The 57,671-nt window shown below is 72.6% G+C and carries 49 protein-coding genes, 1 pseudogene and 1 riboswitch (2 of these 51 running past the window's edge); of the genes and pseudogenes, 38 read left to right on the plus strand and 12 right to left on the minus strand.

Annotated features, from left to right (window positions below):
- The 9 genes and pseudogenes from nusA to AB0I71_RS20630 all read left to right on the plus strand — a co-directional run.
- Positions 1-922, plus strand: partial view of a transcription termination factor NusA gene (nusA, locus tag AB0I71_RS20590; protein ID WP_357586890.1) — the 3' portion only. 122 nt of this gene lie to the left of the window's left edge; 922 of the gene's 1,044 nt are visible here — the last part of the coding sequence; its start codon lies off the left edge, out of view; the stop codon is at positions 920-922.
- Between the two features lie 16 nt (positions 923-938).
- A pseudogene (locus AB0I71_RS20595) lies at positions 939-1,269 on the plus strand (YlxR family protein).
- A gap of 93 nt (positions 1,270-1,362) precedes the next feature.
- On the plus strand, positions 1,363-4,353 hold the full coding sequence (infB, locus tag AB0I71_RS20600) for a translation initiation factor IF-2 (RefSeq protein ID WP_357586892.1): 2,991 nt from the start codon (positions 1,363-1,365) through the stop codon (positions 4,351-4,353).
- A gap of 91 nt (positions 4,354-4,444) precedes the next feature.
- Entirely contained in the window at positions 4,445-4,738 is a 294-nt protein-coding gene (locus AB0I71_RS20605; protein WP_357586894.1) for a DUF503 domain-containing protein, read from the plus strand.
- Positions 4,739-4,870: 132 nt separating this feature from the next.
- Positions 4,871-5,368, plus strand: coding sequence for a 30S ribosome-binding factor RbfA (gene rbfA, locus AB0I71_RS20610; protein ID WP_357586896.1), 498 nt, complete (start codon positions 4,871-4,873; stop codon positions 5,366-5,368).
- A gap of 158 nt (positions 5,369-5,526) precedes the next feature.
- On the plus strand, positions 5,527-6,522 hold the full coding sequence (locus AB0I71_RS20615) for a bifunctional oligoribonuclease/PAP phosphatase NrnA (RefSeq protein WP_357587050.1): 996 nt from the start codon (positions 5,527-5,529) through the stop codon (positions 6,520-6,522).
- 63 nt (positions 6,523-6,585) lie between these two features.
- Positions 6,586-6,993 carry a hypothetical protein gene (locus tag AB0I71_RS20620; protein WP_357587052.1) on the plus strand — a complete coding sequence of 136 codons (408 nt, stop codon included), beginning with the start codon at positions 6,586-6,588 and terminating at the stop codon, positions 6,991-6,993.
- The gene (locus AB0I71_RS20625; protein ID WP_199172386.1) at positions 6,993-7,202 is read left to right on the plus strand and encodes a DUF6186 family protein; all 210 of its coding nucleotides are present in this window, start codon (positions 6,993-6,995) and stop codon (positions 7,200-7,202) included. Before AB0I71_RS20620 ends, AB0I71_RS20625 begins: the two co-directional genes overlap by 1 nt.
- Before the next feature lie 526 nt (positions 7,203-7,728).
- Entirely contained in the window at positions 7,729-9,072 is a 1,344-nt protein-coding gene (locus AB0I71_RS20630) for an MATE family efflux transporter (RefSeq protein ID WP_357586898.1), read from the plus strand.
- On the opposite strand, the gene AB0I71_RS20635 is transcribed toward AB0I71_RS20630, so the two are convergent.
- Positions 9,073-9,393: a hypothetical protein gene (locus AB0I71_RS20635; RefSeq protein ID WP_357586900.1), complete on the minus strand. Its 321-nt coding sequence runs from the start codon at positions 9,391-9,393 to the stop codon at positions 9,073-9,075.
- A gap of 144 nt (positions 9,394-9,537) precedes the next feature.
- Between AB0I71_RS20635 and truB the strand changes: the two genes are divergently transcribed.
- The 7 genes from truB to AB0I71_RS20670 all read left to right on the plus strand — a co-directional run bounded on the left by truB (position 9,538) and on the right by AB0I71_RS20670 (position 17,430).
- Entirely contained in the window at positions 9,538-10,422 is an 885-nt protein-coding gene (gene truB, locus AB0I71_RS20640; protein ID WP_357586902.1) for a tRNA pseudouridine(55) synthase TruB, read from the plus strand.
- 59 nt (positions 10,423-10,481) lie between these two features.
- A complete protein-coding gene (locus tag AB0I71_RS20645; protein ID WP_357586904.1) occupies positions 10,482-11,411 on the plus strand; it encodes a bifunctional riboflavin kinase/FAD synthetase in 930 nt (309 codons plus the stop codon).
- Positions 11,412-11,623: 212 nt separating this feature from the next.
- A complete protein-coding gene (gene rpsO, locus AB0I71_RS20650) occupies positions 11,624-11,893 on the plus strand; it encodes a 30S ribosomal protein S15 (RefSeq protein WP_099847095.1) in 270 nt (89 codons plus the stop codon).
- A gap of 221 nt (positions 11,894-12,114) precedes the next feature.
- Positions 12,115-14,484 (plus strand): polyribonucleotide nucleotidyltransferase, encoded by a 2,370-nt coding sequence (locus AB0I71_RS20655; protein ID WP_357586906.1) that lies wholly within the window; start codon positions 12,115-12,117, stop codon positions 14,482-14,484.
- A gap of 203 nt (positions 14,485-14,687) precedes the next feature.
- Positions 14,688-15,986 carry a pitrilysin family protein gene (locus tag AB0I71_RS20660; protein WP_357587055.1) on the plus strand — a complete coding sequence of 433 codons (1,299 nt, stop codon included), beginning with the start codon at positions 14,688-14,690 and terminating at the stop codon, positions 15,984-15,986.
- A 130-nt stretch (positions 15,987-16,116) separates the two neighbouring features.
- Complete coding sequence (gene dapB / locus AB0I71_RS20665) at positions 16,117-16,890, plus strand: 4-hydroxy-tetrahydrodipicolinate reductase (protein ID WP_357586908.1); 774 nt, start codon at positions 16,117-16,119, stop codon at positions 16,888-16,890.
- 66 nt (positions 16,891-16,956) lie between these two features.
- Positions 16,957-17,430 (plus strand): GNAT family N-acetyltransferase, encoded by a 474-nt coding sequence (locus tag AB0I71_RS20670; RefSeq protein WP_357586910.1) that lies wholly within the window; start codon positions 16,957-16,959, stop codon positions 17,428-17,430.
- A gap of 11 nt (positions 17,431-17,441) precedes the next feature.
- On the opposite strand, the gene AB0I71_RS20675 is transcribed toward AB0I71_RS20670, so the two are convergent.
- Positions 17,442-18,023, minus strand: coding sequence for a GNAT family N-acetyltransferase (locus AB0I71_RS20675; protein ID WP_357586912.1), 582 nt, complete (start codon positions 18,021-18,023; stop codon positions 17,442-17,444).
- Positions 18,024-18,058: 35 nt separating this feature from the next.
- Here AB0I71_RS20675 and AB0I71_RS20680 point away from each other — a divergent pair, with 35 nt between their 5' ends.
- On the plus strand, positions 18,059-19,348 hold the full coding sequence (locus AB0I71_RS20680) for a glycosyltransferase family 87 protein (RefSeq protein ID WP_357586914.1): 1,290 nt from the start codon (positions 18,059-18,061) through the stop codon (positions 19,346-19,348).
- Here the strand turns inward: AB0I71_RS20680 and AB0I71_RS20685 are convergent.
- Entirely contained in the window at positions 19,244-19,798 is a 555-nt protein-coding gene (locus AB0I71_RS20685; protein WP_357586916.1) for a GNAT family N-acetyltransferase, read from the minus strand. The genes AB0I71_RS20680 and AB0I71_RS20685 overlap by 105 nt on opposite strands.
- A 78-nt stretch (positions 19,799-19,876) precedes the next feature.
- On the opposite strand from AB0I71_RS20685, the gene AB0I71_RS20690 reads away from it, so the two are divergent.
- The 6 genes from AB0I71_RS20690 to AB0I71_RS20715 all read left to right on the plus strand — a co-directional run bounded on the left by AB0I71_RS20690 (position 19,877) and on the right by AB0I71_RS20715 (position 26,651).
- The gene (locus AB0I71_RS20690; RefSeq protein WP_357586918.1) at positions 19,877-21,106 is read left to right on the plus strand and encodes a crosslink repair DNA glycosylase YcaQ family protein; all 1,230 of its coding nucleotides are present in this window, start codon (positions 19,877-19,879) and stop codon (positions 21,104-21,106) included.
- A 5-nt stretch (positions 21,107-21,111) separates the two neighbouring features.
- Positions 21,112-21,702, plus strand: coding sequence for a DUF2752 domain-containing protein (locus AB0I71_RS20695; protein ID WP_357586920.1), 591 nt, complete (start codon positions 21,112-21,114; stop codon positions 21,700-21,702).
- A gap of 105 nt (positions 21,703-21,807) precedes the next feature.
- A complete protein-coding gene (gene thyX, locus AB0I71_RS20700; protein WP_357587057.1) occupies positions 21,808-22,551 on the plus strand; it encodes an FAD-dependent thymidylate synthase in 744 nt (247 codons plus the stop codon).
- A 78-nt stretch (positions 22,552-22,629) separates the two neighbouring features.
- Positions 22,630-23,556 (plus strand): 4-hydroxy-tetrahydrodipicolinate synthase, encoded by a 927-nt coding sequence (gene dapA, locus AB0I71_RS20705; protein ID WP_357586922.1) that lies wholly within the window; start codon positions 22,630-22,632, stop codon positions 23,554-23,556.
- A gap of 52 nt (positions 23,557-23,608) precedes the next feature.
- Positions 23,609-25,300: a ribonuclease J gene (locus AB0I71_RS20710; protein ID WP_357586925.1), complete on the plus strand. Its 1,692-nt coding sequence runs from the start codon at positions 23,609-23,611 to the stop codon at positions 25,298-25,300.
- Positions 25,301-25,466: 166 nt separating this feature from the next.
- Positions 25,467-26,651, plus strand: a complete 1,185-nt coding sequence (locus tag AB0I71_RS20715) for a S1 family peptidase (protein ID WP_357586927.1) — start codon at positions 25,467-25,469, stop codon at positions 26,649-26,651.
- A gap of 51 nt (positions 26,652-26,702) precedes the next feature.
- Here AB0I71_RS20715 and AB0I71_RS20720 read toward each other — a convergent pair whose 3' ends face one another.
- Positions 26,703-28,241, minus strand: a complete 1,539-nt coding sequence (locus AB0I71_RS20720; protein ID WP_357587059.1) for a YbjN domain-containing protein — start codon at positions 28,239-28,241, stop codon at positions 26,703-26,705.
- A gap of 116 nt (positions 28,242-28,357) precedes the next feature.
- Positions 28,358-28,837, minus strand: a complete 480-nt coding sequence (locus AB0I71_RS20725) for a YbjN domain-containing protein (protein ID WP_357586929.1) — start codon at positions 28,835-28,837, stop codon at positions 28,358-28,360.
- Positions 28,838-28,949: 112 nt separating this feature from the next.
- On the opposite strand from AB0I71_RS20725, the gene AB0I71_RS20730 reads away from it, so the two are divergent.
- A complete protein-coding gene (locus AB0I71_RS20730; RefSeq protein WP_357586931.1) occupies positions 28,950-31,397 on the plus strand; it encodes a DNA translocase FtsK 4TM domain-containing protein in 2,448 nt (815 codons plus the stop codon).
- Entirely contained in the window at positions 31,390-31,767 is a 378-nt protein-coding gene (locus tag AB0I71_RS20735) for a VOC family protein (protein WP_357586933.1), read from the plus strand. Before AB0I71_RS20730 ends, AB0I71_RS20735 begins: the two co-directional genes overlap by 8 nt.
- Before the next feature lie 368 nt (positions 31,768-32,135).
- Here the strand turns inward: AB0I71_RS20735 and AB0I71_RS20740 are convergent, their stop codons facing one another.
- Positions 32,136-32,363: a hypothetical protein gene (locus AB0I71_RS20740; protein WP_093410153.1), complete on the minus strand. Its 228-nt coding sequence runs from the start codon at positions 32,361-32,363 to the stop codon at positions 32,136-32,138.
- 83 nt (positions 32,364-32,446) lie between these two features.
- Positions 32,447-32,761, minus strand: coding sequence for an SMR family transporter (locus AB0I71_RS20745; protein WP_099847078.1), 315 nt, complete (start codon positions 32,759-32,761; stop codon positions 32,447-32,449).
- A 58-nt stretch (positions 32,762-32,819) separates the two neighbouring features.
- Positions 32,820-32,886, minus strand: a riboswitch (guanidine-III (ykkC-III) riboswitch).
- Between the two features lie 90 nt (positions 32,887-32,976).
- On the opposite strand from AB0I71_RS20745, the gene AB0I71_RS20750 reads away from it, so the two are divergent.
- The 7 genes from AB0I71_RS20750 (at position 32,977) to AB0I71_RS20780 (ending at position 39,264) form a co-directional block, all read left to right on the plus strand.
- A complete protein-coding gene (locus AB0I71_RS20750) occupies positions 32,977-33,900 on the plus strand; it encodes an ornithine cyclodeaminase family protein (RefSeq protein WP_357586936.1) in 924 nt (307 codons plus the stop codon).
- A gap of 56 nt (positions 33,901-33,956) precedes the next feature.
- The gene (gene rimO, locus AB0I71_RS20755; RefSeq protein ID WP_357586938.1) at positions 33,957-35,444 is read left to right on the plus strand and encodes a 30S ribosomal protein S12 methylthiotransferase RimO; all 1,488 of its coding nucleotides are present in this window, start codon (positions 33,957-33,959) and stop codon (positions 35,442-35,444) included.
- Between the two features lie 71 nt (positions 35,445-35,515).
- Positions 35,516-36,109 carry a CDP-diacylglycerol--glycerol-3-phosphate 3-phosphatidyltransferase gene (pgsA, locus tag AB0I71_RS20760; protein ID WP_357586940.1) on the plus strand — a complete coding sequence of 198 codons (594 nt, stop codon included), beginning with the start codon at positions 35,516-35,518 and terminating at the stop codon, positions 36,107-36,109.
- A gap of 86 nt (positions 36,110-36,195) precedes the next feature.
- Positions 36,196-36,705 carry a CinA family protein gene (locus AB0I71_RS20765; protein ID WP_357586942.1) on the plus strand — a complete coding sequence of 170 codons (510 nt, stop codon included), beginning with the start codon at positions 36,196-36,198 and terminating at the stop codon, positions 36,703-36,705.
- Between the two features lie 251 nt (positions 36,706-36,956).
- Positions 36,957-37,415 carry a helix-turn-helix transcriptional regulator gene (locus tag AB0I71_RS20770; protein ID WP_357586944.1) on the plus strand — a complete coding sequence of 153 codons (459 nt, stop codon included), beginning with the start codon at positions 36,957-36,959 and terminating at the stop codon, positions 37,413-37,415.
- A gap of 183 nt (positions 37,416-37,598) precedes the next feature.
- Entirely contained in the window at positions 37,599-38,459 is an 861-nt protein-coding gene (locus tag AB0I71_RS20775; protein ID WP_357586946.1) for a PspA/IM30 family protein, read from the plus strand.
- Positions 38,460-38,481: 22 nt separating this feature from the next.
- Positions 38,482-39,264 (plus strand): hypothetical protein, encoded by a 783-nt coding sequence (locus AB0I71_RS20780; RefSeq protein WP_357586948.1) that lies wholly within the window; start codon positions 38,482-38,484, stop codon positions 39,262-39,264.
- A 163-nt stretch (positions 39,265-39,427) separates the two neighbouring features.
- On the opposite strand, the gene AB0I71_RS20785 is transcribed toward AB0I71_RS20780, so the two are convergent.
- Complete coding sequence (locus AB0I71_RS20785) at positions 39,428-43,162, minus strand: hypothetical protein (RefSeq protein ID WP_357586950.1); 3,735 nt, start codon at positions 43,160-43,162, stop codon at positions 39,428-39,430.
- 374 nt (positions 43,163-43,536) lie between these two features.
- Entirely contained in the window at positions 43,537-44,340 is an 804-nt protein-coding gene (locus AB0I71_RS20790) for a zinc finger domain-containing protein (RefSeq protein WP_357586952.1), read from the minus strand.
- Positions 44,341-44,450: 110 nt separating this feature from the next.
- Between AB0I71_RS20790 and AB0I71_RS20795 the strand changes: the two genes are divergently transcribed.
- The gene (locus AB0I71_RS20795) at positions 44,451-45,653 is read left to right on the plus strand and encodes a hypothetical protein (RefSeq protein ID WP_357586954.1); all 1,203 of its coding nucleotides are present in this window, start codon (positions 44,451-44,453) and stop codon (positions 45,651-45,653) included.
- 89 nt (positions 45,654-45,742) lie between these two features.
- Here AB0I71_RS20795 and AB0I71_RS20800 read toward each other — a convergent pair whose 3' ends face one another.
- Together AB0I71_RS20800 and AB0I71_RS20805 are read right to left on the minus strand one after the other, a co-directional pair.
- The gene (locus tag AB0I71_RS20800; RefSeq protein ID WP_357586956.1) at positions 45,743-45,985 is read right to left on the minus strand and encodes a CPCC family cysteine-rich protein; all 243 of its coding nucleotides are present in this window, start codon (positions 45,983-45,985) and stop codon (positions 45,743-45,745) included.
- A gap of 26 nt (positions 45,986-46,011) precedes the next feature.
- Positions 46,012-46,911, minus strand: a complete 900-nt coding sequence (locus AB0I71_RS20805) for an SAM-dependent chlorinase/fluorinase (protein WP_357586958.1) — start codon at positions 46,909-46,911, stop codon at positions 46,012-46,014.
- A 201-nt stretch (positions 46,912-47,112) separates the two neighbouring features.
- Between AB0I71_RS20805 and AB0I71_RS20810 the strand changes: the two genes are divergently transcribed.
- Entirely contained in the window at positions 47,113-47,724 is a 612-nt protein-coding gene (locus tag AB0I71_RS20810) for a hypothetical protein (protein ID WP_357586960.1), read from the plus strand.
- Between the two features lie 90 nt (positions 47,725-47,814).
- On the opposite strand, the gene AB0I71_RS20815 is transcribed toward AB0I71_RS20810, so the two are convergent.
- Positions 47,815-52,371, minus strand: a complete 4,557-nt coding sequence (locus tag AB0I71_RS20815) for an ATP-dependent helicase (RefSeq protein ID WP_357586962.1) — start codon at positions 52,369-52,371, stop codon at positions 47,815-47,817.
- Between the two features lie 181 nt (positions 52,372-52,552).
- On the opposite strand from AB0I71_RS20815, the gene AB0I71_RS20820 reads away from it, so the two are divergent.
- From AB0I71_RS20820 to AB0I71_RS20835, 4 genes are all read left to right on the plus strand, one after another.
- Entirely contained in the window at positions 52,553-52,933 is a 381-nt protein-coding gene (locus tag AB0I71_RS20820; protein ID WP_357586964.1) for a hypothetical protein, read from the plus strand.
- A 148-nt stretch (positions 52,934-53,081) separates the two neighbouring features.
- Positions 53,082-55,919 (plus strand): Na+/H+ antiporter subunit A, encoded by a 2,838-nt coding sequence (locus AB0I71_RS20825; RefSeq protein ID WP_357586966.1) that lies wholly within the window; start codon positions 53,082-53,084, stop codon positions 55,917-55,919.
- Positions 55,916-56,377, plus strand: coding sequence for a Na(+)/H(+) antiporter subunit C (locus AB0I71_RS20830; RefSeq protein WP_357586968.1), 462 nt, complete (start codon positions 55,916-55,918; stop codon positions 56,375-56,377). Before AB0I71_RS20825 ends, AB0I71_RS20830 begins: the two co-directional genes overlap by 4 nt.
- Positions 56,378-56,414: 37 nt before the next feature.
- Positions 56,415-57,671: the 5' portion of a Na+/H+ antiporter subunit D gene (locus AB0I71_RS20835; protein WP_357587061.1), read on the plus strand. The gene runs 246 nt beyond the window's last position; 1,257 of the gene's 1,503 nt are visible here — the first part of the coding sequence; the start codon lies at positions 56,415-56,417; its stop codon lies off the right edge, out of view.

Raw genomic sequence — 57,671 nt, forward strand, 5'->3', positions numbered from 1 at the left:
GCCACACGCCCGGGTGGAGATCGACCGGAAGACCGGCGCGGCACTTGTCTACGCCCAGGAGCTGGGCACCGAGGGCACCGTGGAGCGGGAGTGGGACGACACCCCGCACGACTTCGGCCGGATCGCGGCCATGACCGCCAAGCAGGTGATCCTCCAGCGGCTGCGGGAGGCTACCGACGAGGTGCACTTCGGTGAGTACGTCGGCCGCGACGGCGACCTGGTAACCGGGGTGGTTCAGGCCCACGAGGCACGGGCCGAGAAGGGCATCGTCACCGTCGACCTGGGCAAGCTGGAGGGTGTGCTGCCGCAGTCGGAGCAGGTGCCCGGCGAGCGGTACACCCACGGCGAGCGGATCCGCTGCGTGGTGGTGCACGTGGCCAAGGGAATGCGGGGCCCGCAGATCACGCTGTCCCGGACACATCCGAACCTGGTGAAGAAGCTTTTCGCCCTGGAGGTGCCGGAGATAGCCGACGGCACTGTCGAGATCGGCGCGATCGCCCGTGAGGCGGGTCACCGTACGAAGATCGCGGTGCGTTCCACGGCGGCCGGGGTCAACGCCAAGGGCGCCTGCATCGGTCCGATGGGCCAGCGGGTCCGCGCGGTGATGAGCGAACTGCACGGTGAGAAGATCGACATCATCGACTGGTCGGACGACCCGGCGACCTTCGTCGGTAACGCGCTCTCCCCGGCCAAGGCGCTGCGCGTCGAGGTGGTCGACCTGGCAAACCGGGCCGCGCGGGTGACGGTTCCGGATTTCCAGCTCTCGCTCGCGATCGGGCGGGAAGGGCAGAATGCCCGGCTTGCTGCCCGACTGACCGGTTGGCGGATCGACATTCGCTCCGACGCCGAACAAACCGGTCCCGCCGGCCGGCCCGGTGCTGATCACGTCCGGGAACCGGGCGGAGCGGTGTCGGGTAGCTAGGGGTAGACTTCCACCAGTGGCACGACGCGCGCTGCCGGAGCGCACCTGTGTGGGTTGCCGACGGCGTGCACCGGCCAGTGAACTGCTGCGGATCGTCGCGGTTGGCGACGAGGCTGGTTTCAGCCTCCGACCCGATCCGGCCCGCAGGCTGCCGGGTCGGGGAGCGAACATGCACCCGGATCCGGCCTGCTTCGCGCAGGCAGTGCGGCGTCGTGCCTTCGGGCGCGCGCTGCGCGTCGCCGGGGTCCCGGATGACGGGACCCTCGCGGAGTACCTGACGCGTCAACCACCACGTCCGGTCACCCGACCGGACGAGGGCCGCTAGCAAGGTAGGACGACCGACATGAGCACACGATGAAGTCCCAGAAATGATCAGGCTTCAAGTGCACGAGTGAGGTCGCTGCGGGTGCTGCCCGCACGACCTCGGAGTGAGGAGTGCAGTGGCAGGTAAGGCCCGCGTACACGAGCTTGCAAAAGAGCTCGGGGTCGAAAGCAAGACCGTACTCGCCAAGCTCAAGGAGATGGGCGAGTTCGTCAAGTCCGCGTCGAGCACCGTCGAGGCGCCTGTCGCCCGACGGCTGCGTAGCGCCTTCGTCGCCTCGGGTGGCCCCGGTGCCCCGTCGGCCGCGCCGTCGGCCGCACCGGCTCCGACGGCGGCACCGACCCCGTCGCCGACCTCCGGCGAGCCTCGGGTCACCGCCAAGCCGACGCCGCCACGGCGTCCGGCGGTGCCCGGGCCGAAGCCGAAGGGCCCGGTGCCCGGTCCGCCGCCAGCGGCGGCCCCGGTCGCCAAGCCGGCGAGTGCTCACGACATCGAGGTGGCCGCCGCCGAGGCGCGTGCCGCCGCGCTGAAGGCTGAGCAGGAGGCCGCGGTCAAGGCCGCACAGGCCGCCCGTCAGCAGCAGCGGGAGAACGTCCGCCGGGAGCCACCGGCCGACGGTGGTGCCCGTCCGGGTCCGGGTCCCCGACCCGGTCCTGGCACCATGCCGCCCCGCCCGGGTTCTCCGGCCGCGGGTCGTCCCGGTGCGACAAATCCGGGTCCGGGTGGCCGGCAGGGTCGCCCGCCGGCGCGCGGCGCCGGTAACAACCCCTTCGGTATCCAGGGCAGCCAGCAGCAGCGGCCACCGGCCGCCGGTGCCGGTGGTTCCCGTCCCAGCCCGGCTTCGATGCCGCCGCGTCCCAGCCCGGCGTCGATGCCGCCGCGGCCGAGCCCGGCGTCGATGCCGAGCCAGCGTCCGGGTCGTCCGGGCGGTCCGGGTGCCGGTCGTCCCGGTGGGGGCGCCGGTCGTCCGGGTGGTGGTGGCGGCGGTGGCGGTGGCTACCGTGGCGGTCCCGGTGGTGGCGGCGGTGGCGGTGGCTACCGTGGCGGTCCCGGTGGTGGCGGCGGTGGCGGTGGCTACCGTGGCGGTCCCGGCGGAGGTGCCGGTGGCGGTGGATTCCGTCCGGGTGCGCCGGCCGGTGGCGGCGGTCGCCCGGGTGGCGGCGGCCGTGGCCGGGGCGGTGGCGCCGCGGGTGCCTTCGGCCGTCCGGGTGGCAAGCCCACTCGTGGCCGCAAGTCCAAGAAGCAGCGCAGACAGGAGTTCGACAACCTGTCGGCCCCGACCATGAGCTCGGGTGCTCCCCGGGGTCAGGGGCAGACGGTACGTCTCTCCCGTGGCGCCTCGCTGTCGGACTTCGCCGACAAGATCAACGCCAACCCGGGTTCGCTGGTCCAGGAGATGTTCAACCTGGGCGAGATGGTCACCGCGACCCAGTCGTGCTCCGACGACACGCTGCTGCTGCTGGGTGAGCACCTCGGCTTCACCGTGCAGATCGTCAGCCCGGAGGACGAGGATCGCGAGCTGCTCGCGCAGTTCAACATCGACCTCGACGCCGAGGTCGCGGAGGACCGCCTGGTCAGCCGGGCGCCGGTGGTGACCGTCATGGGTCACGTCGACCACGGTAAGACCAAGCTGCTCGACGCGATCCGCAAGGCGAACGTCGTCGCCGGTGAGGCCGGAGGCATCACCCAGCACATCGGTGCCTACCAGGTCCACGTGCCGCACGAGGGCGAGGACCGCGCGGTGACCTTCATCGACACCCCGGGTCACGAGGCGTTCACCGCCATGCGTGCCCGTGGTGCCCAGGTGACGGACATCGTGATCCTGGTGGTGGCGGCCGATGACGGTGTCATGCCGCAGACCATCGAGGCGTTGAACCACGCCAAGGCGGCCGAGGTGCCGATCGTGGTCGCGGTCAACAAGGTCGACAAGCCGGAGGCGAACCCGGACAAGGTCCGCCAGCAGCTGACCGAGTACGGCCTGGTCGCCGAGGAGTACGGCGGCGACACCATGTTCGTCAACGTGGCCGCGAAGCCCGGCATCGGCATCGAGGATCTGCTCGAAGCGGTGCTGCTCACCGCCGACGCGTCGCTGGAGCTGACCGCTCCGATCGACGGGCCGGCGCAGGGTGTGGCCATCGAGGCGCACCTGGACAAGGGTCGTGGTGCGGTGGCGACGGTGCTGGTGCAGAAGGGCACCCTGCGGGCGGGCGACTCGATCGTCGCCGGTGGGGCGCACGGCCGGGTCCGGGCGATGCTCGACGAGAACGGCAACCAGGTCACCGAGGCGGGTCCGGCGCGTCCGGTCATGGTCCTCGGTCTGACCGCGGTGCCGGGGGCCGGCGACACCTTCCTCGCTGCGGCGGACGACCGCACGGTGCGGCAGATCGCCGAGCAACGGCAGGCACGCCGGCGGGCGGCGGCATTCGCCAACTCCCGTGGCCGGGCCACCCTTGAGACGCTCATGGAGCAGCTCAAGGAGGGCGAGAAGACGTCGCTCAACCTCATCCTCAAGGGTGACGTCTCCGGTTCGGTGGAGGCCCTGGAGGACGCGCTGTTCAACCTCGACATCCCCGAGGAGGTCCAGCTCAAGGTCCTCGACCGGGGCGTCGGCGCGATCACCGAGAGCAACGTCATGCTCGCGAGCGCGTCGTCCGAGCCGGTCACGATCATCGGCTTCAACGTGCGGGCCTCCAACAAGGTTCGCGAGATGGCCGACCGCGAGGGCGTGGAGATCCGGTACTACACCGTCATCTACCAGGCCATCGAGGAGATCGAGGCGGCGCTCAAGGGCCTGCTCAAGCCGGAGTACGAGGAGGTCGAGCTCGGCACCGCGGAGATCCGCGACGTGTTCCGCTCGTCCAAGATCGGCAACATCTCCGGTTGCATCGTCCGGTCGGGTGTCATCCGACGGAACGCGAAGGCGCGCCTGCTGCGCGACGGCACGGTCGTGGCGGACAACCTCACGATCAGCTCGCTCAAGCGGTTCAAGGACGACGCGACGGAGGTCCGCGAGGGCTTCGAGTGCGGTCTGACCCTGGGTGGTTACAACAACGTCCAGGTCGGCGACGTGATCGAGACCTTCGAGATGCGGGAGAAGGTTCGCGCCTGATCCTGCGGTGACGCACTGATCAAGGGGTTTACGCCGGTCGGCGTAAACCCCTTGATCATGTGGGGTGGGGTGCGGGTAGTGTCCCCAGACGATGTACACCGCAACCGCAGTATTCGACCTGCTGCTGCCGGGGGACTCCCGGTCGCTGAAGGCCAAGAGGTCGTACGTACGGCCGATCGTCGCGGCACTTCGCCGGTTCGACGTGTCGGCCGCCGAGGTGGGGGCGCTCGACCTGCACGGGCGAGCGGAGATAGGAGTGGCGGTGGTGGCCGCCGAGGCGGCACACGCCCGCGAGGTGCTCGACACGTGCGAGCGACTGGTCGCGAGCCGTCCGGAGGTCGAACTGCTGTCGGTACGCCGCCGGTTGCACGGCGGCGACGACTGAGCCGTTGGCCGCCGCCCCGCACGCCGGGGAGGACGGCGCGGGTAGGGTTCGAGTGTTGGGGTCGGTCCGGACTCCGGTGACGCCGGCGTCACCGGTCCCGGCCCGTAGCGGGACGCCGTGGAGGTGGCGGAGATGACGGATGCGGCCAAGGTACGCCGGCACGCGGAGCGGGTGCGCGAACTGGTCGCGTCGGTGGTGCGGAGTCAGATCAAGGACCCTCGACTCGGCATGATCACGATCACCGACGCCCGGATCACGGCCGACCTGCGTGACGCCACGGTCTTCTACACCGTGCTCGGTGACGCGGCGGCCCAGGCGGGCACCGCCGCCGCGCTGGACAGCGCCAAGGGCATGCTGCGCAGCACGGTCGGCAAGGCTCTCGGGCTGCGTCACTCGCCGACGTTGACCTTCGTTCTGGACGACGTTCAGGATCAGGTCAAGCACATTGACGACCTGCTCGCCGCGGCCCGCAACGCCGATGCCGAGGTGCAGCGCCTGGCCGCCCGGGCCGAGTACGCCGGTGAGGCACAGCCGTACCGCCTGGACGAGGACGAGACCGACGAGGACGAGACCGCCGAGTCGGACACCGACGAGAACGTCGACGACGCCCGGGGCGGGGAACGGCGGTGACCGCTCCCTCCGGTGGTGCCCTCACCGAGTCGGACCCGGCCGTGCTGCGGCAGTCCGGCCTCGGCCGGTCCGCTCCGGCGGGCTCCGCCGGCACAGCGGCCCCGACCGGCGGCGCGTCGGTCTCCGCCGGTCCGACCGAGGCCGACTGGGCCGCAGCGGTGGCAGCGGTACGCCAGCTTCCCGCTGACGGCCGGGTGCTGCTGATCTGTCACGTGAACCCGGACGGCGACGCACTGGGCAGCATGCTCGGCTTCGCGCTCGGGCTGCGGCGGCTCGGCGTCGGCCGGTTGCAGGCCACCTTCCCCGGTCCGCCGGAGGTGCCCGAGCCGCTGCGCGGTCTGCCGGGTCTGGAGCTGCTGGTGCCGGAGGCGGAGGCGGAACCGGAGCCGGACCTGATCATCTGCTTCGACGCGGCGAGTGAGTCGCGGCTCGGCGAGCTGGCCGACCGGTTGACGGGGACGGGCACCGCGCTGGTGCTCGACCACCACGCCTCGAACAGCGGCTTCGGTGACGTGAACCTGGTCGACCCGGCCGCGGCGGCGACCTCGGTGCTCGCCGAGCAGCTGCTGGACCGGCTCGGCGTGCCGCTGGACGCCGGCATCGCCGAGTGCCTGTACGTGGCGCTGAGCACCGACACCGGCTCGTTCCGGTTCGACGCGACCACACCGGCCGTGCATGAGATGGCGGCCCGGCTGCTGGCCACCGGGATCCGACCTGGTGACATCTCGCGGCGGGTGTTCGACAGTCGCCCGTTCGGCGCGGTGCGGCTCTTCGGTGAGGTGCTCGGACGGGCCCGGCTGGAGCCCGAGGAGGCCGGCGGGCAGGGCCTGGTCTGGACGTACGCGACCCTGGACGACCTGGCCCGCCACGAGCAGCGGCCGTACGTGCTGGAGGCACTCATCGACCCGGTGCGCTGCACCGCCGAGGCCGACGTGAGTTGTGTGATCAAGCAGACCGCCCCGGGCGTGTGGGCGGTCTCCCTGCGCAGCAAGGGCGCGACCGACGTGAGTCGGGTGGCGGTGGCGCTGGGTGGCGGCGGTCACCGACTGGCCGCCGGGTTCACCGGCCGTGGCACTGTGGACGAGGTCGTCGAGCGGATCCGGACGCAGTTGCGGGCGTACACCCCGGAGAGCGGCACCGGCCAGCAGGGGTGATTTCAGGGTCACCTCCGGGGCGTCGGCGCTTTCGCACCTGGACAGGACGGGGAGAATCGGATGATGGAGCAGCCCCACGATCTCACCGTCGACGCCCCTCGCACCTGGGAGCGGCCGGTCGTCTGCGTACCGGTGCTGGTCGCCCTCTCACTGGTCGGCGGCCGCTTCCCGTCCTTCTCGACCGAGGCCAACGTCTATGTGTTCGGTGCCGGCGGGATGCTGATCTGGCTCGGCCTGACCAAGCGGGTGCAGGCTCGTCCGGCACCGGAGCGATTGAGACCCGGCGCGGTGTGGTGGGCGCTGCCGGTGGTGGTCTTCGGGATCTTCGAGGGCGCCACCTTCTTCGCGGCGGCCGGTGACGATTTCCCCACCTTCTCCCGGCTGGCCGATCCGCTGCTGGAGGATCGCCTGGTCCGTTCGGCGGCCTGGCTGGTGTGGCTGTCGGCGTTCTGGGGACTGGTGCGGCGATGATGCGGGCCTTGGCGATCGGCGGGTTCCTGGTCGGGTTGGCGCTGTTCGGGCTCGTGGAGTGGCTGGCCCGCCGGGAGGGCTCGAAGATTCCGACGCTCGGCGAACTCTGCGGTTACGTCATGCGGTACGAGGTGGGTCCGGTGCCGGTGGGCCGGATCGGGCTGTTCGGCTTCTGGTGGTGGATCGGCTGGCACTTCCTGGCGCGTTGACCGGAGCCGACCTGTCCAGATCGCGGGAACAGCGCGCACCATGTGGACCTGAACGATAACTTGGGAAACGGTCGGCGCCGCTTCGGCGCAGGTCAGGGGGCGGAGCCATACCCGGTGCCGCCTCGTTCCAGGGTCGACCGACCCGGGCCACCAGGCCGCCCATCCGCCGCTCCGGCGACCCCGGAAGCGGCTCCGGGCGACAGTCGTAGCACCGCCCGTGACGCGCCGCCACGCTCGGTGACGCGTGCCCTGGAAGGAATCCACCATGGCCGCCAAGCCCAAGCCCGAAACCACCGACGAGGCCCGTGAGCAGGCCCGTCGCGCCCTGCAGACCTCCATGGACACCCGTCAGTGACGGTGTCCGACCGGCGGTGACGCCGAGCCGTCCACGCGTACGGCGTCACCGCCGGTCCAGTCGTCCTCCCGTGCCGCCGGGTTGGACCGGCACCGTGCCCGGGTGACGTTCGCCGGGTAAGTGGTGCACCACCTTGCTCCCCTTACGTCTCACGTGCCACCATCGGCGGCGATGAGCCAGTCCACCGTCGCCACCGGCCGGGTCGCGTCGCCGCGCCGGATCGCCGCGCTCGCCCTGCCCGCCCTGGTGGTGCTCGCCGCCGAACCCCTCTACGTGCTCGTCGACACCGCGGTCGTCGGCCATCTGGGCCGGGTGCCGCTGGCTGCGGTGGCCGTCGGCGGGACCGTGATGACCCTCACCGCCTGGCTGGGGACCGTGGTCGCGTACGGCACGACCGGCCGCGCCGCCCGCCGATTCGGTGCCGGAGACCGGGCCGCCGCGGTGGCCGAGGGCGTTCAGGCGTCCTGGTCGGCCCTCGGCGTGGGGCTGGCGGTCGTGGTCGGCATGCAGCTCGGCGGAGGTGCCCTGGCAGGTGCCCTGGCCGGCGGCGGTGAGGTGGCCGTCGCTGCCGCCGAGTGGCTGCGGATCGCCGCGTTCGGTGCCCCCGGGCTGCTGCTCGCCGCCGCCGGGAACGGCTGGCTGCGGGGTGTGCAGGACACCCGCCGGCCGTTGCTCTTCGTGGTCGGCCCCAACCTGCTCTCCGCGGTGCTCTGCCCGGTGCTGGTCTACCCGGTCGGCATGGGGCTGAACGGCTCGGCGGTGGCGAACGTGATCGCGCAGACCCTCTCCGGTGCCCTCTTCGCCGCCGCCCTGGTGGCCGAGCGGGTGGCGCTGCGCCCGCGCCCCCGGGTCATCGGCCAGCAACTGGTGCTCAGCCGGGACCTGCTGATCCGGGGGGTGGCCTTTCAGGCCAGCTTCCTGTCCGCCACCGCCGTGGCCGCCCGGTTCGGTGCCGCCACGGTCGGTGCCCACCAGATCGCCGTACAGCTCTGGTTCTTCGCGGCGCTGGTGCTCGACGCGCTGGCCATCGCCGCGCAGGCGCTGGTCGGGGCGGCGCTCGGCGGCGGTGACGACGCGACGGCCCGGGCACTGGCCCGCCGGATCGGCCGGCTCGGCGCGATCTGCGGTACGGCCTTCGCCGTGCTCGCGGCGGCCGGCGCCGGCGTGGTGCCCACCTGGTTCAGCTCCGATCAGGCGGTACACGAGCAGGCGCTGGTGGCCTGGCCCTGGTTCGCCGCGATGCTGCCGCTGGCCGGAGTGGTGTTCGCCCTCGACGGCGTGCTGATCGGCGCGGGCGACATCCGCTATCTGCGCAACCTCACCGTGGCCGGCGCGCTCGGCGGCTTCCTGCCGGCGATCTGGCTGGCGTACGCCCTTGATCTGGGCCTCGGTGGCATCTGGGCCGGGCTGATGCTGTTCACCGTGATCCGTCTGGTCGGGCTGCTGCTGCGGCTGCGCGGCGGTGCCTGGGCGGTGACCGGCGCGGTCCGTGGCGAGGGACGCGTCGCGGCCTGATCAGACCTGGCTGTAGAGCCCGTAGATGAGGAGCACCAGGGCCAGGCTCGCCACGAAGGAGACGAGCATGGCGATGACCTTCACGGTGTTCGGGTAGCGGTCGCGCAGGCGCTGTCGTCCCTGCCAGGACCACCAGCGACGTCGGACGGCCCCGGCGCCGGGCAGGGCGGCCACGCCCTCGGCGATCCGGACGCCGAGCGTGCGCCGCGGTGGCGGTGGATCCAGCATCCAGTCCGGCAGGACGGTGGGCTGGTCGGGCGTACGCAGGCGGACCGGATCGCCGGGCCGGCGCGTTCGATCTGGACCTCGGTCGGTGGCCATCTCATGCTCCCCGTGGTCTGCTGGCGCGGCGCTCACCGTCGCCGATGCGTCCATCGTGTCAAAGGCATCCCAGCCCGGACATCCCGTTTTCGGCGGCCTGTCCGGTGCTCGGGCCCCTCGGTGGGTCTGGCAGGCTTGCACGTCGTGAGCACAGACGGCCTGATCGTGGTGGACAAGCCCGGCGGAATGACCTCGCACGACGTGGTGGCCCGGATCCGCCGGCTGGCCCGGACCCGGCGCGTCGGTCACGGTGGCACGCTCGACCCGATGGCCACCGGGGTGCTGGTGATCGGGGTGGGCCGGGCCACCAGGTTGCTGACGTACGTGATCGGCGCGGACAAGAGCTACACGGCGACCATCCGGCTCGGTCAGGCCACCGTCACCGACGACGCGGAGGGTGACGTGATCGCCACCGCACCCGCCGGGACGCTCACCGACGAGGCGGTTCGGGATGCTCTGGCGGGGCTGACCGGGGAGATCGACCAGGTGCCGAGCGCGGTGAGCGCTATCAAGATCAATGGGCAGCGGGCGTACAAGCGGGTCCGTGAGGGGGAGAGCGTCGACCTGCCGGCTCGGCGGGTCACCGTGTCCCGGCTCGACGTGCTGGCGATCCGGCGTGATCGGCCGGACGTGGTCGACGTCGACGTGGACGTGGCCTGCTCGACCGGGACGTACATCCGGGCGATCGCCCGGGACGCGGGCCTGGCACTGGGGGTCGGCGGCCACCTGACCGCCCTGCGTCGTACCGCCGTGGGCGGGTTCACCCTGGCGGAGGCCGTCACCCTCGACGAGCTGGAGCGCCGTGCGCCGGATGTGGTGGGTCTGCCGCTCGCGGTCGCGGCCGAGCGGTTCTTCTCCCGCCGGGACGCCACCGCCGAGGAGGCGAAGGTGCTCTCCCACGGTGGTCCGCTCGACCCGGTCGGCCACGCCGGGCCGTACGCGGTCTTCGATCCGGCCGGCGGGCTGATCGCTATCGTCAGCGAGCGGGCCGGCCGGGCCCGTGCGGAAATCGTGCTCGCCCCGGCCTGACGCCGGGTGCCGGACGGCCGACCGTCGACGGTCGGGGCGAACGACAGCGGAGGAGCAGCATGCAGCGGTGGCGGGGGTACGACGCGGCGCCCGGTGGCTGGGGACGGTCGGTCGTCACCATCGGCGTCTTCGACGGCGTGCACAAGGGGCACCAGGCGACGATCGGGCACGCCGTGGCCCGCGCCGGTGAACTCGGCGTGCAGTCGGTGGTGGTCACCTTCGATCCGCATCCGGCCGAGGTCGTGCGACCCGGCTCCCACCCGGCGGTGCTGACCGAGCCCGCCCGCAAGGCGGAACTGATCGAGGCCCTCGGTGCGGACGTGCTCTGTGTGATCCCGTTCACACCCGAGGTCTCCCGGTTGCCGGCCGAGGCGTTCGTGCACGACGTACTGGTCGAGCACCTGCACGCCGCGCTCGTGGTGGTGGGCGACAACTTCCGGTTCGGCCACCGGGCCGCCGGTGACGTGGCGCTGCTGGAGCGGCTCGGCCGTACGTTCGGCTTCGCCGTCGAAGGGGCTCCGCTGGTGGCCGAGTCCGGCACGGTTTTCTCCTCGACGTACATCCGGTCCTGCGTGGACGCGGGTGACGTGACCGCGGCGGCCGACGCGCTGGGCCGCCCGCACCGGCTGGAGGGTGTGGTCGTCCGTGGTGACCAGCGCGGGCGTGAACTCGGCTTCCCGACCGCGAACCTGCTCTGCCACCGGTACGCCGCGGTCCCGGCCGACGGCGTCTACGCCGCCCGGATGGTCCGTCGGGGCCGGCGGGAGCCGCTGGCCGCCGCGGTGTCGATCGGCACGAACCCGACCTTCTCCGGCCGGGAGCGCCGGGTCGAGGCGTACGCCCTGGACTTCGACGGCGACCTCTACGGCGAGCGGCTGGCGCTGGACTTCGTGGCGCACCTGCGCGGGCAGGCCCGCTTCGACGCGATCGAGCCGCTGATCGCCCAGATCGCCCAGGACGTCGAGCGGACCCGCCGCGTGCTGGGCTGACCGTCACCCACCCGCCCGACCGGTCACCGACCCGCCCGTGGCCCTTGACCGGCCGCTTCGGGCGGGTGCTGGTAGGCTGACCGAGACGTCGGCTGACCGACGTGGGGCCTCGCCTGCCTGCTCGACGCCGCGGGTGCGAGGACCATCCGTCGCCGGTGCCGTAGCCCGGTCCGACGGACAGCATCGAGACAACCCATCAGAACAGGGAGAACATGGCGCTCGACCAGCAGTCCAAGGCCAAGATCCGCGAGGAGTACGCGACCGCAGAGGGTGACACCGGGTCGCCCGAGGTGCAGGTCGCGGTCCTCACCAAGCGGATCGCCGATCTCACCGAGCACCTGAAGGTGCACAAGCACGACCACCACAGCCGCCGAGGGCTGCTGCTGCTGGTCGGCCGTCGCCGCCGGTTGCTCAACTACGTCCAGAAGAAGGACATCAACCGCTACCGGTCGCTCATCGAGCGGCTCGGCCTGCGCCGGTGACGTGACGGGGGAGTGGCCCACCAGGTCACTCCCCCGTCGGCGTCCCATCCGAGAAACGGGCCACGACCACCCAGACAAGGGAGCGTCGGCGTACCGGTCTCCGGTAGTGGCCTCCGGGCACCCTGGCATCCCGCCGGCGGTCCCGGGCGCTTCGATCGAAGACCGGCCGTCCGTACGGCTCCCGCGTCGTGGCCCCCGATGCGAAGGAGCATTGAAACAGCATGACCGAGACCAAACTCGGCACCGAAACCCGCACCGCCGTGATCGACAACGGGTCGTTCGGCACCCGTGAGATCACCTTCTCCACCGGCCGGCTGGCCCGACAGGCCGCCGGGTCCGTCACGGCCCAGCTCGGCGAGACCGTCGTCCTCTCCGCCACCACCGCCGGCAAGCAGCCGAAGGAGCAGTTCGACTTCTTCCCGCTGACCGTCGACGTGGAGGAGCGGATGTACGCCGCGGGCCGGATCCCCGGCTCGTTCTTCCGTCGCGAGGGCCGGCCCAGCGAGGACGCCATCCTCACCTGCCGCCTGATCGACCGGCCGCTGCGCCCGTCGTTCGTCAAGGGCCTGCGCAACGAGGTCCAGGTCGTCGAGACGATCCTCGCGCTCGACCCGCAGCACCCGTACGACGTCGTCGCGATCAACGCCGCGTCGATGTCGACAAAGCTGTCCGGCCTGCCGTTCTCCGGCCCGATCGGGGCCACCCGGATGGCCCACGTGGACGGCCAGTGGGTCGCCTTCCCGACCCACGAGGAGTTGGCCCGGGCGACCTTCGACATGGTGGTTGCCGGCCGGGCGCTGCCCGACGGCGACGTCGCGATCATGATGGTCGAGGCGGAGGCCACCGAGCACACCGTGAAGCTGGTCGCCGGCGGGGCACCCGCCCCGACCGAGGAGGTCGTGGCCAGCGGCCTGGAGGCCGCCAAGCCCGCCATTCGCGAGCTGTGCCGGGCGCAGAGCGAGCTGGCCGAGGTCGCCGCCAAGCCGGTCGCGGAGTTCCCGGTCTTCCTGGACTACCAGGACGACGCGTACGACGCGGTCGCCGAGCTGGCCCGCGCCGACGTCGCCGAGGCCCTGCAGATCGCCGGCAAGGCGGACCGCGAGGAGGCCCTGGACGCGATCAAGCTGCGCCTGCACGAGGAACTCGGCTCCCGCTTCGAGGGCCGGGAGAAGGAACTCTCCGCGGCGTTCCGCTCGCTGACCAAGTCCGAGGTGCGCAGCCGGGTGCTGCGCGAGCAGGTCCGCATCGACGGCCGGGGTCCGCGCGACATCCGCCCGCTGAGCGCCGAGGTGGGCGTGCTGCCCCGGGTGCACGGCTCGGCGCTGTTCGAGCGCGGTGAGACCCAGATCCTCGGCGTCACCACGCTCAACATGCTCCGGATGGAGCAGGCGCTGGACACCCTCTCCCCGGAGAAGTCCAAGCGCTACATGCACAACTACAACTTCCCGCCGTACTCCACGGGTGAGACCGGCCGGGTCGGCTCGCCGAAGCGCCGCGAGATCGGGCACGGCGCTCTCGCGGAGCGGGCGCTGATCCCGGTGCTGCCCTCGCGCGAGGAGTTCCCGTACGCCATCCGGCAGGTCTCCGAGGCGCTCGGCTCCAACGGTTCCACCTCGATGGGCTCGGTCTGCGCCTCGACGCTGGGCCTGCTCAGCGCCGGTGTGCCGCTGAAGGCGCCGGTCGCCGGCATCGCCATGGGCCTGATCTCCGACGAGGTCGACGGCAAGACCCAGTACGTGACGCTCACCGACATCCTCGGTGCCGAGGACGCCTTCGGTGACATGGACTTCAAGGTCGCCGGTACCCGCGACTTCGTCACCGCGCTCCAGCTCGACACCAAGCTCGACGGCATCCCGTCGGACGTGCTGGCCGCCGCGCTTCAGCAGGCTCACGAGGCTCGGCAGACCATCCTCGACGTGATGCAGCGGGCGATCGAGGCTCCGGCCGAGATGTCCGACTACGCGCCGCGGGTCACCACGGTCAAGATCCCGGTTGACAAGATCGGCATGGTGATCGGCCCGAAGGGCCAGACCATCAACGCCATCCAGGACGAGACCGGCGCCGAGATCTCCATCGAGGACGACGGCACCATCTACGTCGGCGCGACGAACGGTCCGTCGGCGCAGGCCGCTGTCGAGCGGATCAACGCGATCGCCAACCCGACGCTGCCGAAGGTCGGCGACCGGTTCCTCGGCACGGTGGTGAAGACCGCTCCGTTCGGCGCGTTCGTCTCGCTGCTGCCCGGCCGCGACGGCCTGCTGCACATCTCCAAGGTGGGCGACGGCAAGCGGGTCGAGAAGGTCGAGGACTTCCTCAACGTCGGTGACCGGGTCGAGGTAGAGATCGCGGACATCGACCAGCGAGGCAAGATCTACCTGGACAAGGTCCGTCCGGAGGGCGCCGAGGCGCCGGCTCCGGCCGAGGCGGACGGCGAGCGGCCGGCCGGCCGTGACCGGGGTGGCGACCGGGGCCCGCGAGACCGGGGCGACCGGGAGCGCGGTGGCGACCGCGGCGGTCGTGGCCCCGAGCGTGGCGAGGGCGGCGAGGGTGGCGGCGACAACCGTCCCCGGCGCCGTACCCGGCACAGCTGACACATGAACCGCTGACCGGCCGGGCGACACCGTCGCCCGGCCGGTTCGTCAACTCAACCACCCCCTCGTCGTACTGGAAGCAGGTTGCCGTGAGCCGCACCCGGCGTTCGTCTCTCCCCGCGATCACAGCCGGGGTGACACCGCCCGGTGCCGGCCGGCACGCCACCGCTACCGCTCGGGCCGCCGGTGGGTCGACCCGGGCGGTGACCCGGACACTGAGTGACGATCCGCTGGGCGGCACGGTGCGTCGCACGGTGCTGCCGAACGGCCTGCGCGTACTGACCGAGGCGATTCCGGCGATGCGCAGCGTCTCGTTCGGCATCTGGGTGGCGGTCGGCTCGCGGGACGAGACCGGCCCGCAGGCCGGTGCCGCCCACTTCCTGGAGCACCTGCTGTTCAAGGGCACCCACAAGCGGAACGCGCTGGAGATCTCCTCGGCGATCGAGGCGGTGGGTGGGGAAACCAACGCCTTCACCACGAAGGAGTACACCTGCTACTACGCCCGGGTGCTGGACGAGGATCTGCCCCTGGCCATCGACGTCATGTGCGACCTGGTCGCCGACTCGGTGCTGGAGCCGGCCGACGTGGAGACCGAGCGCGGCGTGATCCTCGAAGAGATCGCCATGCACGACGACGAACCCGGCGACGAGGTACACGACCTGTTCGCCCAGGCCGTCTACGGTGACCATCCGCTGGGCCGACTGATCTCCGGCACCGCCGACACCGTCACCCCGATGACCCGGCGGCAGATCCAGAGCTTCTACCGGCGACGTTACGTCGCACCGCAGATCGTCATCGCCGCCGCCGGCAACCTCGACCACACCGCCGTGGTGCGGCTGGTCCGCCAGGCGCTGCGGGGCACTCCGCTGGACACCGACCCGGCGGTGCCAGCTCCGCACCGACCGGCCACGCCTGCCGTACGCACCCGGGCCGCCTCCACAGTGGTCGAGGAGAAGGAGACCGAGCAGGCGCACGTCGTGCTGGGCTGCCCGGGCATCGACCGGCTCGACGAGCGCCGCTTCGCCCTCGGCGTGCTCAACAACGTGCTCGGCGGTGGCATGTCCAGCCGGCTGTTCCAGGAGATCCGTGAGCGTCGTGGCCTCGCCTACTCCGTCTACTCGTACGCCAGCCAGTACGCCGACAGCGGCCTGTTCGGCGTCTACGCCGGCTGCGCACCGGGCCGGGTCGACGAGGTGCTGGAGCTGACCCGTGCCGAGTTGGCCCGTACCGCCGCGCACGGCGTCACCGAGGCGGAACTGGCCCGGGGCAAGGGGATGAGCAAGGGTTCGTTCGTGCTCGGCCTGGAGGACACCGGTTCCCGGATGAGCCGGCTGGCCAAGGGTGAGCTGCTCTACGGGGACCTGGTGCCGGTCAACGAGTTGCTGGACCGGGTCGACGCGGTGACCCTCGACGACGTCAACTCCCTCGCCGCCGAGCTGCTGAGCCGGCCGATGTCCCTCGCGGTCGTCGGTCCGTTCGCCGGCCGGCAGTTCACCGGCTGATCAAGCCGCAGGACGCGCCCTGAGCGGAGCGGGAGCGTTCCGGCGGCGGTCCGCCCCGGGTGGACCCGCCCACCCGGAACACAGTGGATCACGCGACGCGACCCCTTCTCGTTGGGATAGGTTGTGCCGCGTGACTGACGAGCAGGAGAAGGGCACGCCCGGGTCGATCAAGGTCGGCGTGCTGGGTGCCGGTGGCCGGATGGGTGCCGAGGTGTGCCGGGCCGTCGAGGCGGCCACCGACATGAAACTGGTGGCGACCGTCGACCAGGACGACTGGCTGGTCAACGCGGCCGAGGCCGGGGCGGAGGTGCTCGTCGACTTCACCACCCCCGACGTCGTGATGGACAACCTGCACTGGTGCATCGACCAGGGGATCCACGCGGTGGTCGGCACCAGCGGCTTCACCGAGCAGCGGATCGAGAAGGTACGCGGCTGGTTGGCCGACCGCCCCGACGTGGGCGTCGTGATCGCCCCCAACTTCGGTCTCGGCGCGGTGCTGATGATGCAGTTCGCCGCCCGCGCCGCCCGCTACTTCGAGTCGGTCGAGATCATCGAGCAGCACCATCCGCGCAAGCTCGACGCGCCCAGCGGTACCGCCATGCACACCGCGCGCCTGGTCGCGGCGGCCCGCGCCGAGGCCGGCCTCGGTCCGGTGCCGGACGCCACGAAGGACGAGATGGGCGGTGCCCGCGGCGCCGACGTCGACGGGGTACGCGTGCACGCCGTGCGGGCCACCGGACTCGTCGCCCACCAGGAGGTGCTCTTCGGCACCACCGGCGAGACGCTCACCATCCGGCACGACTCGTACGACCGGGTCTCGTTCATGCCCGGCGTGCTGCTCGCGGTACGCGCGGTGCGGAACCGGCCCGGCCTGACCCTCGGCCTGGACGCCCTGCTCGACTGAGCGCGGGTGAAGGGCCAGGCCCGAAATGACGTCGACCCGCCACCGGGGCGGCCATAGGCTGCCCCGGTGATCGACTCTGGCCTGACCGACCGCCGCGGACGCCGGATCACCCTGCGCCCGGTGGACGACGACAACTGGCGAGCGGTCGCCGACGTGGCCCCGCGGGACGACCAGCGCGACTGGGTGCCCGCGCTGGCCGCCCGGTACCTGCTGCTGACCCAGCGTTCCGAGGTGTGGAACTCCCTGGCCGTCTATGCCGACGACACGGTGGTCGGTCACATCATGTGGGGCGTCGACGAGGACGACTCGCGCTGGATCGGTGGCATGCTCATCGACGCGGCGCAGCAGGGCGGCGGTGTCGGTCGGGCGGTGGTCCGGACCCTCTGCGACTGGTTGACCGTCCAGGGTCACCCGGTGCGCCTGTCGTACCACCCGGAGAACACCTCGGCGGCGCGGCTGTACACCAGTCTCGGCTTCGCGCCCACCGGTGCCTGGGAGGACGACGAGCTGGTCGCGGAGCTGACCGTTCAGCGGGGCTGACGCCGGCCCGCTCAGCCGGCCTGGGGCGGTTCGGTGGGTACGGCGACGTGCAGGCGTAGCTGGGGGACCAGCATGTCGTCGACGTCCAGCGCGCGGCCCGCACCGTCGGGCTCCCAGCCAGCGGTGGTGAGGAACTTCCGGGACGCCTGGTCGCCCTCGAACACCCACGCCACGGCCCGGTCGAAGCCGGACTCCCGCCACAGGTCGACGCTGGCGGCGAGCAGCCGGGAGCCGTGCCCGCGCCGACCCCATCGGGGCTCGACAAGCAGGTCGGTCACGGCCACCACGTCCGCGCCGAGCGCGTCGGCCGGTTCGTTCGGGGCCAGCGCCTCGGCGTCGGCCGGACCGGAGGCGGCGAAGCCCACCAGATACGATTGCTCGGCCTGTTCGACGGCGACCAGCACCCGGTGGGTGTCGCCGGGTGGCTGGCGCACCGAGGCGTCCCAGCGCTCGGCCAGCGACGCCTCGTCGAGGCCGTCCAGCACGTCCCGGGGCAGCAGCCGCCGGTAGGCGACCCGCCAGGTCGCGAGCTGGATGCGGGCGATCTCGGCGGCGTCCTCCGGACGCGCCGGGCGGACGTACCCGAGACTCATGGCACGACAGCCTACGCAGGGCGAGGGAGGCGACGGTGGCGCAGGGTGCCAGGCGGACGGTCGGACAGGTCGCCGCGGTGATCGTGCTCGCCGTCGCGGTCGCCGGTTTCCTGTCCGTGGCGGCTGTCCGGCACGGCTTCTTCGACCTGCACGTCTACCGGGGCGCCCTGGTCTGGTGGGTGCACGACGGCGGGGAGATCTACGACTACCTCAAGCCCGGCACCCAGTACGGCTTCACGTACCCACCGTTCGCCGCCCTGGTGATGCTGCCGATGGCGTACCTGTCCTGGCACGCGGCGATCGTGGTGAGCGTGGCCGCCGGCGTGGTGACCAGCGCGGTGCTGATCTGGTGGCTGCTGGATCCGGTGTCCCGACGCGCCGGCTGGACCCGCTGGTTCGCCTTCGCGGTGGCGCTGTGCCTGGTCGCCGCCTTCGAACCGATGCGCGAGACCATCAACTTCGGCCAGGTCAACACGCTGCTGCTCTTCCTGGTCGCGGTGGACCTGCTCCGACTGCTGCCGCGCGGCAGCAACTGGGCCGGGATCGGCATCGGCCTGGCCACCGCGATCAAGCTCACTCCGGGCATCTTCATCGTCTACCTGCTGGTGACCCGACGGTGGCGCGCGGCGGTGACCGCGTCGGGCGCCGCGACCGCCGCGACCGTAGTGGCCGCAGCGCTGTTCCCGGACGCCTCGCGGGAGTTCTGGACCAGCGCGCTGTGGAACACCGGGCGGGTCGGTGAGCTGGCCTTCGTCTCCAACCAGTCGCTGCGTGGCGTGGTGGCCCGGCTCGACCCGCAGAGTCCCAGCACGCTGGCCTGGCTGCTGCTGGTCGCCGTGACGCTGGTGCTCTGGGCGTGGCGGTGCCGGGTCGCCGCGTCCGTGGGTGACGAGGCCACCGGACTGGCCCTGACCGGCGCGGTGATGTGCCTGGTCAGCCCGGTCACCTGGGTACATCACCTGGTCTGGCTGCTGCCGGGCCTGCTGCTCCTGCTGGACCGGGGCATGGCCGCGCCGCCGGGCGGTCGCCGACGCCGGGTCCTGCTGGCCTGCGTGAGCATCGGGTACGCGTTCCTGATCAGCCGGATCGTCTGGGCGTGGGAGGAGGACTTCTCCGGCCTCGACGGTTTCCTGTTCGGCAACACCTACGTCTGGATCAGCCTGGCGCTGTTGGCCTTCCTGCCGGTGCGCAGCCCGGGCGGACCGCGGTCGCCGTCGGGTTCAGTCGCCGTCGAGCCGGCCGGTGTACCGCAGCTCGACCAGCCCGATCGCCGGTCGCCCGCCGGACAACGGCACCGGATAGGTCGACCGCTCACCGTCCGGTGACAACCCGGCCCGCTCGTAGAACCGGCGGGCCCGGTCGTTGTCCGCGAGCACCCAGAGCCGGTACTCCGCCCAGCCCAGTTGCCGCAGGCCCGCCCGCGCCGCCGCGAACAGGTTCCGAGCGGTGCCGTCACCCCAGTGGGCGGGCATGACGTAGAGGCTCACCACCTCGCCGTACGCCGGGTCGAGGTCGCCACGGTCCTGGTTGTTGCGGTACGGCCCGAAGGTGGTGAACCCGACGGGCGTGCCGTTCTCCTCGGCCAGCAGCGTGGTGAAGGGGTGGTCCGGGTCCGCGGTGCCCAGGGCCCGACGGCGCTGCGCCCAGGCGATCGGGTTGAGCCGGTTCAGCACCTCGTCCGGCATGATCCCGGCGTAGCCGGCCTGCCAGCCACGTACGTGCACCCGGGCGACCGCCTCGGCGTCGTCGGGCTCCTCGCGGCGGATGCAGGGCATGGAAGTAGTTCTAGGCGGCCCGGGGCGGCAGGTCCAGCGTCCGCACCGATGTCGTACGCCTGTCGTAGCCTGCCTGCGATGGCCGCACCGGAATCGCTCTCGCTCGCCCAGGCCCGCCGCGTCGCGTTGGCCGCTCAGGGCTTCGCCGATCCGGCGCCCACCGGGGCGCCAACCCGCCGGCACCTGCGTCGGGTGCTCGACCGGGTCGGGTTGATCCAGATGGACTCGGTGAACGTGCTGCAACGCGCGCACTACCTGCCGCTCTACAGCCGGCTCGGGCCCTACCCGACCACCCTGCTCGACTCCGCCGCCTACCGCCGTCCCCGGGAGCTGTTCGAATACTGGGGCCACGAGGCGTCGCTGGTGCCGGTCGCCCTGCATCCGGCGCTGCGCTGGCGGATGGCCGGGGCGCGTACCGACGCCTGGGGTGGGATGCGCCGCATCGCCGCCGAGCAGCCCGCCCTGGTCGCCTGGGTACGCGACGAGGTGGCCGCCCGAGGGCCGTTGACCGTGGCCGAGATCGAGCACGACGCGCCTCGCCAGACCGGCAACTGGGGGTGGAACTGGTCGGCGGTGAAACAGGCCCTGGAGTACCTCTTCTGGGCCGGTGAGGTGTGCGCGGCACAGCGCACCACCTCGTTCGCCCGCCGCTACGACCTGCCGGAACGGGTGCTGCCGGCGGAGGTGCTGGACGCGCCGACGCCGACCGACGCGGAGGCGTACCGCACCCTGGTGGGCATCGCGGCCCGGTCGCTCGGGGTGGCCGCGGAGCTGGAGCTGCGGGACTACTTCCGGCTGCCGGTGGCTGGCGCGCGGCAGGCCATCGCCGAGCTGGTCGAGGCGGGGGAGTTGCGACCGGTCACCGTGCCGGGCTGGCGGCAGCCGACCTGGTTGCACGCCGAGGCCCGGCTACCCCGCTGGGTGCGCGGCAACGGGCTGGTGAGTCCCTTCGATCCACTGGTCTGGGAACGCGCCCGCACCGAGCGGCTGTTCGGTTTCAGCTACCGCATCGAGATCTACGTGCCCGCTCCGCAACGCGTGTACGGCTACTACGTGCTGCCGTTCCGGCAGGGTGAACGCTTCACCGCCCGGGTCGACCTGAAGGCGGACCGCAAGGCCGGGGTGCTGCTGGTGCCGGCCGCCTGGGCCGAGCCGGGTGTCGACCCGGGGGAGACGGCTGTCGCCCTCGCCGCGGAGCTGTACCGTCTGGCCGGCTGGCTCGGCCTGGACGCGGTGGCGCCACCCGCCGCCGGTGACCTCGCGGCTCCGCTGGCCGCCGCGTTGGTGGGCGTGGCCGGTGTACGGTGAGGCTCGTGACGAGCGTTGACCGATCGGACGCTGCTCAGCCGCACCCGCACGCCGATCCGGAAACCAGCCATCCGCACGGCGGCCCGGCGGCTGGCGCACCGCAGGGCGACTGGCCGGCCGGTTATCCGGGCGGCTATCCGGTGGTCGAGTCCGACCGGTTCACCCGGTTCGTGCAACGGGCCCACGCCCGCACGCCGCGCTGGGTGGTGCCGTTGGCCGCGGTCGGCTGTGTCGCCGCCGGCATCGGCTACACGCTGCTCAGCGACCCCACCCGCTCGGCGCCAGACGCCCTGCCGACCTGCCTGCTCAAGCTGACCACCGGGCTGGACTGTCCGGGTTGTGGCGGCACCCGCGCCCTCTGGTACGTGCTGCACGCCGATCTGCCGGCCGCGGCCCGGCACCACTTCCTCTTCGTCTTCGCGCTGCCCTTCCTGGCGTACCTCTTCGTCGCCTGGGCCGGCCGGCAGGCGTTCGGCTGGCGGCTGCCCGAGCTGCGGATCGGCCCGAAGCTGATCGGTGGATTCCTCGCCGCCTGGCTCGCCTTCTCGGTGATCCGCAACCTCCCCTGGCCACCTTTCACCGCCCTCTACGTGTAGTGGCCCGAGGGCGGTGGGTGGCGTCGCTGTGACATACCGCCGTCATGGCGCATCCGCCGCCCGGCGTCCGCCCGTCGGTCCGCTACAGTCCCAGGAATGCCGGAGATGGTGCAGCCCCAGGTCAAGCTGATCGCGTGGACCCACTTCGATCCGCCGGAGGACGTTCCGTGGTCGACCGATGCCGACGGGGGGCAGGCGCTGGCGGAGTTCGCCGGGCGGGCCTGCTACCAGAGTTGGAAGAAGCCGAATCCGGCGACGGCCACGAACGCCGGCTACCTGGCGCACATTCTGGAGGTCGGTCACCTCTCGGTGCTGGAGCACGGCTCGGTGAGCTTCTACTTCACCGGCGTGTCCCGCTCGTTCACCCATGAGCTGATCCGGCACCGGCACTTCTCGTACTCGCAACTGTCGCAGCGGTACGTGCCGGAGCGGGACGCCGCGATGGTGGAGCCGACGGTGATCGCCGAGGACCCGGAACTGCACAAGCGGTTCGTCGAGGCCGCCGAGGCGAGCGTACGGGCCTACAACGACCTGCTGGAGGGGCTGGAACGTCGCTTCGCCGACGTGACAAACCCGACGTTGCGCCGCAAGCAGGCCCGCCAGGCGGCCCGGGCGGTGCTGCCGAACGCCACCGAGACCCGCATCGTGGTGACGGGCAACTACCGGGCCTGGCGGCACTTCATCGGGATGCGTGCCACCGAGCACGCCGACGTGGAGATCCGTGAGCTGGCGGTGGAGTGCCTCCGACAGCTGCAGCGGGTCGCGCCGAACGTCTTCGCCGACTTCACCATCTCGACGCTGCCCGACGGCACGGAGGTGGCGCAGAGCCCGCACGCCCAGGCATCCTGACCGGTGTCGGGCCGCCCGCCCGGGGGTGGTGAGCCCTTCCCCGGTGGCCGGCCGTCGGCCGTCCGATAGGTTGTCACCATGACGCACGACCACCTCGACGCTCCGGTCCGAACGGCCTCCCGCCCGTTCGGCCGGGTGCTCACGGCCATGGTGACCCCGTTCACCGCCGACGGGGCGCTCGACCTCGACGGCGCGGCGCGGCTGGCTGATCATCTGGTCACGGAGCAGGGCAACGACGCGTTGGTGGTCAACGGCACCACCGGTGAGTCACCGACCACCACCGACGCGGAGAAGGAGAGCCTGATCCGGGCCGTGGTGGAGGCGGTCGGTGACCGGGCCCGGGTGGTGGCGGGGGTCGGCACCAACGACACCCGGCACACCATCGAGCTGGCGACCTCGGCGGAGAAGGCCGGTGCGCACGGGCTGCTGGTGGTCACGCCGTACTACAACAAGCCGCCGCAGACCGGCCTGCTGCGCCACTTCACCGCGGTGGCCGACGCCACCGGGCTGCCGGTGATGCTCTACGACATCCCGCACCGCTCCGGGGTGGCGATCGAGACCGAGACCCTGGTCCAGCTCGCCGAGCACGGCCGGATCGTCGCGGTGAAGGACGCCAAGGGCGACCTGACGGCGACGAGCTGGGTGACCAGCCGGGCGGAGCTGGCGTACTACAGCGGCGAGGACTCGCTCACTCTGCCCGCCCTGGCCGTCGGCTGCGTCGGTGTGGTGGGCACCTCCACGCACTTCACCGGCGCCGAGACCAAGCGGATGATCGAGGCGTACGACACGGGGGACACGGCAACCGCACTGGCGCTGCACCGTAGCCTGCTGCCGCTGTTCACGGGGATCTTCCGTACCCAGGGCGTGATCCTGGTCAAGGCCGGCCTGACGGTGCAGGGCCTGCCGGGCGGGCCGGTCCGACCGCCGTTGGTGGACGCCACCGACGGCGAGATCGCTCAGCTGCGCGCCGACTGCGCGGCGGCGGGCCTGCCGCTCCCTGAATGATCAAACGACACGACGGACGCCGGGTGACGGCGTCGCAGAATGAGGTGAACGCGTGACCGAGGCGCACAACGAGGAGGCCCAACTTCCACCGCCGCTGCCGGAGGGCGGACTGCGGATCATACCGCTCGGCGGGCTCGGCGCCATCGGCCGGAACATGACCGTCTTCGAGTACGACGGCAAGCTGCTGGTCGTCGACTGCGGTGTGCTCTTCCCGGACGTCGAACAGCCCGGTGTCGACCTGATCCTGCCGGACTTCGGCCCGATCCTCGACCGGCTCGACGACATCCAGGCGATCGTGCTGACGCACGGCCATGAGGACCACATCGGCGCGGTGCCCTACCTGCTCGCGCACAAGCCCGACATTCCGCTGGTCGGCTCGCAGTTCACCCTCGCGCTGGTGGAGGCGAAGCTGGCCGAGCGGCGCATCCAGCCGTACACGCTCACCGTGCGCGAGGGCGGCCGGGAGCGGCTCGGTCCGTTCGAGTGCGAGTTCTTCGCGGTGAACCACTCGATCCCCGACGCGCTCGCGGTGGCCATCCGGACCCCGGCCGGGCTGGTGCTGCACACCGGCGACTTCAAGATGGACCAGCTGCCGCTGGACGGCCGGATCACCGACCTGGCCGGCTTCGCCCGGCTGGGCGCCGAGGGCGTGGACCTGCTGCTGTCGGACTCCACGAACGCGGAGATCCCGGGCTTCGTCACGCCCGAGCGGGAGATCGGTCCGGTCCTCGACTCGATCTTCGCGAAGGCCCGGGGCCGGATCATCGTCGCGTCGTTCGCCTCCCACGTGCACCGGGTGCAGCAGGTCTTCGACTCGGCTGTCGAGCACGGTCGCAAGGTCGCCCTGATCGGGCGGTCGATGGTCCGCAACATGGGCATCGCGCGGGATCTGGGCCTGCTGAACATCCCGGCCGGCCTGGTCGTCGGGCTGGACGAGGCGACCTCGATGCCGCCCGAGCAGATCGTGCTGATGTCCACCGGGTCGCAGGGTGAGCCGATGAGCGCCCTGGGCCGGATGGCCAGCGGCGACCACCGGCACATCACCATCGCTCCCGGTGACACGGTGGTGCTCGCCTCGTCGCTGGTGCCGGGGAACGAGACCTCCGTCTACCGGGTGATCAACCGGTTGGCCCGGGCCGGCGCGGTGGTCGTGCACAAGGACGTGGCGAAGGTGCACGTCTCCGGTCACGCCCCCGCTGGTGAACTGCTCTACCTGCTCAACGTGGTCCGGCCCAGCAACCTGATGCCGGTGCACGGCGAGTGGCGGCACCTGCGCGCACACGCCCGGCTGGGCATCGAGTCCGGCGTGGCGACGGACCGGGTGGTGCTCTGCGAGGACGGCGACGTGGTCGACCTGGTGGAGGGGCGGGCCAGCCTGGTGGGTCACGTCAAGAGCCGGTACGTCTACGTCGACGGCCTGGCCGTCGGGGACGTCAGCGAGTCGCTGCTCACCGAGCGGCGCATCCTCGGCGACGGTGGCTTCATCGCCGCCACCGTCGTGGTGGACTCGGTCACCGGCAAGGTGGTCGCCGGCCCGACCGTCTCGGCCAAGGGCTTCTCGGAGGACCCGGGCGCGTTCAACGCGGTGATCCCGCTGGTCACCGAGGCGCTCAACCGGGCGGCCGCGGACGGGATCAGCGACCCGCACCAGCTCCAGCAGATCGTCCGGCGCACCGTGGGTCGCTGGGTCAACGACGCCTACCGTCGTCGCCCGATGATCGTGCCCACCGTCGTCGAGGTCTGAACACCGGGAGTACCGGACCGATGCCGATGGGCCACCGCACCCGGCGCGCGGTGGCCCATCGGCGTCAACAAATCGATTAGCCGGCGTTCACATTCAACCGTTCGGTCCTTTTGCCCGTACTCCGAGCCGGCAGGCGTACCCACGCCGGCCGGGAGGAGCATGGCGGATGGACCGCAGACGATTGACAGCCATCGGTGTCGTGGTGGCGGCTCTGGGCGCGGCGGCGGCCGTCGCCCTGCCGTCGTTCGCCGGTGACGGTGGCGCGCCGGCCGGCGCACCAACCAGCGGGGCGGTGGAGGGCGCCGACCCGGAGGTGGTCGAGGCGATGCGACGGGACCTGCGGCTGGACGAGTCGCAGGTGGCCGCCCGACTGAAGACCGAACGTTGGGCCTCCGGGGTGGTCGACCAGTTGCGGGCGGACCTCGGCGCGGCCTACGGCGGCAGCTGGCTCAGCGCCGACGGCAGCGAACTCAACGTGGCGGTCGCCAACGCGGCCCAGGCGCAGCGGGTCCGGGCCGCCGGGGCGGTACCGAAGGTGGTCGAGCGTGGGGTCGGCCAGCTCGACACCCTCAAGAGCCGGATGGACCGCACCGCCGCCCGCGCCCAGCAGGTCTCCGGCTGGTACGTCGACGTCGCTTCGAACACCGTCGTGGTGCTCGCGGAGCCGGGTGCGGAAGCGGCCGGGTGGCGGTTCGTGGCCCGCGCCGGAGTGCCGCGAACCGCGGTGCGGATGGCCACGGAGGAGCAGCCGCGGCTCTTCGCCGACGTACGCGGCGGCGAGCCGTTCTTCATCGGCAGCGGCCGTTGCTCGGTCGGCTTCGCGGTCGCCGGTGGCTTCGTCACCGCGGGCCACTGCGGGCGGGTCGGCGACCGCACCACCGGTGCCGACCGGGCGCCGCAGGGCGTCTTCCGGGCCTCGTCGTTCCCCGGTGACGACTGGGCCTTCGTGCAGGTCAACAACAACACGAGGGTGCTGCCGGAGGTGACCGACTTCCGAGGTGGGGTGGCCCGGGTGGCCGGTTCGCAGGAGGTGCCGGTCGGCTCGTCGATCTGCCGCTCCGGCTCCACCACCGGAGTCAGCTGCGGCACCGTACAGGCCCGCAACGCCACCGTCCGCTACCCGGAAGGACTGGTCAGCGGGCTGGTACGGACGAACGTCTGCGCCGAGCCCGGTGACTCCGGTGGTTCGTGGATCTCGGGCAACCAGGCGCAGGGGGTGACCTCCGGTGGATCCGGCGACTGTGTCCGCGGCGGCACCACGTTCTACCAGCCGGTCAACGAGATCCTCCAGCGCAACAATCTGACCCTGCTCACCACGCAGAACTTCCGCGCCCTGAGCAGCCGGCGTTGATCCGCCTTCCCGGCCGGGTGGCTGTCCGGACCCGGCCGGGAACGCGTGGTGTCAGGGGAGGGCGGCGACCGCCTCCGCGTACCCGACACCGGTGCGGACGGCCGCGTCGACAAGCACCGTGACCTGATCCGGGGCGACCCCGTACGCCAGATCGGTGGTCACCTCGCCGGCCAGCACCAGCTCGCCGTCGCCCGGCTCGTGCACGTACGCCTTGGGTAGCAGCCGGTCCCGGTTCCACGCGTTGCAGAAGGCGTACGCCTCGGTGCGCCGGGCCGCTGCCAGCCGGCGCCCGGCCACGACCCGGGCGTGCAGGATGTCGTGACGCTCTCCGGCCCGCCGGAACTGGATCACCGCGTCGCCCCAGCGCCCCAGCACCGTGCCGGCGGCGTCGACGGTGTAGCCGTCGCCCCGCCGGTCCAGCGCGTCCGTGATCATGGCCACGGTCAACGCGCCGATCTCGTCAACCGCCAACCCGGCGGTCCCGCCGTCCGGTCCCGGCCGGTCCTCGGGATCGGGATCCCGGTCCGATCCGAATTCCTCGTCCGGGTCGAACTCCTCGTCGGCGGGCAGCGGCCCCGCCGGGGCGAGTGGACGCTCGGCCAGCCAGGCGGCCATCCGGCCGGACTGGTGCCCGGTGCCGTTGCGGGCGTCGAAGCTGCCGGCCAGCGTGGTCGCGACGGCGAGCAGTTCGGCACCGAGCTGAGTCACCGTGACCTCGGCGGCCGGTCGGCCACCGTACGCCGGCCGGCGTACCACCCGATCGGTGACCGTTTCGCCCGCCATCGCGCAGACCAGCGCGGCCGCCGCCGCGAACTCCATCACGGACAGATCCTCGTGCGGTTGGTCGAGTCGGGGCAGCTGCTCGACGACGATCTCCAAACCGCGGTCGAGGTACCCGCCCAGGGCACAGAAGCGCAGGTGGGTGGCGAGGTGGCCGAACCCGTCGGGTTCCGTCCGGTGCCGCCGGTACGCCCGCACGTGGGCGTGTCCCGCCCGTTGCGGGTGTCCCGCCCGCAGCCATGGCAGCAGCGCCGCGGTCAGGGCCGCCTCCGGCTGGGCGGTGCAGCCGGCCGGCCCGTCGAGCAGCGGATCGAGCACGTCGAGCGCCGTGGCCCAGTCGCCCCAGCCGGCCAGCAGCTCCGCTTGCCGTACCGGTAGGCAGTCGGGGCAGCCGGCGGCCGGGTCGGGTGGGCTGTTCCGCCACCGTGCCAGCCAGCGTCGGGCGGCAGGCTCGTCGCCCACGTGATCGGCGATCCGGCAACGCAGCTGCGCCACAAGCGCCGCGTTCATCTCGTCGGCTTCCCCGGTGAGCCCGTCCAGTACCCCGCGAGCCTGGTCCAGGCCGATGCGGGGGGTACCGAGCAGCGCCTCGACGGCGTACCGCCGGTAACGGCGCAGCGTGTCGTCGTCAGGTCCCGCCGCGTGCAGGCAACGCTGGACGGGCTCGAACAGCCGCCACCGTTCGCCGCCGCGCAGGTGCGTCTCGACCAGCTCGGACCAGGCGTCGAGTGCGGTCCGCCGATCGCCGTTGGCCTCGGCGAGGGCGGCGACCCGGGCCAGTTCGCCGACCCGTAACTCGCCGTCGGGCATGTCCCGGGCGTCGGCGAGGGCGGCGGCGGGCCGCCGGTCGGCGCGTACCCCGTCGGCTGCCCGGCCGCCGAAGCGAGCCCGGCCGCGGCTCCGGCCACCGCCCGGGGCCGGCCCGGTCACGGGCGCCCCGTCCCCACGAGCCGGCCCACCTCGGCGGCCAGCCGGCAGCCGGCCGAGATGCCCCGGTCGAGCAGCCGGTCCAGCTGGTGCGGTGTGACGCCCCGTTCCAGGTCGGTGATGACCTCGCCGCAGACCCGGGCCCGGCCGGCGTCGTCGACGTGCACGAACGCTTTCGGCCAGAACCGGTCGCGGTTCCAGGTGTTGCAGAAGTCGTGCAACCGGGGCACGTCCTCGACAGCGAAGGCGTGGGCGGCGACGGTGCGCACCTGGAGCAGTTCCCCGGCGTCCCCGGCGCGGAGGAACCAGATGTGTCCGTCTGCCCACCGGCCCACCAGCGCGCCGTCGGCGCCACCGGCCACCGGATGACCGCGGTGCGCCAGCACGGCGGCGACGAGGTCACCGGTCAACGGCCGCAGCGTCGACGGATGACCCGCCAACGGGTCGCCGGTACGGTCCTTGAACTCCGGCGACCCCATCGGACACTCCCTCGCGAGGCGAATATCACGGCAGGCGGCGGGGACCGCGCTGCGACACGCGGAGCGACCAGGATGACCGGCCAATCACCCGGCCCGCCGTTACGGTGATGCTATGGCGGGCCGTACCCCTCAGGCGAGTCGGCGGCGCGGCGCGTCGCCGCGTGGCAGCACGAACAGTCGTGCCCGCCAGCCGGCCAAGAAGACCCGTGCACCGGTGCGGCGCCGCACCTCGACGAAGGGGCCGGGTCCCGCCGCGTACGTCGGCCGGGCGATCCAGGCACTGTGGATGGGGCTGGCCCACGGGGTCGGCTGGGCGGTGCGCGCCGCCGGCCGGCAGGCCGCCTCGGCCCGCGACCTCGACCCGGAGCACCGCCGCGACGGTGCCGGCCTGCTGTTCATCGGTCTCGCCCTGCTCGGCGCGGGCGCGATCTGGTTCTCGGCGGCCGGTCCGGTCGGTGCCCGCCTGGCCGACACGGTCCGGCTCTTCCTCGGTGCGATCTCCATCGTGGTGCCGGTGCTGCTGGGCATCGGCGCATGGCGGCTGATGCGTCAGCCCGGCGACCCCGAGCACCGGGGGCGTGGGCTGGTCGGCTGGGGCTCCATGCTGGTCTCCACCGCCGCGCTGCTGCACATCGGCCAGCAGCCGGCCGGCCCGGGCGAGCGGGATTTCGCCGGTGGCCTGATCGGTGCCGGCGTGGGCAGCGTGCTGGAGCGGGCGGTCACCGCCTGGGTGGCGGTGCCGCTGCTGGTCCTGTTGCTGGTGTTCGGGTTGCTGGTGGTCACCGCGACACCGATCAACAAGATTCCCGAGCGGCTCGGTCTGCTGGCCGGCGGCATGGTCGGGCAGGACGACCCGGAGACGACGGAGGCGCCCGCGACACCGGCCCGGCGACGCCCCACCAAGCGCACGGCGCCGCCGGTCGACCCGGACGAGTTCGACGACCTGGATGGCGCGGACCTGCAGGAGACGATGGTCCTGCCGCGCAAGGCGCCGTCCCGGGTGCCGGCCAGCCGCAAACCCGCCGAGCCACCGGAGCACTCGCCCGCGCCGACCCGCGCCGAGCAACTCGCGCTGACCGGTCTGGCCGGCGACTACACGCTGCCTCCGTCGAACATGCTGGGCAGCGGAGCCGCTCCGAAGACCCGCAGCAAGGCCAACGACGAGGTGATCGCCGCCCTCACCGGTGTGTTCGACCAGTTCGACGTGGACGCGGCGGTGACCGGCTTCACCCGTGGGCCGACGGTGACCCGCTACGAGGTCGAGCTGGGGCACGGGGTGAAGGTCGAGCGGATCACCCAGCTCTCGCGCAACATCGCGTACGCGGTGAAATCGCCGGACGTGCGCATCCTGAGCCCGATCCCGGGCAAGAGCGCGGTGGGTGTGGAGATCCCGAACACCGACCCGGAGAACGTGGCCCTCGGTGACGTGCTGCGCTCGCGTGCCGCGACCAGCGACCACCATCCGATGGTTGTCGCTCTGGGCAAGGACATTGAGGGTGGCTACGTGGTGGCCAACCTGGCGAAGATGCCGCACATCCTGATCGCGGGGGCCACCGGCGCGGGCAAGTCGAGCTGCCTGAACAGCCTGCTCATGTCCATTCTGACCCGGGCCACGCCGGACGAGGTGCGGCTACTGCTGATCGACCCGAAGCGGGTCGAGATGACCGGCTACGAGGGCATCCCGCACCTGGTCACCCCGATCGTGACGAACGCCAAGAAGGCGGCCGACTCGCTGGAGTGGGTCGTCCGTGAGATGGACATGCGTTACGACGACCTCGCGGCGAACGGGGTCCGGCACATCGACGACTTCAACCGGAAGGTGCGCAACGGCGAGATCAAGGCGCCGCCGGGCAGCGAGCGTGAGATGCGCCCGTACCCGTACCTGCTGGTGATCGTGGATGAGTTGGCCGACCTCATGATGGTCGCTCCGCGCGACGTAGAGGACTCGATCGTGCGGATCACCCAGCTCGCCCGGGCCGCCGGCATCCACCTGGTACTCGCCACCCAACGGCCCTCGGTCGACGTGGTGACCGGCCTGATCAAGGCCAACGTGCCGTCCCGGCTGGCGTTCGCCACCTCGTCGCTCGCCGACTCCCGGGTCATCCTCGACCAGCCGGGCGCGGAGAAGCTGCTCGGCCGGGGTGACGGGCTGTTCCTGCCGATGGGCGCCTCGAAGCCGGTGCGGATCCAGGGTGCCTGGGTCACCGAGCGCGAGATCAACGATGTGGTGAAGTTCTGCAAGGACCAGCGTGAGCCGGAGTTCCGCCCGGACGTGCTGGCCCCCGCGCAGGACAGCAAGAAGAAGATCGACGAGGACATCGGAGACGACCTGGACCTGCTGGTGCAGGCGGTCGAGCTGGTGGTCACCTCGCAGTTCGGCTCGACCTCGATGCTTCAGCGCAAGTTGCGGGTGGGCTTCGCGAAGGCTGGCCGGCTGATGGACCTGATGGAGACGCGGGGCGTGGTTGGCCCGTCGGAGGGCTCCAAGGCGCGCGACGTGCTGGTCAAGCCGGACGAGCTGGAAGAGGTCCTGGAGGGTCTGCGGGGCGGCGATGGCTGAGCCGACGGCACTGGCCAGCGAGCTGTTTCCGATCATCACGGCCGCCGACCTGGAGGCCGCACTGCGCTTCTACGAGGGGCTGCTGGGCGGCCGGGTCGAGTACCGCTTCCCGGAGACCGGGGAGGCCGCGTACGTCTCGTTGCGCTTCGGCGACGGCCAGCTGGGCATCGGGCGGCAGGAGGCCGGCGAGCAGGCCGCCGGCCCGGCAACCCTCTGGGTGTACGTCGCGGACTGCGCCGCGGCGTTGGCCCGGCTGGTCGAGGCGGGCGTGGAGGTGCTCGCCGAGCCGCAGACGCAGCCGTGGGGCGAGCGGATGGCGATCGTCCGCGACCCGGACGGCAACCGGGTCCTGATCGCCGACCACGGCTGACCCCATCCCGCTGTCACACCCGGTGACATCCGGCCCGCAGCCGCCCCACCCTCCCACTCCCTTTGCTCTGCTTCAATATACGCAACAATCACCGAGAGTGATGGTTAATTCCCGGGCGCCGTCGGGCCGCTCGCTTCCGCCGCAGCTCACGAGCTGTTGCGTGGGTTGAAGCAGAGCAAAGCGGCGAGAGAGGTAGGAGGGTGGTCCGGGGTTGGCGCTACGCATCGTGATGGGCGGAACAGATGCTGTCCGTAACCGTGCTCAGCCATCCGCCGTGCCGGCGGACAAGCCATGTGGGACGAGGGTGGGACGGGCCATGCGCAGACGGCCCGCCGCGGGACGCGGCGGGCCGTCGAGTTCGGGAGGGATCAGAGCGCGCTGAGGATCAGCATGCTCAGCAGCATGGCGACCACGTTGGCCGCGGCGGCGTACCAGCCGAGCGGCTTGTCACCGAGCACCGCGCCGACGACGCCGAGGACCAGACCGATGACTCCGAAGAGGATCGGGTTGAGCAGCAGCGCGAGGACCGCGCACACGAAACCCACGATCGTGCAGATGCGGGCGGCGCTGGTCGAGCGGACGGTGCTGGTGGCCATGTCTTCCTCCAGTGGGTGAGTCTCATGTCTGCCGTCCGGTCTCTACCCACTACGGACGATCGCCACGCACACCCGCCCACGCATCAGTGGAACAGCTTGAGCCCGACCACGCCGGCCACCACCAGCAGCAGGCTGAGCAGGCGGGGCAGGTTGGCCGGCTCGCCGAGCGCCACCATGCCGACGAGGGCGGTGCCGACCGCGCCGATGCCGACCCACACCGCGTAACCGGTACCTACCGGAATCTCCCGCAACGCGTACGCCAGCCCGGCCATGCTCAGCACCAGCGTGATCACGAAGACCACCGAGGCGACCGGTCGGGTGAATCCGGCGGAGCGGTCCAGGGCGATCGCCCAGGCCGTTTCGAGCAGTCCGGAGAGCACCAGCACGATCCAGGCCATCAGGTCACCTCTTCAGCAGTGGCCCGGCCACCGGGGCCGGGACGAGTCGGGTCCAGCACGCGGGGCGTCTTGGCCTGACCGGGTACGCCCACGACTCGTCCGGGGCGGCCACGCGGGCCGCCGGCACCGACCGTAGCACCGGGTCGACGGCTGGCCGGGTGAGACGGATCGCCCGGGATGGACTTCAAGCTTGCTTCAAGCTGCACCATGGATCCGTGACCGTGCTCATCTCCGATCCGGAGGTCGCCGCCGCGCTGGACGCAGCGACCTCGGTCGACGCGATGCGTCAGGCCCTGCTCGCCGCGTACGACGGGCGGCTCGTCGCGCCGCCCCGGGCCGCCGCGTCGCTCGGCGCCGGCCGGATGGTGCTCACCGCCGGGCATCTGGTCGGGCAGTGGTACGGATACCGGGCGTACGACACGTTCGGGCATCCGGAGACCGAGCAGGTGGTGGTGCTGCACGACGGGCGGACCGGCGCGGTGCGGGCCGTGGCCGTGGGCGAGGAACTGGGCTCCCGGCGTACCGGCGCGCTGGGTGGGGTGGCGGTGGACGCACTGGCCCGTCCGGACGCGGCCACCCTCGGCGTGATCGGCTCCGGTGGTCAGGCGTGGACCCAGGTCTGGGCCGCCGCCGCGGTGCGACGCCTGCGTGAGGTGACCGTGCACAGCCGCTCGACCGCTCGGCGGGAGGCGTTCGCCGCCCGGGTGCGCGCCGAACTCGGGGTCCCGGCCCGCGCCGTGGAGACCGCCCGGGAGGCGGTACGCGACCGGGACGTGGTGGTGCTGGCCACCACCAGCCCGACACCGGTGCTGAACGCCGCCGACCTGCGCCCCGGCACCCACGTCAACGTGGTCGGTTTCAAGCAGGTGGACCGCGCGGAGTTCGGCACCGACCTGCTCGACGCGGCGGCAGTGCTGGCCAGTGACTCGGTGGCGCAGGCGATGTCGTACGCCCCGCCGATGCTCGCCGCGCAGCCGCCGTACGCCTCCCGGTTGCGTGACCTGGGCGCGGTGCTGGCCGGCACGGCAGCCGGCCGCACCGGTGCGGACCAGATTTCGGTCTTCTGCTCGGTCGGCCTGGCCGGCACCGAGGTCTTCCTGCTCGACCGCGTGGTCCGGATCCTCGCCACGGCGGTCTAGGCAGCCCGGCGCATACCGCCGTCGCCGGTGCGGGCACCGTCGCCCGGTACCCTCGGATGGTGTCTGCCACCTCCTCGCCTTCCCCCGACGGTCGCCGGGTCGCGCTGCTGACCCTGGGCTGTGCCCGCAACGAGGTCGACTCGGAGGAGCTGGCCGCCCGCCTGCACGCCGACGGCTGGCAGGTGACCACCGACGGCGAGGGCGCCGACGTGGTGGTCGTCAACACCTGCGGGTTCGTGGAGAAGGCCAAGCAGGACTCCATCCAGACGCTGCTGGCCGCCGCCGACACCGGGGCGAAGGTGGTCGCCGCCGGCTGCATGGCCGAGCGCTACGGCCGGGAACTGGCCGACAGCCTCCCCGAGGCGCAGGCGGTACTCAGCTTCGACGACTACCCCGACATCGCCGCCCGGCTGGACGCGGTGGTCGCCGGCCGGGAGGTCGCCGCGCACACCCCCCGCGACCGGCGCGAACTGTTGCCGCTGACCCCGGTCGCCCGGCGCGACAGCGCGGTGTCCCTGCCTGGGCACGGCCGTAACACCGACGTCGACGAGCACACCCCGGCGCACCTGCGGACGGTGCTGCGTCGCCGGCTGGACAGCGGCCCGGTGGCATCGCTGAAGCTGGCCAGTGGCTGCGACAGGCGTTGTGCGTTCTGCGCCATTCCCGCCTTCCGGGGCGCTTTCGTCTCCCGCACCCCCGACGAGCTGCTCGCCGAGGCCGAGTGGCTGGCCAAGAGCGGTGTTCGGGAACTCGTGCTGGTCAGCGAGAACTCGACCTCCTACGGCAAGGACCTGGGCGACCCGCGCGCGCTGGAGAAGCTGCTGCCGCAGCTCGCCGCCGTGGACGGCATCGTCCGGGTGCGGGCCAGCTACCTCCAGCCCGCCGAGACCCGGCCCGGGCTGATCGAGGCGATCGCCGGCACGCCGGGGGTGGCACCCTACTTCGACCTGTCGTTCCAGCACTCCAGCGAGCCGGTGCTGCGCCGGATGCGCCGTTTCGGCTCCACCGACCGTTTCCTGGAGCTGCTCGCCGCCGCCCGGCAACTGGCACCGGAGGCCGGGGCGCGCAGCAACTTCATCGTCGGGTTCCCCGGCGAGACCCGGGGCGACGTCGACGAGCTTGTGCGGTTCCTCACCGAGGCCCGGCTCGACGCGATAGGCGTCTTCGACTACAGCGACGAGGACGGCACGGAGGCCGCCGGCCTGCCGGGCAAGGTTTCCGCCGCCACCATCAAACGTCGGTACGACAAGCTCAGCGCGCTCGCCGACGAGCTGTGCTCGCAGCGGGCCGAGGATCGCCTCGGTTCGATGGTGGAGGTGCTCGTCGATTCGGTCGACGGCGGGATCGTCGAGGGGCGGGCCGCGCACCAGGCGCCGGAGGTGGACGGGTCGACCACGCTTGTCGCCCCGGACGGTGGCGGCGTCGACCTGGCCGCGCTGCGTCCCGGCGACCTGGTCCGCGCCACGGTGACCGGCACCGAGGGAGTGGACCTGCTCGCCGTACCGGATGAGATGATCTCCGCCGCGCCCGGCGCGGCGCGGTGACGGTGAGCTGGGACGAGGCGGAGGTGGCACGGGGTGCGGTGCCGGATGTGCCAGCCGAGCGGGGCGATTCGATGACGGGGGCGACGGAATCGCCTCCGGTGCCGGTGGTGGCCCGGGTGCCCGTGGTCAATGCCGCAAACGCCCTCACCGCGCTGCGGCTGGTGCTCGTACCGGTCTTCGCCGCCTCGGTGGTCATGTCGGGGATGACGCACGCCGGATGGCAGGTCATCGCCTGCGTGATCTTCGCCGTGGCCTCGGTCACGGACCTGGTCGACGGGTGGATCGCCCGGAGGTTCGCGCTCGTCACCGCCGTGGGCAAGGTGGCCGACCCGATCGCCGACAAGGCACTCACCGGCGCGGCCCTGCTGCTGCTGTCCTGGTACGACCGGCTGCCGTGGTGGGTGACGGCGGTCATCCTGGCCCGGGAAGTGGGCATCACGGCCCTGAGGTTCTGGGTGATCCGGCGCGGCGTGATCGCCGCGAGCCGGGGCGGAAAGGTCAAGACCGCCCTCCAGATACTGGCCATCACCTGGTACCTGTGGCCGATGCCGGCGGCCCTCACCCCGATCGGGCCCTGGATCATGGGCGCGGCGGTCGCGGTCACCCTCGTCACGGGGCTGGACTACATCGCCCAGGCCGCCCGACTGCGCCGCACGCAGGGGTGACACGTTCCCGGTCGTGGCGAGGACGTCGCAGACCCTGACGGCGTTGCGAGGCGTAGACCGCGCCCAGGCCGGGAAGGATGCAGATCATGGGTGTGCGAGAGGCCGAGGGCTCGATGGGCGCCGCAGCGGCTGGCGTGGTGCACCGCCTCGCCGAGCGGCAGGAGACGTTCGCCACCGTCGAATCGCTGACGGGGGGCCTGCTGGCCGCCACGATCGTGGAGATCGCCGGGGCGAGCGCCGTCTACCGGGGCGGGCTGGTGGTCTACGCGACCGAGTTGAAGGAGCAACTGGCCGACGTACCGAAGGAACTGCTGGCCGAGCGCGGACCGGTCGACGCCGACGTCGCGGCGGCGCTGGCCGAGGGCGGACGGCGACGCTGCGGGGCCGACTGGGGCGTGGCCACCACCGGGGTGGCCGGGCCGGAGCCGCAGGACGGCAAGCCGGTCGGGCTGGTCTTCGTCGCGGTCGCCGGCCCGGACGGCACCGAGGTGCGGCAGCTCGACCTGGACGGCGGCCGTGACCGCATCCGGGGTGCCGCGGTGACCGAGGCGTTGCGCCTGGTCGCCGAGCACATCCAGGCCCCCGACCCGACCTGAGCCGCCGCCGGTCCGTACGCCGTCGGGCTGGTCGTCGGCAGATCGGTGGCATTCCAGATGCTGTCGTCCCGGCGTGTCGGACACCTGGACTGCCACAGATGGGGTGGCGCGGTCGGCGGCGGCCGTGGGATGACCGGGCGGGGCGGGATGTCGCGGCGGCGCACAGCGGGTACGGTTGCGGGAAAGCTCCGACAGCCGGTGCTCCCGCAGGCCGGTCGGCCGGGCGAACTGTGTCCCTCAGGGGAGGTGCGATGGTCCTGCTACGCCGGGTGATCGGTGACGCACTACGGGCGCGCCGGCAGGGGCAGCACCGCACGCTGCGCGAGGTCTCGTCCGCAGCCAACGTCAGCCTGGGCTACCTGTCGGAGATCGAACGCGGCCAGAAGGAACCCTCAAGCGAGCTGCTCGCGGCGATCTGCGACGCGCTGGGCGCCCGCCTCTCCGAGCTGTTGCGCGAGGTCAGCGACACGGTGGCGCTCGCCGAGCAGATGCCGGGCGTGCTGGTGCCGGTGCAGGACGAGCCGGCCGAGTCGACACCGGTCGCCGCCGCCCCGGTACACAAGGCCACCGGTCGGGGCGTACGCCAGGTCACCTCGGACGGAAACGTCGCCGTCTCCGTACGGCAGGACTCCCCGCTCAAGGCCACGCTGCGCAGCGCCCGGGTCCGGCCCGCCGACCGCAGCGACCGGGACGTGGTCTGCGCCGCCTGAGCCTCGCGGCCGATGGTCGCGGTAGCTCCCGCCGCGTAGGGTTGATCGCGGACGTCCCCTCTCGCCGGTAGGGGTGCCGTGTTGGCGCCCGGCTGGGACGATGGATTCACCATCGCCGGTAGCCGAGCCGGTCACCCGGGGGTGGGGCAGGCACAGCGACGTGATTGAGGGGATACCGCGGAGATGGCGAACCCGTTCGTCAAGGGGTGGAAGTACCTGATGGCGCTCTTCGGCGCCCGTATCGACGAGCACGCCGACCCGAAGGTGCAGCTCCAGCAGGCCATCGACGAGGCGCACCGGCAGCACCAGGCGCTCGTCCAGCAGGCCGCCGCGGTGATCGGCAACCAGCGCCAGCTGGAGATGAAGCTGTCCCGGCAGATGTCCGACGTCGAGCGGTTGCAGGCGAACGCCCGCCAGGCGCTGGTCCTCGCCGACCAGGCCCGCGCCAAGGGCGACGAGGCCGAGGCCGGGCGGTACGAGCAGTCCGCGCAGACCCTGGCCACCCAGCTCGTCTCCGCCGAACAGTCCGCCGAGGACCTGAAGACCCTGCACGACCAGGCGCTGGCCGCCGCCGGGCAGGCCCGTCGGGCGGTGGAGAACAATTCCATGATCCTCCAGCAGAAGCTCGCCGAGCGCGCCAAGCTGCTCAGCCAGCTGGAGCAGGCCAAGATGCAGGAGAGCGTCGCGGCCTCGCTGGAGTCGATGTCGGCGCTCACGGCACCCGGCAGCACCCCGACCCTCGACGAGGTACGCGACCGGATCGAGCGCCGTTACGCCAACGCCATGGGCCGTGCCGAGCTGGCCAGCAACTCGACCGAGGGCCGGATGCTGGAGATCCAGAAGGCGACCCTGGACACGGCCGGTTCCGCCCGGCTTGACCAGATCCGCGCCAGCATGGCCGGCGACCAGCTCGGCGGGGGAACTGACCGCGATGCCGTCGCCGACCAGCCGGCCACGGCCGACCCGGCGGTGGCCCGGCTCGACGAGATCCGCGCCAGCATGAGCCGTGAGCGCGGCACCGGCGACACCACAGCCGCCGGCTGAGCGGAGAATCGAGGAGGCGACGGTGGCAGCGGACGAGCGCACCCGGTACTTCCGCCGGCTGAGCAGGCTGCGCGGCTCCGCCCGCCGGTGGAGTGTCCTGGCTGGCGGGCTCGGCGGCGCGACAGCGGTGCTGACCCCGTACGGCGGGATCGGTCTGGCCGACGCGGCCTGGGCCGCCGCCGCGGGCGCGGCCACCGCGCTGGCCGGCTGGCGCTGGGTGGACCTGCGTGCCCTCGCCGCCCAACCCGCCCCGCCACCGCTCGACCCGGCCCAGGTGGCCGCCCGCAACCGGGCCCGCCTGGTCGCCGCCGTGGAACGACTCCCCGCCGGGGCAGGTGTGCTGGCCGAGGTGCGTCGGGTCCGCTCCCGCACCGCGCTGCGCGGCACCGTCGCCGCCGGACCGTGGGAGCGCCTGGACCGGGCCGCCGCGACCATGGCCTCGATGGCGGGTCGGCTGACCGGCCTCGCCGAACCGGCCGTCGCCGAGGCCTCCGCCGCCGAACAGTCGCTGCGCGAGCTGGCCAACCGGGTCGCCAGCGTGGAACGCGCGGTACGTCTCGCCCCCGCCGACGCGAAACCGCCGCTGACCGAGGCGCACCGCGCGCTCACCGGGCAGCTGGAGGCCGGCGTGGCGGCGTACGAGCGCCTGGTGGTCGCCGCCGCCGGCTACCTCGCCGAGGAGTACCGCCCCGAGACCGAGCACCCGGCCGCCGCCCGCCTCACCGAAGCGACGGACCTCCTGCACGGCTTCGCCTCCGCCCTCTCGGAGCTGCGCGCCGTAGGCCGCCCCGCCCCCACCCCCTGACCACCGCGCCGCGCCGGGTCTGGCCCTGTTGATCAAGAAGTTTGGGTACGGATCCAGCCGCGATCCCGACCCAAACCTCTTGGTCAACATCCACCGCCGACCTCTGACGGCACCGACGCGACGATCAAGGGCTCTGCATACCCGAGCTCCAGTCCACGGTCGGTCAGTCGGGGGTGGTGATCGGGATGGGGCCGGTGAAGGGGGAGACCCCGACGACGTTGAACGAGCGGATCCGGTAGTGGTAGGTGACGCCCCGGGCCAGGCCGGTGTTGGTGAAGCCGCGGCCGGTGACGGTGAATGTGGCCAGTTCCCGGGTGAACGTCGGATCCAGGGCCCGTTCCACGGTGAAGCCGGCGCCCTGGCCGGCGGGTGTGCTCGCGGCCCAGCCCAGCACGACTGTCGCGGTGTCGGGGCCGGGGGCGGTGGTGGCCACACTGACCGAGGTGGGGGTGCCGGGGGCGGGTGGGGTGGTCACCGTCGCCACGGTGGACCAGGGGGAGGCGGCACCCAGGTAGGTGGTGCGTACCCGGTAGTAGTAGGTGGTGTCGGGTGCGACCGCCGGGTCCAGGTGGTTGTCGCCGACACTTATCGCGGTGGTGCCCGGCCCGCTGGTGAAGGTCGGGTTTGTCGCGCGTTGCACGTCGATGCCGGTGGCGAAGGAATTGTTGGCCCAGCGCAGCGCGACCCGCAGCGGTGCGGCGGGCGGAATGGTCGCGGTCAGCTTGGCCGGGGCGGTGAGCTGCACCGAGGCGGGAACGCTGTTCGACCAGGTGGAGCAACTCGCCGCGTTCTCGGCGCGGATGCGGTAGTGGTAGGTGACGCCGGGGGTGACGGTGGCGTCGATGTAGCGGGTCGCCGTGGCCGCCACGGTGATGGTGGTCAGTCCGTTGGCGAAGGTCGCGTCGGTGGCCCGTTGCAGCAGGTGGCTGGTGGCCGGTGGGCGGCTGCCGTTTCCGGTCCAGGCGAGGGCGATCGCCGGTAACGCGGTCGCCGAGCCGGGGGCCGGTGCGGCGGTGAGCCCGGTCGGTGCCCGGGGCGAGACCCGGACCACCAGCGGCCGGCTCATCCCCTGGTCCCGGTGGCCGGCCGCCGCGCTGCCCCAGCGGTACTCCCAGCCGAGGTTCACCAGTTGGTTGACCACCGCCGCGGGTCCACCGTCGACGGGGCTGATCGGGGTGGCACCGAGCCGGGTGCCGGCCGGTCGGGCCGGGTCGAGCAGCCGTACGCTGTCGCCGATCTTGAATGGCAGTGGCGGCGCCTCGGGGCGCAGCGCGAGCAGCACGTCCTCGCCCGGATCGACCCGCACCACCTGCTTCCAACCCAGTTCGCCGGGGTGCGGTGGTCGGATCGCGCCGTCCCGGCCGACCCGCCCGACCACCTGGACGTCCAGCCCGTCGAACCGCACCGGATGGCTCTGCCGTCCGGAGCCGCGTACCCGCCAGAGCTGGCTGCCGACGCCCGGTGTGCCGACCGCCAGGGCCGGGTCGCTGGCGTGCACCACCTCGGTCGCCGGTTCGGTGGGACCGAGCGGCAGGGTGGCCTCGCCGAGCGGTCCGCCGTGTGGATGGGCCACGCCGAGGCGACCGGTGAGCCGGCCGTGTCCGGGCTCGAAGACCTGCCGTACGGCCTTGACGGCCAGCGGCAGGCTCACCGGTGCGCCGCCGGGCGGGGTGAACTCGACGGTGGTGGCGTGCACCGGTATCCGGGTCGCGGCGCTCGTGGTGCCGAAGCAGCTGTCGTAGGCCGGTTGCGGGACGACCGGGGGGCGCTGGCTGGCTGCGTACGCGCCGGGCAGGCGGTCCCGCAGCCGGTCGAGGTCGTACGGGGTGGCGCGGGTGCCGGTCACCCGTAGCTGCATCAGGGTGCGGGTGTTCGGGCCGTACCCGGGCACTGTCGGCGGCGCGCCACCCTCCGCGGTGCGGTCGGGTCCGCCGGTGTGGTGGTCGTAGCGGGGGTCGAAGCAGGGCAGCGGGGCCGGGCAGTCGTTGTAGAGGATCAGGGTGGTCCCGGCCTCGACGGTGGCGAGATCCACGAGCACGTCGGCCCGCTCGCCGGGGGCGAGCAGCAGCGCGTGGCCGTCGACGTTGAGCACTGTCGGGTCACGTCGGTCGTAGCGGAAGCCGATCGGCCGGTTCGGCACGACCACGGGTGCCGGCAGCAGGCCGCACTCGTTGCCGATCCGGATCATCTCCGGGCCGGCCGCCGCCGGGTCCGGCACGCCGCCGGGCCGACCGTCGGTGGGCCATTCCGCCGGCCGGTCCGGGGCGCGTACCGCGTCGACAATCGGCACCTCACCGGCGGCGGCGTCGGCGAGACTGCCCTGCGGCGTCCACATCGGCTCGTTCGAGGCGGCCCGGTACAGCTGAAGGTTGAGCCAGCGGTCGGTGCAGGCGTTGAGGATGCGCCACCGGTGGAGCTTCGGCTGCACCTCCAGGTACGGGTAGGCGGCACCGTTGACCAGGACCGTGTCGCCGTACGCGGCGGGCACCGCGCTGGGGTGCGGCACGCCCGGGGCCTCCGGTGGCTCGTCCGGGTCGGTGACCGGGTCGTGGTGCGGATTGGGCACGGCGGCGGCGGGTGCGTCGGGGCCGGCGGCGGTGGCGGTACGCGACCAGGGCCCGTAGTCCCACCGGCCGGTCGGGTTGATCCCGTCGCGGCGGTACGGGTTCTGGCGGGACTGGTAGACGTGCGGGTGCCAGAAGGATCCCCGGGTGCCCCACCGGTCCCGGTCCCAGGTCGGGTCCTGCGCGGCGAGCTGGGCGTCGTCCGGCACGAACGTCTTGTCCTCGAAGACCAGCGGCAACTGCTCGGCCGGCAGCGTCCCGTCGGCGATCAACCGCTCCTGCGCGTCGTCGGTGAGCAGGTAGAGCGCGAGCTGTCCGGAGTAGACGGTCAGCCGGGACAGCCCGACGGTGTTGTCGTGGAACCAGAGCAGCCGCCCGCTCTGGTCGTTGGGGTAGTAGAGGGTGGTGGCGCCCTGCCCCGGGTGGGCCATGTCCGGCACGTGGGCCAGGCCGGCACCTGTGGGGTAGGGGGTGATCTCGCCGGCCGGAGTGATCCACTGCCACGGGCTGCCGGCGCTGATCCAGCCGGTCAGCGCGCCGCAGAGATGCAGCACCGCCCGGTTCTGCGGATAGGGTGCCGGCCCGGCGAGGGGCCCCGGGCCCGCGCCGGGCACCGTCTGATCGACCGGCAGGAAGAGGTCGCCGGCCGGGCCGGCGGGCAGCTGGTTGATGAACTTGATGCGTACCGGCCGGCCGCGTCGGGCCAGTACGACCGGACCGAGATACCAGGGCCGCCGGGGCGGGGCGACCGTGTTGTGTCCGTCCGGGTTGGTGCCCAGGTTCAGCTGGCGGTAGCCGCGCAGCCGGGTCGCCGGCAGGTCCCGGTGCAGCCGCTGGGTGTACTCCTGGAGCCCGATCTCGTAGTAGTCGCAGCCGGGATGGGTGATCGTGTCGGGCACGGCGACCGGCAGGTGAGCGCCGAGCGGGGTACGGCCCAGTGGGCCGAGGCCGGGCAGCGGGTCGACGAACTTGCGCAGCCCGGTGCCGGTCACCACCTGCCCGTCCTCGTCGTGGGCGGGCAGTGGACTGTAGGCGTGGTTGGGCACCGGACCGAAGCAGCGGGGTGCCGCCGCCGGATCGAGACTGGCCGGCGGCGGATGCGGCGGCGCGGGCGGCGCGGCTGCGCCCTGGTGCGGCAACGCGGGCGGTGCCGGTGCCCGCGCCGGGGCGGTGCCGTCGGACCCGGTGGGTACGCCCGGGTGGGTGCCTGTGGTGTTGTCGTTCTCCGTGTCCGGGCCGGTTCGGGTGGTGGGGACGGCGCTCGGCGTGCCCGGCGGGTCGGTGCGGGCGGCGCGGTCCAGCCAGGTCGACCGGAGTCTGCGGAACACGGCCATGGCTCTCCCGGTGATCGGGGCGCGGCGGCCACCACCCCGACGTGGCGGCGCGGACGCGCGTGCTGACGTTCCGTGAGCCCTCAACCGCAGCATGCGACGCGCGGTGGTCGGTTAGGAAGTCCCCTTTCGTGCCAATCTGCCGCGCTGTCGGCGTGTCGCCGCCGCCACTCCGAGTCCGTCACGTGACCGGCCGTCCACCGGCTCCGACCTGCCCAGACCGCCGCGTGGAAGATGCACGGCGCGGTCCCGTCCGTGGGGTGGAAGATGCACGGCCGGGCCCTCGGGCGGCGGGTGGAAGGTGCGCCGTCGCGGCCCGTCCGTGGGGCGAAAGACGCGCGGTGGGGCCTGCCCGGCGGGTGGCGGTTGCCCGAGGTTCAGGCCGGGTCGCCCGGCTGGCAGGTGGGACACCAGTAGGTGACCCGCTCGCCCAGTTCCTCCTTCCGGATGGCGGTGCCGCAGCGCCGGCACGGCTGCGCCCGCCGTCCGTACACGTAACAGGTCCGGCCACGACCCAGCGAACCGGTGGTGCTCTGCGTCCAACGGCCCCGGTTGGCGGCCAGCAACTTCTGCGCCAGGGTCACCAGGGCGAGGGGGTCGGACACCTCCCGCACCGGGGTGCGGGGGTGGATGCCGCGGAGGAACAGCACCTCGCACTTGTAGAGGTTGCCGACGCCGGCCAGGATGCGCTGGTCGAGCAGGGCGACCCCGACCGGGGTGTCCGGGTGGGCGGCGAGCCGACGCGCGGCCTCGGCCGGATCCCAGTCGGCACCGAGCAGGTCAGGGCCGAGGTGGCCGACGAGGCGTTCCTCGTCGGCGGTGGGTAACAGCGCCACCTCGTGCAGGTGGTAACCGACGGCGGTCGCGACCGGGGCGCGCAGCACCACCCGGATCAGATGTGCCGGCCGGGCGGTCCACCGCTCCCCGGGGGCGTACGCCCGCCAGGCGCCGTCCATCCGCAGATGCGAGTGCAGCGTCCAGCGCGACTCACCGGTGCCGGTGGGAGCGTCCAGCCGGAGCAGCAGGTGTTTGCCCCGGCTCGCGCTGTCGCGTACCGCCCAACCGGAGAGGTCGGTGGTGGCGAGTGCGGGCACCCGAAAATCGCTGCCGGTCAGCCGGGTGCCGACAAGCGCGCGTTCCAGGACGCGGGCGGTGTTCCAGACGGTGTCACCTTCGGGCACGGCACCATTCTCCCTCACCCGAGCGCAATTCACATGTATCGCTATTTGTATGGCGCTTCTATTCGATCTACGGATATAGGCACTATCGGGGAGTTCTGAGGAGAATGCAGATGAATCATCCCCGCAATTCCGTCCTGGCCGTCCTCCTGGCCGCCGCTCTCGTCGTCGCCCTGCATCCGAACTCCGCCTCATCGGCCGCCCGGGCCGACCGGTGGAACGCTGATCTCTCGGTCGTCGACGCTGACGACGTGAACGTGCGACACACCCGCGCGGGCCTGCGCCTGGCTGACGCCCGGCCACCCGGCGTTCCCGCCCGAGGGAGTGCGGTCGCTGAGGGCATGCTGGTGGTCGCACCGCGTACCCTCAGTCGCCCGGCCACCCGGGTCCGCGCCCAGCTCACCGCCGTCGCCCGGCCCGGTGCCGCCGCTACCGTCCAGGTCCGTGGCTGGCGGACGACCGGCTGGACCGAGTGGCGCGACGCCGCGCCGGCGGCCGTCTTCGACCAGCCGGTCCGCCGGGTGCAGGCCCGGGTGGTGCTCACCGGCAGCCGCTCCGGTGCCAGCACCGAGGTCCGCGCCGTCCGGCTCACCGCCGACACGGTCGCCGCCGTCACCGCCGCCACCCCCGGCCTGACCTACCGGGTGTACGCGACCCGGATCGGACTGGTCGGCGAGTTGACCGCCAACGGGCACACGGTCCGCTCCCGGGACCATTTCGTGGCGTTGCCCTCCCGCCGAGGACTGTCCCCCCGCAACAGCGGCGACTACACCGTGCGGGTCTGCACCGTCACCGGCAGCCGCTGCGAGTACGCCCCGGTCTGGGACGTCGGCCCGTGGAACACCCGCGACGACTACTGGAACCTCAGCGCCGTCCGGGAGAACTGGAAGGATCTGCCGCAGGGCAGGCCGCAGGCGCAGGCCGCGTACCAGAACGGCTACAACGGCGGGCGGGACCAGTTCGGTCGGGTGGTGCTCAACCCGGCCGGCATCGACCTCGCCGACGGGACGTTCTGGGACGGGTTGCAGCTGACCACGAACGCCTGGGTCGACGTGGCGTACCTGTGGACCGGCACCGGCCCCCGTGGGGTGGTCGGTGACGGCCCGCTGACCGTGCGGGCCGGTCCCGGCGCCGGCTACCAGTCCCGGGGTCTGGCCGCCCAGTACGCCAACGTGCCGATCCAGTGTTACGTGACCGGGCAGACGGTAGTCGGGCCGTACCGCACCACCAACCGGTGGAACCGGCTGGCCAGCGGACAGTTCGTCAGCCACGCGTACATCTCGGCGGTCTGGGGTGGGTCGGTGCCGCTCTGCTGATAGCGGCACTCCGAGCCGGGCCGGCGTCCTCCCAGGCCGGCCCGGCCCGCCGCGTCAGCGGGTGCCCAGGGTCATCCGGGTCGGCTGGCTCAGGGCATCTCCTCCGGCCTCGGCGTCCGCACCAGCTCCTGGTATCGCGGGTGGCAGGCGCCGTAGACGGCGAAGTTGAGGCGGGCGTGGGACAGGCTCAGGTCCCCGTTCGCCCCGCCGCGGACGTCGTCGGCGTCAGCGTCGGCCTGACCGTCATCTGTCCAGAAACAGACCGGGCAGGTGCCGCCGCCGGTCCGGTACGCGCAGCAGGGACAAGCGGCGGGAACCCAGCGATCATCCACCTTGACAGCTTTCCACAGTAGACGCTTCATCCGTGTTGTCCGGGAGCGTCCCCCACGACGCCACAACCCCGGACCCGCAGCAGCGTACCCGGGACCACCGCGAGCAGTTCGGCGGCGTGTCCACCGTTGACGGAGAGCGCGACCCGACCGGCCGAGTCGACGTGCGCCACCAGGGCACCTTCCGGAGCGTCGCCGAACGTACGCCCGCGCACCGCTTCCCGTACCCATCCGCCGGCATCCGCCGGGCCGCCCCCAGCGGCCGGGTCGCCGGCCGCCGGATGCACCCGGACCCGCGCCGGCAACGGATCCAGCAGCTCGGCCGGGGCGGCCAGCTGGACGTTGCCGAAATGGTCCACGGTCAACACCTCGGCGACGAACCCGTCCGGCAGCCGGCGGACCAGCGGTGCCGGCAGCCGCACCAGCGACCCCGGGTCGACCGCCGGGCCGGCCTCGGCCAGCGGGGCGCCGAGGGCCAGCCGGGCCGCGACCGGCGCGAAGACGTCCCGCCCGTGGAAGGTGGCCGACACCCGTGGCGCCAGCCAGCTCGGATTGGTCAGCTCCACCGCTCCGGTCACCCCGCCGAGCGCCGCTGCGGCGTCCAGCAGCAGGCCGTTGTCCGGGCCCACCAGCAGGCCGGCGGGCGTGTCCAGCGCGACACCCCGGCGGCTCGTACCGACTCCCGGGTCGACAACCGCCACATGCACCCCCGGTGGCAGGTGCGGCACGGTCTGGGCCAGCACCGCCCCACCGCGACGGACGTCGCCGGGCGGCACCAGGTGGGTCACGTCGATGATCCGCAGCGCGGGCGCGAGGCGGGCGATCACCCCGTGGCAGGCCGCCACGAAACCGTCGGTGAGACCGTAGTCGGTGGTCAGCGAGACGACTCCGGCCGGTGCCCGCGACGCGCGGGCGGTACTGCTGGTCACGGCACCGGATCGTACGCCCGCATCGTCCGCGACGGGCGATGACGGCGTGGGCGAGGGTGCGGAACCGGTGAGCCCTGTGCTGTCGGTGTCGCGGTGCTGCCGGTCTCGCGGTGCTGTCGGCGTCCGGTTGCCGGATAGCCGACAGCACGGCTGACCGACCGGCCACTGCTGCGGCCCGCCCCGGTTGGGCAGACTGCCTGGGTGAGCCACCGGAACCTGTCAGCCGTCGCCCTGCTCATGATCACCGTCGCGGTCACCGCCTGTGGTGCGGAGCCGAACAGGTCGCCCGCCGCCGCACCGACACCGACGCTCGCCGTACCGTCGGCGGACCCGGCCACACCGAGTGACCCGGCTGCCGTGCCCGCCCCCACCGGCGAGGCGAGCCCCGCCGCGCCGGCCGCCCCGAGCAGCGCCGCGCCGCCGCCGTCGGCTGCCGGGCCGGCCGCCGACGGCACCACCGAGCGACGGCCGCCGAGCCCGCCGCCGGTGGAGCTGCCACCGCGCCAGGCCGGTGCACCGACCGGCCGGGAGGTCGTGGCGGCGTTCCGGGCGGCCGGGCTCAAGGCGGCCAACGTCCGCGACCGCTCCGTCGACTGTGGACCTGACGGGTTGGGGCTGGGCTGTTCGGAACTTGTCGTGACCGACAACGTGGCCGTCTACGTCTTCCCCGACGAGAGCAGCGCCGGCGACCTGGCCGAGCGGTGGAGCGGAGCCGCCTACCGCAGCGGCACCGTGGTGCTCAACTACCTCGAGGCACCGACCCCACGCGCCGACCGCCCCCGCTACGAGAAGGTCCTCGACACCCTCCGCTGACACCGGCCCCAGGCCGCGTTTCATAAGACCGTGCCCGGCTGCGCCGGACCCGGGCCTCGGCTCGCTCGGGCGAGCCTTATGAAAAGCGGCCTAGGCACGGAGACGGAGACCGCGAGGGGTGGTGCGGAAGCCGGCGGCGGTCAGGGCGTCCCGCAGTGGCGAGGCGCGCACGGACTCGCCGTCGGCACGTTCCACCGAGATCGGGCCCAGCGCGCCGGAATGGACGGCGTCGGCCAGCGCCTTACCGGCCGCACCCAGCGCGTCGGCGTCGTCCGTGAAGGAGAGCAGCGTCCGCCCACCCCGCTCCACGTAGAGCGCCAGCTCACCCTCGACCAGCACGACGAGCGCACCGGCCTTGCGGCCCGCCCGGTGCCCGGTGGCCGGCGGCGATGTCGCATCGCCGGAGTCGACGACGCGGTCCGGCCAGGGCAGCGCCGCGCCGTACGGGTTGGCGGGATCGGTGGCCGCGAGCACCAGTGACGACCCGCTGCGGGGCCGGCCGCCGTCGAGCGGCTCAGCGCCGGCACGGATCCGGTCCACCGCACCGGGCACCGCGAACTGCGCCGCGCCCAGCCCGTCGACGAAGTAACCCCGCCGGGCCGCGCCGCGCTCCTCAAGCGCGGAAAGCACCGGGTAGACGGCGGCGAAACCCCCCACGACCTGCTCGGCCACGACCGCGCCCCGGGTCAGCACGCCGTGCCGTTCCAGCAGTACGTCGGCGAGCGCGGCGGCGCGGCGGGTCGGGTCGGTGTCCCGGGCCGGCAACCGTGACCAGCGTCCGGCCACCGTCGGCGGCCCACTGCGACTCGGCATCGCCAGCCGTCCCGGGCGCCGGTAACGGCCACGGGCGGCGGTCGGGCGGGCGCGGTGCGCGCCGCCGGCACCGAGCACCGCCCGCAGCGGTGCCAGGGTGTCGTTGCTGAGGTGACCGGCCCAGACCAGGTCCCAGATGACGGCGGTCAGCTCGGCGTCGTCGGTGGCGCCGACCCGATCGGCCAGGGGCCGGAAGAACAACGCCTGCCCGTCGTCGAGCGCGTCCAGCACCGCGTCGTGCAGGGGCGTCCGGGCGAGAGTCTCGTCCGGCGGCGGGAGCAGCAGCGGAGCCGAGTCGGCGTACGCCAGGCTGACCCAGCCGTCCCCACCGGAGATCGCCCCCGCGCCGGCCCACAGCACCTCGCCACTGGCGCACAGCTCGTCGAGCTGGGCGGGGGAGTAGTCGGCGACCCGGGCGGGCAGCACCAGCCGTTCCAGCGCCGACGCGGGCACCGAGGCGCCCTGCAACTGCTCGACAGCCGACGCCACCGCCTCCACCCCGCGAGCGGAGGAGCCCACCTGCTGCCAGCGGGGGAGGAAGGTGGCCAGCGCCCGCGCCGGTACCGGTTCGATCTCCCGGCGTAGCGCGGCGAGGGACCGGCGGCGCAGCAGGCGCAGCACCTCGGCGTCGCACCACTGGGTGCCGGCCGTGTCCGGGGTGAACTCACCGGAGACCACCCGGCCGGTGGCGGCCAGCCGACGCAGCGCCTGCTCGACCACGAAGACCCCGAGCCCGAACCGTGCCGCGCAGGCAGCGGCGGTGAACGGGGCGTGGGTACGGGCGTACCGGGCCACCAGGTCCCCGAGCGGGTCGGCGACCGGTTCGAGGTACGCCTCGGCGACGCCTACCGGTAGGGCCACGCCGAGGGCGTCGCGCAACCGGCCGGCGTCCTCGACGCCGACCCAGCGTTCCTGCCCGGCGATGCGGACCCGCAGCACCCGGCGGGCGGCGGCCAGCTCGGTCAGCCACGCCTCGGGTGCCCCGCGCTCGGCCAGCTCACCGGTGCTCAGGTCGCCGAGCTGCCGCAGCAGCTCGACCACGTCCTCGGCGTCGCGGGTACGGCGCTGGGTGCTGAGCCAGCGCAGTTGCCGTTCCGTCTCGGTGAGCACCTCCGGGTCGAGCAGCTCGCGCAGGTCGACCCGGCCGAGCAGCTCGCCGAGCAGGGCCGAGTCCAGGGTGAGGGCCGCGGCCCGGCGTTCCGCCAGCGGGGCGTCGCCCTCGTAGAGGAAGGCGCCGACGTAGCCGAAGAGCAGTGAGCGGGCGAACGGGGACGGCCGGGCGCTCTCCACCTCGACCAGTCGCACCCGGCGGCCGGCCAGGTCACGCATCACCTCGGTCAGGGCGGGCAGATCGAAGACGTCCTGCAGGCACTCCCGTGCCGCCTCCAGGGTGACCGGGAATTCGGCGTACTCCCGGGCCACGTCGAGCAGTTGGGCGGCGCGTTGCCGTTGTTGCCAGAGCGGCTGGCGGCGGCGTGGATCCCGGCGGGGCAGCAGCAGCGACCGGGCGGCGCACTCCCGGAACCGGGCGGCGAACAGCGCCGAGGTGCCTACCGACTCCTCCACCAGTTGGGCGATCTCCTCCGGGTCGAAGGCCACCACGTCGGCGCCGGGCGGGGTGTCGGCGGTGTCCGGCAGCCGGACCACGATCCCGTCGTCGGCGGGCATCACCTGCGCGTCGACGCCGTACCGTTCGGCGAGCCGGCGCCCGATGGCAAGCGCCCAGGGCGCGTTGACCCGGGCTCCCAGCACGCTGTGCACGGCAAGTCGCCAGTCACCCAGCTCGTCGCGGAAGCGTTCGACGACCACCGTCCGGTCGTCCGGCAGGGCCCGGGTCGCCGCCCGTTGCTCGTGCAGGTAGGTCAGCAGGTTTGCGGCGGCCCAGTCGTCCAACCCGGTGGCCCGCAGCGCGGCCGTGGCCTCCTCGGCGTCCTGCCGGAGCAGAGCCCGCACCCGGGCGCCGATCGCCCGGCCCAGTTCCACCGGCCGGCCCGGCTGGTCGCCCTTCCAGAACGGCATCTTCGCCGCCTGCCCGGGGGCGGGGGAAACCAGCACCCGGTCCGGCGTGATCTCCTCGATCCGCCAGGAGGACGACCCGAGCAGGAAGACGTCACCGACCCGGGACTCGTAGACCATCTCCTCGTCCAGCTCGCCGACCCGGGCGGCGCGTTCCGCGCCGGCCAGGAAGACGCCGAACAGGCCCCGGTCGGGGATGGTGCCGCCACTTGTCACCGCGAGCCGCTGGGCGCCCGGACGGCCGGTCAGTACGTCGGCGGCGCGATCCCACACCAGTCGGGGGCGAAGCTCGGCGAAGGCGGTCGACGGGTAGCGGCCGGAGAGCATGTCCAGTACGGCGTGCAGCGCGGAGTCGGGCAGCTCGGCGAAGGGCGCGGCCCGGCGGACCACGCTCGCCAGGTCGCCGACCCGCCACTCGTCCAGCGCGACCATCGCCACGACCTGCTGGGCGAGCACGTCCAGCGGGTTGCGCGGATGGTGCAGCTCCTCGATGGCGGCCTCACCCATCCGTTCGGCGACCACGGCACAGGAGAGCAGGTCGCCCCGGTGCTTGGGCAGGACCACGCCCCGCGACACCGCGCCGACCTGGTGCCCGGCCCGGCCGACCCGTTGCAGGCCGGCGGCCACGCTGGGCGGTGCCTCGATCTGCACGACCAGGTCGACCGCGCCCATGTCGATGCCGAGTTCGAGGCTGGAGGTGGCCACCACCGCCGGCAACCGGCCCGCCTTGAGCGCCTCCTCGATCTGCCGGCGTTCCTCCCGGGAGACGCTGCCGTGATGCGCCCGGGCGATCACCGGCGGGGCACCGGACACCGCGCCGGCCTGGGTCATCAGCTCGGCAGGTGTCCGGGCAGCCGGTGGTGCCGCGGCTGTCTCGTCGGCGGCGAGTTCGTTGAGTCGGGCGCAGAGGCGTTCGGCGCTGCGGCGGGAGTTGGTGAAGACGATCGTCGAACGGTGCGCCCTGATCAGGGCGAAGACCCGTTCCTCCACGGCCGGCCAGATCGACGCCGTGCGCGGACCGGCGAGGTCGTCCTCCGGCACCGCCTGCTCGTCGAGGCGGGTCATGTCCTCCACCGGCACCTGGACGCTGACCTCGATCGTCTTGGCGGTCGCCGGGGCCACCACCTCGACCGGGCGGGCGCCGCCGAGGAAGCGGGCGCACTCGTCAAGCGGTCGGACGGTGGCGGAGAGTCCGATGCGTTGCGCCGGGGCGGGCAGCAACTCGTCGAGCCGTTCCAGCGAGAGCGCCAGGTGGGCGCCGCGTTTGGTGCCGGCGACCGCGTGCACCTCGTCGACGATCACGGTCTCCACGCCGCGCAGCGAATCCCGGGCGGCCGAGGTGAGCAGCAGGAACAGCGACTCCGGTGTGGTGATCAGGATGTCCGGCGGGGTGCGGGCGAAGGCCCGCCGCTCGTCCGCGGGGGTGTCGCCGGTACGCATTCCGACGGTGATCTCCGGCGGGGGCAGGGCGAGCCGGGTGGCGGCCTGCCGGATGCCGGTGAGGGGAGCGCGGAGGTTGCGTTCGACGTCGACCGCGAGCGCCTTGAGCGGGCTGACGTAGAGCACCCGGCAGCGCCGCCGGGGGTCGGTCGGGACCGTCTCGCGGGACAGCCGGTCGAGTGACCACAGGAACGCGGCGAGGGTCTTGCCGGAGCCGGTGGGCGCCACGACCAGGGCGTGCCGGCCGGCGGCCACCGCGTTCCAGGCCCCGGCCTGCGCCGCCGTCGGCGCGGCGAACGCCGCACCGAACCACTCCCGGGTCGCCGGGCCGAACCGGGCGAGGACCTGCTCGCCGGGGGCCGTGCTGGAATCCGCCACGAACCCATCCTGCCCCCGGGTACCGACATTCGTTCACGGCGAGCCGGGCGGGGTATGTCTTGTTAAGGCGTTAAAGGCGACTTGCACCTAGAATCCGTTAAGTCTTACTTAACTGCTTGCTCTTGAGGGGCAACATAAAGTAACTTCACCCGCGTCGTGGCGAGCGGTGGAGGGGAGTCGGATGGCCGTCGAGGAGCGGAGTTCGGGGCCCGGCACCGACGTCCTGATCCGCAAGGTCGACAGCCATGTCACAGCCCTGCGCGCCGGGCTGCACGGCCCGGATCTCGAACTGGCCGAGCGGCTCGCCAACTGCCTGCGCGAGCTTGTCGTCTCCACCGCCCAGGCCAGCGCGGCGGACCGCGCCCAGGTGCGGGCCGCGGTGCACTACTTCGTACTGCGCCGGGAGAGCCGTGGCCGGTTGCTCTCCGTGCGCTCCCTGGCCGCCGCCCAGCGACTTGTCAACCGGGCCGCCTCCCAACTGGGCCGGCCGGACCTGGTCGTCGAGGGGCGCCCGGGTCGCGGCGGTGGGAGTGCCGCGACGGACGCCGCCGCGCACAGCTGATTCGGTCGTTCACCGCACTTCGCCGCATTGACGGCGAAAGTGTGTTGATTTCGGAAAAAGCATCCACAGCGCGCTGAACTGTCGTCTGATCGCTGCTAGATGCTCCAACCCCCGTGGGGCGTCTCGGCCACCTCGACCGGGAGCGCGCGTGCTCGTACTGCTGATCCTGCACCTCGTGGCGGCCGTGGTGGCGCCACTGCTGGTCCGCCGGTGGGGTCCGCGCGCCTGTTACCTGCTGGCGTTGGTGCCGGCGGCCGCCTTCGGCTGGGCGTTGGTCCACACACCCGACGTCGCCCACGGCGGCGCGGTGGTCGAGACGTACCCGTGGATCTCGGAACTGGGCCTGGACCTGGCCCTGCGGATGACCACCCTGTCCTGGCTGATGACCCTGCTGGTCGGCGGCGTGGGCGCACTGGTGCTCGGCTACAGCGCCCGGTACTTCCCGCGGGACGCGCTCGGCAACTCGCGGTTCGCGGGCGTGATGGTCGCCTTCGCCGGGGCGATGCTCGGGCTGGTCCTCGCCGACGACCTGCTGCTGCTCTACGTCTGCTGGGAACTCACCACTGTCTTCTCGTACCTGCTGATCGGCCACAGCACCGAGCGGCGGTCGAGCCGCTGGGCGGCGGCCCAGGCGCTGACCGTGACCACCCTCGGCGGCCTGGCCATGCTCATCGGGTTCATCATGCTCGGCCACCACGCCGGCACCTACCGCTGGTCGGAGGTGGCGCAGCAACCGCTGCCCGGCGGGGCGTACCTGGTCGTCGCGGCACTGCTGATCCTGCTCGGTGCGCTGTCCAAGTCGGCGGTGCTGCCGTTCACCTCGTGGCTACCGGTGGCGATGGCCGCACCGACGCCGGTCAGCGCGTACCTGCACGCGGCGGCGATGGTGAAGGCCGGCGTCTACCTGCTCGGCCTGCTCGCCCCGGTGCTCGCCGTGGTCGGTCCGTGGCGACCGGTGGTGGTGATCGCCGGCCTGGCCACCATGCTGGTGGGCGGTTGGGCGGCGCTGCGGCAGACCGACCTGAAGTTGCTGCTGGCACACGGCACGGTCAGCCAGCTCGGCCTGCTGACGGTGGTCGTCGGGGTGGGCACCGCGGACGCCGCGCTGGCCGGTGTCGCCATGTTGCTGGCCCACGCGCTGTTCAAGGCGGCGCTGTTCCTCGTGGTCGGTGTGATCGACCACGGCGCCGGGACCCGGGACGTGCGCGAGTTGTCCGGGCTGCGGCGTACCGCACCGGTGCTGACCGGGGTTGCCGTGCTCGCCGCCGCCTCGATGGCCGGACTGCCACCCCTGCTCGGGTTCGTCGCCAAGGAGGCCGTGTTCGCCGCCTTCACCGATCAGCCGCTGGTGCTGGCGGTACTCGTCGCCGGGACCGTGCTCACCGTCGCGTACAGCATCAGGTTCATCTGGGGCGCCTTCGCCGCCCGCCCCGGCGTCGCCGCCACCGACCTGGGCCGGATCGCGCCGTCGCTGTTCCTCCCGCCAGCCCTGCTGGCCGTCGCCGGGCTGGTCGCCGGCCCGGCCGCGGGAGCGTTGGATCATCTGCTGCGCCCGTACCCCGAACTCTTCGGCACCGTCGGTAAACACCTGGCCCTGTGGCACGGGCTCACCCCGGCGCTCGGTCTGTCCGTGCTGGCCCTGGCGGGTGGTACGGCGCTGTTCGCGCTGCGTGGTCCACTGGCCCCTGCGCTGGCCAGACTGCGTTGGCCGGTCACCGGCCAACGGGGGTACGAGTGGATCACCCATCGCTTCGACCGGGTCGCGGTGGACGTCACAAGCGTCACCCAGCGGGGATCGCTGCCGCAGTACCTCGGTCTCATCCTGATCGTCCTGGCCGCCGTGCCGGGCGGGTCGGTGTTCCTCATCCGGCCCTGGGAGCAGTCACTGGACCTGTGGGCCACCCCCGCGCAGCCGGTGGTGCTGCTCGTGGTCTGCGTCGCCGCGCTGCTCGCCGTGGGGGCCAGCCGGCGACTGACCGCGATGCTCCTGGTCGGCATGACCGGTTACGGCACCGCGATGCTGTTCGTGCTCTACGGCGCGCCCGACCTGGCGCTTACCCAGTTCCTCGTGGAGACCATGACCATCGCGATCTTCGTGCTGGTGCTGCGTCGACTGCCCGAGCGGTTCTCGATGCGGCCGCTGCGGCGCAGTCGCTGGATCCGGCGGACGATCGGGTTGATCGTCGGTACCACCGTGGCCGCGCTGGCCGTCGGGGCCGCGGCGGCCCGGCAGGCGCGGTCCATCTCCGAGGAGTTTCCGCACCTCGCGGTGGAGCAGGGGCACGGCCGCAACGTGGTCAACGTGACCCTTGTGGACATCCGCGCCTGGGACACCCTGGGGGAGGTGGCGGTGCTGGTGGCCGCCGCGACCGGAGTGGCGAGTCTGATCTTCCACCAGTCCCGCACCGGGCCCCGTCCCCGTCGACGGGAGGTCGCTGAGGACGAGCCGCCGGCAGGCCGGGCGGTCTGGCTGCGCGGCGGGGTGACGCTGCACGAGCGGCAACGCTCGATCGTGCTGGAGGTGGTCACCCGGCTGATCTCCCACACCGCTGTGCTCTTCTCCCTCTACCTGCTCTTCTCCGGGCACAACGCACCCGGTGGCGGCTTCGCCGGTGGGCTGGTGGCCAGCCTGGCGCTGACCATGCGGTACCTCGCCGGCGGCCGGTACGAGTTGGTCGAGGCGGCGCCGATCGGTGCCGGCACGGTGCTGGGTGCCGGGCTGTTGCTCTCGGTGGGCAGCGGGGTGGTCTCCCTGATCGCCGGCGGCACCGTGCTGGAGAGCACCACTGTCGACCTGTGGCTGCCGTTGATCGGCCACTTCTACCTGGTCACCTCCCTCTTCTTCGACGTCGGTGTGTACCTGGTGGTGATCGGGCTGGCGTTGGACGTGCTGCGCAGCCTCGGCGCCGAGGTGGACCGGCACATCGAGATGGCCGGTGGGGCCGGGGGCGGGCTGGCCGGCGGGCGAGGGGAGGCACGCCCATGAGCGCGGGAGCCAACCTGGTCTCCTTCGTCACGATCGGGGTACTCGTCGGCTGCGGCGTGACCCTGCTGCTGGAACGCACCCTGAGCCGGGTCCTGCTCGGCGTCATCCTGATCGGCAACGGCGTCAACCTGCTGATCGTCTTCGGCGGGCGGGCCGGGGCTCCGCCGGTGGTCGGGGTCGGTGAAGAGGCCGCGATGAGTGACGCGTTGCCCCAGGCCATGGTGCTCACCGCCATCGTGATCACCTTCGGCTTCACCGCCTTCCTGCTGGCCATCAGCTACCGCAGCTGGTACCTGACCGGTGACGACGAGGTGCCGGACGACGTCGAGGACCGGGAAATCGTCAGGCGGGCCGCGCGTCGCGAGGTGTCCGCCGCCGACCTGGCCAGCGAACCGGCGGCCGCCGACCCGCAGCAGGTCGACGCCCCGGCCCCACCCCGCGAGGACGGCCAGGGATGAGCCGGTACGCGTGGACCACGCAGAAGCGGTGGCGGCGATGAACACTCTCGTGCCGCTGCCGGTGGTGCTACCGCTGCTGGGTGCCGCGATCACCCTGCTGCTGGGCAGCCGGCCGTGGACCCAGCGGACGGTGAGCGTGGGCTGCCTGAGCGGGAGCCTGGTGGTGGCGGTGGTGCTGCTGGTGCAGGCGTACCGGCAGGGACCGCTGGTGATGCAGATCGGCGGCTGGCCGGCGCCGGTGGGCATCGTGCTGGTCGCCGACCAGCTGGCCGCGCTGATGCTCGTGGTCTCCTCGGCGGTGACCCTCTGCGTGCTGCTGTACTCGATCGGGCAGGGCCAGGCGGAGATCGGGGAGACCTCCCCGGTGGCGATCTTCCACCCCACCTATCTGGTGTTGACCGCCGGTGTGTGCAACGCGTTCCTCGCCGGTGACCTGTTCAACCTCTTCGTCGGCTTCGAGATGCTGCTCGCCGCGAGCTTCGTCCTGATCACCCTCAACGGCACCCGGCCGCGCATCCGCACCGGCTCCACCTACGTCGTGGTCAACATCCTGGCTTCGATGATCTTCCTCATCTCGGTGGGCCTGGTCTACGCGGCCACCGGCACGCTCAACCTCGCCCAGCTCACCGCGCGACTGGACGCGCTGCCGGGCGGCGTACGCCTGAGTCTTCAGCTGATGCTGCTGGTGGCCTTCGGCATCAAGGCGGCGGTCTTTCCGCTGTCCGCCTGGTTGCCGGACAGCTATCCGACGGCGCCCGCGCCGGTCACCGCGGTCTTCGCCGGCCTGCTCACAAAGGTCGGCGTGTACGCGATCATCCGGACCCAGACCCTGCTCTTCCCCGGGCAGCAGGCCGGGGAACTGCTGATGGTGGCGGCCGGCCTGACCATGCTTGTCGGCATCCTCGGCGCGGTGGCCCAGTCGGACATCAAGCGGCTGCTGTCGTTCACGCTGGTCAGCCACATCGGCTACATGATCTTCGGGGTGGGCCTGAGCACTGTCGCCGGGCTGGTCGGCGCCATCTTCTACGTGGTCCACCACATCACCATCCAGACCACCCTGTTCCTGATCTCCGGGCTGGTCGAGCAGCGGGCCGGCAGCACCGACCTACGCCGCCTCGGTGGGCTGGCCCGGCTGGCACCCATGGTGGGCGTGCTCTTCTTCGTCTCGGCGATGAACCTGGCGGGCATCCCGCCCTTCTCCGGCTTCCTGGGCAAGCTCGGCCTGTTACAGGCCGGGGTCGCCGCAGGCGGACCGCTGCCCTGGACGCTTGTGGCCGTGGGCACCGTGACCAGC

The sequence above is a fragment of the Micromonospora sp. NPDC049891 genome (genome assembly GCF_040660295.1).
Classification (GTDB): Bacteria; Actinomycetota; Actinomycetes; order Mycobacteriales; family Micromonosporaceae; genus Micromonospora.

Coding starts and splice junctions, on each gene's coding strand:
- AB0I71_RS20605 (WP_357586894.1), top strand. CDS start 4,445: ATGTACACCGCAACCGCAGTATTCGACCTGCTGCTGCCGGGGGACTCC.
- rbfA (WP_357586896.1), top strand. CDS start 4,871: ATGACGGATGCGGCCAAGGTACGCCGGCACGCGGAGCGGGTGCGCGAA.
- AB0I71_RS20620 (WP_357587052.1), top strand. CDS start 6,586: ATGGAGCAGCCCCACGATCTCACCGTCGACGCCCCTCGCACCTGGGAG.
- AB0I71_RS20625 (WP_199172386.1), top strand. CDS start 6,993: ATGCGGGCCTTGGCGATCGGCGGGTTCCTGGTCGGGTTGGCGCTGTTC.
- AB0I71_RS20630 (WP_357586898.1), top strand. CDS start 7,729: ATGAGCCAGTCCACCGTCGCCACCGGCCGGGTCGCGTCGCCGCGCCGG.
- AB0I71_RS20635 (WP_357586900.1), bottom strand. CDS start 9,393: ATGGCCACCGACCGAGGTCCAGATCGAACGCGCCGGCCCGGCGATCCG.
- AB0I71_RS20645 (WP_357586904.1), top strand. CDS start 10,482: ATGCAGCGGTGGCGGGGGTACGACGCGGCGCCCGGTGGCTGGGGACGG.
- rpsO (WP_099847095.1), top strand. CDS start 11,624: ATGGCGCTCGACCAGCAGTCCAAGGCCAAGATCCGCGAGGAGTACGCG.
- AB0I71_RS20655 (WP_357586906.1), top strand. CDS start 12,115: ATGACCGAGACCAAACTCGGCACCGAAACCCGCACCGCCGTGATCGAC.
- AB0I71_RS20675 (WP_357586912.1), bottom strand. CDS start 18,023: ATGAGTCTCGGGTACGTCCGCCCGGCGCGTCCGGAGGACGCCGCCGAG.
- AB0I71_RS20685 (WP_357586916.1), bottom strand. CDS start 19,798: ATGCCCTGCATCCGCCGCGAGGAGCCCGACGACGCCGAGGCGGTCGCC.
- AB0I71_RS20690 (WP_357586918.1), top strand. CDS start 19,877: ATGGCCGCACCGGAATCGCTCTCGCTCGCCCAGGCCCGCCGCGTCGCG.
- thyX (WP_357587057.1), top strand. CDS start 21,808: ATGGTGCAGCCCCAGGTCAAGCTGATCGCGTGGACCCACTTCGATCCG.
- dapA (WP_357586922.1), top strand. CDS start 22,630: ATGACGCACGACCACCTCGACGCTCCGGTCCGAACGGCCTCCCGCCCG.
- AB0I71_RS20715 (WP_357586927.1), top strand. CDS start 25,467: ATGGACCGCAGACGATTGACAGCCATCGGTGTCGTGGTGGCGGCTCTG.
- AB0I71_RS20720 (WP_357587059.1), bottom strand. CDS start 28,241: ATGCCCGACGGCGAGTTACGGGTCGGCGAACTGGCCCGGGTCGCCGCC.
- AB0I71_RS20725 (WP_357586929.1), bottom strand. CDS start 28,837: ATGGGGTCGCCGGAGTTCAAGGACCGTACCGGCGACCCGTTGGCGGGT.
- AB0I71_RS20730 (WP_357586931.1), top strand. CDS start 28,950: ATGGCGGGCCGTACCCCTCAGGCGAGTCGGCGGCGCGGCGCGTCGCCG.
- AB0I71_RS20735 (WP_357586933.1), top strand. CDS start 31,390: ATGGCTGAGCCGACGGCACTGGCCAGCGAGCTGTTTCCGATCATCACG.
- AB0I71_RS20740 (WP_093410153.1), bottom strand. CDS start 32,363: ATGGCCACCAGCACCGTCCGCTCGACCAGCGCCGCCCGCATCTGCACG.
- AB0I71_RS20745 (WP_099847078.1), bottom strand. CDS start 32,761: ATGGCCTGGATCGTGCTGGTGCTCTCCGGACTGCTCGAAACGGCCTGG.
- rimO (WP_357586938.1), top strand. CDS start 33,957: ATGGTGTCTGCCACCTCCTCGCCTTCCCCCGACGGTCGCCGGGTCGCG.
- pgsA (WP_357586940.1), top strand. CDS start 35,516: ATGACGGGGGCGACGGAATCGCCTCCGGTGCCGGTGGTGGCCCGGGTG.
- AB0I71_RS20765 (WP_357586942.1), top strand. CDS start 36,196: ATGGGTGTGCGAGAGGCCGAGGGCTCGATGGGCGCCGCAGCGGCTGGC.
- AB0I71_RS20770 (WP_357586944.1), top strand. CDS start 36,957: ATGGTCCTGCTACGCCGGGTGATCGGTGACGCACTACGGGCGCGCCGG.
- AB0I71_RS20775 (WP_357586946.1), top strand. CDS start 37,599: ATGGCGAACCCGTTCGTCAAGGGGTGGAAGTACCTGATGGCGCTCTTC.
- AB0I71_RS20785 (WP_357586950.1), bottom strand. CDS start 43,162: ATGGCCGTGTTCCGCAGACTCCGGTCGACCTGGCTGGACCGCGCCGCC.
- AB0I71_RS20795 (WP_357586954.1), top strand. CDS start 44,451: ATGAATCATCCCCGCAATTCCGTCCTGGCCGTCCTCCTGGCCGCCGCT.
- AB0I71_RS20820 (WP_357586964.1), top strand. CDS start 52,553: ATGGCCGTCGAGGAGCGGAGTTCGGGGCCCGGCACCGACGTCCTGATC.
- AB0I71_RS20830 (WP_357586968.1), top strand. CDS start 55,916: ATGAGCGCGGGAGCCAACCTGGTCTCCTTCGTCACGATCGGGGTACTC.